This window comes from Lolliginicoccus suaedae (genome assembly GCF_008312885.1).
GTDB classification, from domain to species: Bacteria; Actinomycetota; Actinomycetes; order Mycobacteriales; family Mycobacteriaceae; genus Lolliginicoccus; species Lolliginicoccus suaedae.
On record NZ_VSSO01000002.1, the window covers coordinates 348,306 to 404,428 of the forward strand.

Below are 56,123 nucleotides of genomic sequence, written 5' to 3' on the forward strand. Positions count from 1 at the left end.
ACCGCGACCTCCAGGAGCGCCGCGCAAGCACTCCGCGACGACGAGCACCATGCCGCCACCGCGCGCGCCGAGAGAGCATCCGTGCTGATCGCCGCGCCCCTCGGGCTCTGCTTCCTGCCAGCCTTCCTGTGCCTCGGAATCATTCCCGTCGTCGTCGGGCTCGCTACCCAGCTCGTCCCGGCGGTCCTGCGATGAGCGGCACGAATATCCCCGCGATAGGGCACACGACCACCCAGGCCGCCGACCGGCGCCCGGGCCACCGAAAGGAAAAAACCCATGAAGGCATCACCCATCCTGGCCCGCAGGATCCGCCAGCTCGCCCGGGAGGACGAGGGAATGACCACCGTCGAGTACGCGATCGGAACGGTGGCCGCGGCGGCGTTCGCGGCATTGCTCTACGCGGTGGTGTCGAGCGATACCGTCGTCGGCGCGCTGACCCGGATCATCGAGCAGGCGCTCTCCACACAGATCTAGCAGGCCCGGCAGCTCCCGCCGAAGCGGCCAGTCGGTCCGCCCCGAAGCGTGCCCTCGGCGACGATGCTGGCGTCGCGACGGTCGAGACGGCGCTCGCGATGGCGGTGCTCGTCATGGTCATCGGCATGTGCGTCGGTGTGCTGGGCATCGGGGCCTCGTACGTGCGGTGCATCGATGCCGCGCGCGAAGCAGCGCTCGTCGCCGCGAGGGACGAGCAGGGCAGAGCGGTCGATGCGGGAGCCCGGCTCGCGCCCGGCGACGCGACGATCTCGATCGCCGACGACGGAATGCTCGTGACCGCCAGGGTGACGCTGCGGCCAGCCTTGCTGCCTGGGGTGACCTTGACGGCCGAATCGATCGCGGCCATCGAGCCGGGCAGGCGTCAGCGATGAGGGCGCGCGCACTGCCGCTCGGCAACGACGAGGGCAGCGCCACCGTCATTGCCGCGGCAGGCATGCTGGCCTGCATGCTCATCGTCGGGATGGTGCTGCATCTTGTCGCGGTGGTGGCGGCGCGGCATTCGGCGCAAGCAGGTGCTGACCTCGCTGTGCTCGCGGCCGCCCAACACCACGCCTGGGCGTTGCCGGGCGAGCCGTGCGCGCGTGCCCGCGAGATCGCCCGGCGCAATGGCGTCACCATCGACGATTGCCGCATCGATGGTGGGGATATTCGCGTCGACGTCACGCGGCCGGTGCGCTGGCCCAGCGGGGGAGAGGGGGAGTGGATCACCGCGTGGCAGGTGGGTGCGAGCGCGAGGGCAGGGCCGGTGGAGGCGAACTAGCCGAGAGCGTCGAGGACGGCGGTGAGAACGCGGGCCGCGCCCGCCTTGTCGAGTGGCTCGTTGCCGTTTCCGCACTTGGGTGATTGCACGCAGGACGGGCACCCGCTGCGGCAGCGGCATCCGCGGATGGTGGCGCGCGTCGCCGAGAGCCATTGCCGGATGTGGTCGTGGCCATGCTCGGCGATGCCCGCGCCGCCGGGATGGCCGTCGTAGACGAACACCGAGGGCATGGCTGTATCGGGGTGCAGGGCGGTGGATACCCCGCCGATGTCGTTGCGGTCGCAGCTCGCGAACAGGGGCAGCAGGCCGATGGCTGCATGCTCGGCGGCGTGGAGTGCACCGGGAATGTCCTCGTCGGAGATGCCTGCGGCACCGAGGCTGCCTGGGGCGTGCGTCCAGGCGGCAGCGACAGTGGGCAGGGTCGATTCGGGCATGTCCAGCTCGATGGTGGCGAGCACCTCGCCGCCGGGCCCGCGCCGCAGGTAGTTGGTGATGCGACTGGTCACGTCGACCCGTGCGAGGCCGACCGTGATGGGACCATGCTGCTGGGACCGGAGCACCTCGGCGATGCGGATGTCGCTCACGGATCGGGCGATGGTGGTGTATCCGGGATCGCCCGCGGTGACCCGGGCGATGCCTTCCTCGAGATCGAGATCATCGACGACGAACACCTCGCCCTGGTGCAGGTGAACGGCGCCGGGATGCACGGTAGCGGGCGCCCGCGACGCATCGACCGTGCCGAGCAGTCGTCCCGTGGCTGATTCGACGATCGCGACCTGCTGGAGCATCGTGCCGCGCAGGCCAGTGGAGCCGTGCGCGTCGATGCCCGGGGCGGGGAACCAGCCGCGGGGCCGCCGCCGCAGGAATCCCTGGCCCGCCAGATCAGCGACGGTGCCGGTGATGCCGAGGGCAGTGACCTCGTCGTCGGTGATCGGCAGCTCTGTCGCGGCGCACATCACCTGCGGGGCAGCGATGTAGGGATTGGCAGGGTTGGTTACCGTCGCTTCGACGGGCTTGTCGAGCAGGGCGTCCGGATTGTGGATCAGGTAGTTGTCCAGCGGATCATCGCGGGCGACGAGGACCACGAGCGCGCCCTGCCCGCGCCGCCCGGCCCGGCCCGCCTGCTGGCGGAACGAGGCGACCGTGCCGGGGAAGCCCGTGAGCACCACCGCATCAAGCCCTGCGATGTCGATGCCGAGCTCGAGCGCGTTGGTGGTGGCGACCGCGCGCAGTTCCCCGCTGGCCAGGGCCGCCTCGAGGCGGCGCCGGTCCTCGGGCAGGTACCCCGCCCGGTAGGCGGCGACAGTGCTGGCGAGGGGTGGCCCGAGCCGTTCGCGCACCACCATCGCGGCGTGCTCCGCTCCCGCCCGCGAGCGGACGAACATCAGGGTGCGCGCGCCCTGCTCGACGAGTGCCGCGGTGAACAGCGCCGCCTCGGTGTGGGGGGAGTGGCGCTGCGCCGGGTCGCCGGGGTCCGCTGCGCCCGGTTCCCAGAGGACGGTGGTGCGGTGGCCGTGGGGCGCGGAATCCTCGGTGACGGCCTGGCAGTCGGCGCCGATGAGCCGGGTGGCAGCCTCCGCGGGATTGGCGGTGGTGGCGCTGGCGAGCACGAACACCGGATGCGCTCCGTAGCGGGCAGCGATGCGGCGCAGGCGACGGATCGTCCAGGCCACGTGGGAGCCGAAGACGCCCCGGTAGTGGTGGCACTCGTCGATGATGACGTAGCTCAGTCCGCGCAGGTAGCGGCCCCAGCGGGGATGGTTGGGCAGGATGCCGACGTGCAGCATGTCGGGGTTGGTGAAGACGAGCCTGCTGGTGTCGCGGATCCAGCGGCGGTGGTCGGTCGGGGTGTCGCCGTCGTAGAGGTGCGGCTCGGCAGTGGCGAGGCCGGGAACCGAGCTGGTGAGTGATCGGGCGGCGCGCAGCTGGTCGGCGCCGAGTGCCTTGGTGGGCGAGAGGTAGAGGGCGGTGGCGCGGTGCTCCTCGGCGAGCGTGGTGAGGACAGGCAGCAGGTAGGCCAATGATTTCCCCGACGAGGTTCCCGTTGCGAGGACGACGTGCTGGCCGGACCGGGCGAGGCTGGCCGCTTCCACCTGGTGCGCGTAGGGGGTGGTGATGCCGCGCTCGATGAGCTCCTCGCGGAGGCCGGCGTAGGTCCAGTCCGGCCACGGCTGGTGGGTGCCGGGCTTGCCTGGCGCGCGGTCGATGTGCGTAGCCGCGCCAGTGAGCAGGCTTGGGGACCGGTCCGCGATGGCGGCGAGCAGATCGTCGCCAAGACCGTATGCCGCCATGGCCTGCTCCTTCCTGGTGCGCGCTGGACGTGGGCAGTCTACGTCGGCCGCGCGGGATCACCATCGCGACGGAAATCCGGGCATGTGCTGCGGCAGCGGGAGGCGTCTGGCACGGTGATCGTTGTGCGGATGAACTGGACGAGAAAACTGGGACGTGGAGTGGCCGTGGCGGCGGCGAGCGCGCTGGCCGTTGCTGGATTGTCGATCGGAGGGCCCGGTATCGCGGGCGCTCAGCCAGGCGATCAGGCTGGTGCCCGCTATGTGTCGCTGGGGGATAGCTTCACCTCGGGGCCGAGCTATGACCCGTTCGGGGGCTGCCCGCAGCTGCCTTACACCTGGCCGAAGCAGTTCGCCCAGCAGTGGGGGCTGGGCGGGGACTGGTTCGACGCCTCCTGTTCCGGCGCTGTCGTCGATGGCCGCGGCACCAACACCTTCGGCCAGCAGATCAATGCGGCGGCGGGCGCGATGGGGCAACGCACGGAGCTGGTGACGATCCAGTTCGCTGGCAACGAGACCTACGGTGGCGCGGGTCGCAGTGCCGCGTGGTCGGTGGGCACGTGCGTGCTCGACTTCGTCAACGGCTGCAATGACGCGGCCGATCCCGCAGCGGTGCGGCCTGACGCCATCACTGGCCCTGAGCTGGCGCGCCGACTGACCGCTGGCGACAGTGGCGACATCATCGGCCGGATCCGCTCGGAGGCGCCCAATGCGCGGATCGCGATCGTGGGCTACCCGACGGTCCTGCCGCGCGACACCTCGGTGTGCTTGCCGATCAACGGGCTCGAGGTGCCGGACTTCCAGCCGCGCGCGGCCTATGCGCGCACGGTCCTCGACCGGATCGAGTCCGCGCAGCGGGTCGCAGCGGCATCGCTGGGCGTGGAGTTCTGGTCGTTGAAGGCAGCCACCGCCGGGCACGATGCGTGCAAGCCGCTCGGGCAGCGGTGGATCACCCGGATCGGTGACTTCCATGAGCACGTGCTGCCGTTCCATCCGACCCGTGATGGCTATGGGGCGCAGGCCCGGGCGCTGACGGGTTACCGGGTGGGCTGAGGACGGATCCTGGTTGCCGCCGGTGCTCGTGCCGGGTCTTTCGATGCGGGCCGGGGCGGTGCCGTGCTTCACTGGAATTAGGTCCATCGCGGGCCTGCGGGCGGCCTGGTGCCGCTCGGGAAAGCACGGCGAAAGAGTAAAGGAAGACAGCATGGCACGGGGCACCGTGAAGTGGTTCAACGCGGAGAAGGGCTACGGGTTCATCGCGCCCGAGGATGGTTCCGCGGATGTGTTCGTCCACTATTCAGAGATCCAGGGCAGCGGCTTCCGCACGCTCGAGGAGAACCAGCAGGTGGAGTATGAGGTAGGCCGGAGCGACAAGGGCGTGCAAGCCATGTCCGTGCGACCGCTCTGAGTTCTGATCGACCCTGCCCGCCCGGTCCTCGGCCGGGCGGTGCGGGTCCGGCTTGTGCGACTTCGCACCTGTTCCCCCCGCCCGGGCGCTACGGTGTCCTCAAGAAGGACTGCACGGTAGCGGAGCATTGGTTCCGGCCAGCCATCGGGAAGCGGGGAACACGCCATGAGAACTTCGGCTCGCACCAGCATGATCGCGCTCGCGGTCCTCGTCGCGCAGCCGCTGCTCGCAGCGTGCGGCACGAGTGATGACGCGGGAGACGCATCGGCGGGGGATGGTTCCAGCCCCGCGACCGCCACGGAGGAAACGATCTCCACCGAGGACTGGCTCGCCCGGTACTGCGGACCGTTCGTGGCGCTCACCGACGCGTTCCAGTACTACGACGTCGTTGTCGCGGAGCCTCCGGTCGAGGCCGAGCAGGCCCGCCAGACCTATCTCGATCTCTATATCCATCTGCGCACCGTGCTGGCTGATTCCGCCATCAGCTTCCGCGAGCTCGGGGATCCGCCCGTGGACGATATTCCGCCGGGCCTTGCCGAGCACCTCTCGGGCTCCACGCAGCAGGCGGCGGACGAGGTCGACGAGCTCCGGGCCTCCCTCGACGAGATGGAGCCCGGCGACCCTGTAGCGATGGCCGAGTTCACCGAGCGCCTCGAGGGAACCCCGAATCCCATCGCGGGAGCCTTCGCCGATCTCGAGCAGTACCAGTCCGACGAGCTCGACGCGGTGATCGCTGACGTGCCAGCTTGCCAGCCCCTCGTTGCCCCGCCCGCTCCCCCCGCGGAGACGCCCGAGGAGGCACCCGCCGAGACGCCTGGGGACGAGCCTGCGGAACCCGGCGAGTAGCCCCTGATCGCTCCCCGGCAATGCCAGCCGGACCGTCCGATGGGCGCGATGTCGGACCAGTGCTGCATACTTGCCACCGTCGGGCACAGCGGTGATAGACAGGTTGCGGCATGAACGGCACAGCCTGTGTCAGTGTTGAGTGGCAGTCCCGAGCGGTTGAGTGGCAGTGTCGAGCGACATCGTTGAGTGACATCCTTGCAGGAATTCAGAAAGGTGCGAGCGTCAGGTGGCAGCACGCGGAAGTGGCACGGCGAATGGTTCGGCGCGCCCCGGGAAGTCGGCGGCAATCCGGCGCCTGGTGATTGTGGAGTCTCCCACCAAGGCCAAGAAGATTGCCTCCTACCTGGGCCCGAACTACGTCGTCGAATCCTCGCGCGGGCATATCCGCGACCTGCCCAAGGGCGCGGCGGATGTCCCGGCCCGCTACAAGGGCGAGCCGTGGGCCCGCCTCGGCGTCAACGTCGATGCGGATTTCGAGCCGCTGTATGTCGTCAGCGCGGACAAGAAATCCACCGTCACCGAGCTCAAGAGCCTGCTGAAGGACGTCGACGAGCTCTACCTCGCCACAGATGGTGACCGCGAGGGCGAGGCCATCGCCTGGCACCTCCTCGAGACGCTCAAGCCCAAGATCCCGGTCCGGCGCATGGTGTTCCACGAGATCACCGAGTCCGCGATCCGCGCCGCTGCCGAGAACCCCCGGGACCTCGACACCGACCTCGTTGACGCGCAGGAGACCCGCCGCATCGTCGACCGCCTCTATGGCTACGAGGTGAGTCCGGTGCTGTGGAAGAAGGTCATGCCGAAGCTGTCGGCAGGCCGCGTGCAGTCGGTGGCCACCCGCATCATCGTGCAGCGCGAGCGCGAGCGCATGCGGTTCCGCTCCGCGAGCTTCTGGGATATCGCCGCTACGCTCGACGCCGGGGAGAGCGCCTCGCCGCGCGCCTTCGGTGCCAAGCTCAGCGCCGTGGACGGGGCTCGGGTGGCAACCGGCCGCGACTTCGGCCCCGATGGCCAGCGCAAGAACTCCGACAACGTCGTCGTGCTCGATGAGGCTCACGCTAGTCGTCTCGCCGAGGCACTCGCCGGAGCCAGCCTTGTCGTCACCTCCGCCGAGGAGAAGCCCTACACGCGCAAGCCGTACGCGCCGTTCATGACGTCGACCCTGCAGCAGGAAGCTGGCCGGAAGCTGCGATTCTCCGCCGACCGCACCATGCGCACCGCGCAGCGGCTCTACGAGAACGGCTACATCACCTACATGCGTACCGACTCGACCACGCTGTCCGAGTCCGCGATCACCGCTGCCCGCAACCAGGCCCGCGAGCTCTACGGGCCCGAGTTCGTCTCGCCCTCGCCGCGCCAGTACACCCGCAAGGTCAAGAACGCGCAGGAGGCCCACGAGGCCATCCGCCCGGCAGGGGAGTCATTCCGCACGCCGGGGCAGCTCAGCCGCGTGCTCGAGCAGGACGAGTTCCGGCTGTATGAGCTCATCTGGCAGCGCACCGTCGCATCCCAGATGGCCGATGCCAAGGGCACCACGCTGAGCCTGCGCATCACGGGCACCGCCGCGACCGGCGAGGAATGCACCTTCAGCTCCTCGGGGCGCACCATCACCTTCCCCGGCTTCCTCAGCGCCTACGTCGAGACCGTTGATGACGAGTCGGGCGGCCAGGCCGACGACGAGGAGCGCCGCCTGCCCCGGCTTTCCGAGGGCCACGCCGTCAACGCCGACAAGCTGTCGCCCGAGGGCCATTCCACCAACCCGCCGTCGCGCTTCACCGAGGCATCGCTGGTCAAGAAGCTCGAGGAGGAAGGCATTGGCCGTCCCTCCACCTACGCGTCGATCATCAAGACCATCCAGGACCGTGGCTACGTCTACAAGAAGGGCAGCGCCCTCGTCCCGTCCTGGGTCGCCTTCTCCGTCGTGGGCCTGCTCGAGAAGCACTTCGGCCGACTCGTCGACTACGACTTCACCGCCTCCATGGAGGATGACCTCGACTCCATCGCCGAGGGCCGCGAGCGCCGCTCGCACTGGCTCGGCGCGTTCTACTTCGGTGACGAAGCAAGCGCCGAGGGAACCCTCGCCCGGCTCGGTGGCCTGAAGAAGCTCGTCGGGGTGAACCTCGAAGGCATCGACGCGCGGGAGATCAACTCCATCAAGCTGTTCGAGGACAGCGAGGACCGGCCCATCTTCGTGCGCGTCGGACGGTTCGGCCCGTACCTCGAGCGCGCCGTCACCAGCGACAGTGGTGAGCCAAAGTCGCAGCGCGCCAACCTGCCCGATGATCTTCCGCCCGACGAGCTCACCCTGGAGATCGCCGAGAAGCTCTTCGCGACGCCCCAGGAAGGCCGCAGCCTCGGTACCGATCCCGAGACCGGGCACGAGATCGTCGCCAAGGAAGGCCGGTTCGGTCCCTACGTCACCGAGATCCTCCCCGAGACTGACGAGTCGGCGAAGAAGAAGGCCAAGCCGCGCACGGGGTCGCTCTTCAAGTCGATGGACATCTCCACCGTCACCCTCGAGGACGCTTTGCCGTTGCTCTCCCTGCCCCGGGTGGTCGGCACTGATCCCGAGACTGGCAACGAGATCACCGCGCAGAACGGTCGATACGGCCCCTATCTGAAGAAGGGCACCGACTCCCGCTCCCTGGGCACCGAGGACCAGATCTTCAGCATCACGCTCGACGAGGCGCTCAAGATCTATGCCGAGCCCAAGCGGCGGGGGCGCCAGGCTGCTGCCGCGCCGCTCCGCGAGGTAGGCGATGACCCTGCCAGCGGCAAGCCCATGGTGATCAAGGATGGCCGGTTCGGCCCCTACGTCACCGACGGCGAGACCAACGCCAGCCTCCGCAAGGGCGACGAGGTCGAATCCCTCACCGTTGAGCGGGCCGCGGAGCTGATCGCGGACCGGCGCGCCCGCGGACCGGCGAAGAAGACCACGAAGAAGGCAGCGGCGAAGAAGGCTCCCGCGAAGAAGACGGCAGCCAAGAAGACCACTGCCACCAAGACAGCTACGACAAAGACGGCGGCCAAGAAGACCACCGCTACCAAGACGGCTGCTACCAAGACGGCTGCCAAGAAGACCGCGGCGAAGAAGACACCGGCTAAGAAGGCGCCCGCCAAGAAGGACGCCGACGAGTAGCGGGGAAGAGGCCGGGCACGCCTTAGCGCTGGGCGTCCTCGGCAAGACCACGAGAGCTGGCCCGCCCCGGCGCGGCCAGCTCGCTCACCACCCCACGGCCCCTAAGCTCCACCGACCGCACGATCACCCACTTCCCGGCCTCATCGGGATGCGCCCGCTCCACCGCGACCGATGATGCCAGCACCGCTCCTGGCTCGTCCTTCGCGAGCTCGGTGATCCGCGCTGCCTCGTTCACCGGGTCGCCGATCACCGTGTACTCCAGGCGATGCGCGGCACCGATGTTTCCCGCCACCACGGTTCCCGCGGCCACCCCGATCCCGAAACCCACCGGCCCCTCCTCGGCGCCAGCGTGCAGCACATAGGGCAGGCGCTGCGCCAGCTCCCGTGCTGCGCCCAGCGCCGCCGCAGCCGGATCAGGATGCTCCAGCGGCGCCCCGAACACCGCGAGCACCGCATCGCCAAGAAACTTGTTGACCAGCCCATCGAAGCGGTCGATCACCTCCACCGCGACGCGGAAGAACTCATTGAGCAACGCCACGATCTCCGCCGGGTCCCGGCGCGTCGCCAACGTCGTCGAGCCCACCAGATCGACGAACAGCACGGCCACGAACCGTTCCTCGCCACCAAGCTGCACCCCGTCGTTGAGCGCGCGGCGCGCCACATCCGGGCCCACGTAGCGCCCGAACACTTCCCGGATCTGCTCCCGCTCCGCCAGCGACCGCACCATCTCGTTGAAGCCCGCCTGCAACTGGCCCAGCTCCGTCGCATCGAAGATCCGCACCGGCGTATCGAACCGGCCCGCCTCCACCCGCCGCAGCGCCGACCGCAGCTGCGCGATCGGATCCGCGATAGCGCTCGACGTCAGCTTCGTCACCACGAAGCTCGCCACCACGAGGGCCGCGCACAACGCCAGGATCGACGTCAGCACCGCGCTCGTCTCCGCGACAAGGCTGCCCGTCAATGCCGAGTTCGTCACCACCAGGATCCCCGCCACAGGGACCAGCACGCTCACCACCCAGCCGACCAGCAGCCGGTTGGCCACGCTCGGTGGATGGCGCAGGCTCGCATCGCCTACTGCCATCGCCGCCGCGTGCACCGGTCGCAGCACCCGCTCGGCGAACAAGTACCCCACCGCGCACGCCGTCGCGCCGCCAATGGCCACCGTCACCGACGTGATCACTACCAGTTCCACCGACTGCGCCGTCGACACCACGAAAATGATGCCGCCCACCGACCAGAAAACCGCATATACCCACGCCAGCAGCTGCGGGATCTTCAACGCCCGGTCCCGGGCCACCAGCCCCCGCGCGCCGTCCTCGGGATCCTGCTGCCACACGATCACCGGCAATGCCAGCCACCACGCCACCACCGTGCTCACCACTGCCGTGAACACCAGGTACGCCAGGAACGGACGGATCCGCTGCGCATCGAGGAGCTCGCCCAGCCGCACCGCGTCCCCGCCCGGCAGCAGGAACTGCAGGAAGCCGAACACGAACAACGCGCCCGCAACGTTCGCTACCTGCATGCCCGCGACGTACACCGGCCATGGCCGGGCCACTGATCCCCGCGCGACAACCACAACGGACTCCCGCGCCCCAGCCAACGAACTCCGCGCACCCATGCCCACGATCCTCGCGCATCCCCGCCGCCAGCGGTAACCACTTGGCGGTAACCAACCAGCCAGCAACCATCCAGCCAGCAACGGCCCGGCCAGTAACCACTCGCCCGGCCACAGCGCTACGCTGCCCTTGTGGCACCAGTGTTCGACAAACTCCTCGGCCAGGACAACGCCATCGGCGAGCTCCTCGCCGCATCCACCGATGCCCGCCGCAGCACGCGCGGCAGCGCCAGCATCGAGCACTCCGCCATGACCCACGCATGGCTGTTCACCGGGCCGCCCGGCTCTGGCCGCTCCATCGCCGCCCTCTGCCTCGCTGCCGCCCTGCAATGCACCAGCCCCGACGGGCCCGGCTGCGGGCACTGCACCGCCTGCACCAGCACGCTCAACGGAAATCACTCCGATGTGCGCCGCATCATCCCCGAGGGCCTCAGCATCGCCACCTCGGAGATGCGCGCCATCGTCCGCACCGCCGCGCGCCGCCCCAGCGTCGGAGCGTGGCACATCATCATCATCGAGGACGCCGACCGCCTCACCGAGGGCGCCGCCAACGCCCTGCTCAAGATGGTCGAGGAACCGCCCTCCCATACCGTGTTCATGCTGTGCGCGCCCTCCCCGGACCCGCACGACATCGCCGTCACGCTCCGCTCCCGCTGCCGGCACATCACCCTCACCACACCAAGCACCGCAGCGATCGCCCAGGCCCTCGAGGAACGCGACCACCTCGACGCCGACACCGCCCACTGGGCCGCAGCCATCTCCGCCGGGCACATCGGCCGGGCCCGCCGCCTCGCCACCGACGATCAGGCCCGCCACCGCCGCGCGACCGTGCTCGCCATGCCGCCGACTCTCGACCGTCCCGCCGCCGCCATCAACGCGGCCGACACCCTCCTCGCCACCGCCACCGAGGACGCCAAGACCCTCACCGCCGAGATCGACGCCCGCGAGACCGAGGAACTGCGCACCGCCCTCGGAGCAGGCGGCACCGGAAAAGGCGCGGCCGGGGCGCTCCGCGGTACCGCCGGAGTGCTCAAGGAGCTCGAGCGCAAGCAGAAGTCCCGCGCCACCCGCGCCATCCGCGATGCCCTCGACCGCGCCCTCATCGACCTCGCCGGCTACTACCGCGACGCGCTCCTCGCCAGCCTGGGCGCCAGCATCGGACCGATCCATCCGGACAAGGCCGATGCCATCGCCCGGCTCGCCCGCGCCACCCGTCCCGAGACGCTGCTGCACTGCATCGATGCGATCCTGCACTGCCGCGACGCCCTCGCCACCAACACCAAGCCCGAGCTCGCCATCACCGCGATGCTCACCACCATCAGCGAGCACATGCGCCAGGGATGATGCAGGGTCCCACGCGCGCGACCAGCATGTTTTCCAAACCCCGCGCCCACCCGCTAGACTGCACAACGCCGAGGCGAACGCCCCGGCACGCCGCCTTAGCTCAGTCGGTAGAGCGCTTCACTCGTAATGAAAAGGTCGGGGGTTCGATTCCCCCAGGCGGCTCACGGAAAGCCCCAGGTCATGGATTTCTGGCCTGGGGCTTTCGGCGTTCTTGGGCACTACACGGGGGCTGATTCGGTGGTGCTGTCGAGGTCGGCGTCGCGGATGGGGATGTCCTTGTTCTCCTCGACCTCGCAGAAGGCGATGATGACGAGCACAGCAGCATCGACCGCGACCTCGCTGTCGGCTGGGTCGGTCTCGGTGGTCTGGCCGTCCTGGGTGGAGTCGTCGGATTCCTCGCGGAGGAACTCGGCCGCGGTCTCGCGCTTCTCGCTGGTGCTCTGCTCGTTGAAGGTCGCGCAGGTGACGTCGCCGCCGGTGTTCGTGCTGCAGCCGGTCGCGACGAGGAGCATGAGCGTCGCGAGGGTCGCCGCTCCGCGCGATGCACGGGTAAGGGGTGGCATGTCTTGCTCCTTGTCCTGCGTGCGCGGCGAGCTTCCCCCGCCGTCGCTGTGTACGAGTTATGCCCATCGGGAGGGCTGGCAAACATGCGCGGCGGGCACGCTATCCGCGTCGGCGAGGGAAGAGCTCCTGCGCTTTGGTCTTGAGCCCTTGGACGGTGTAGCCGATCCGGTCCTCGTCACCGTGGATGAACGAGGATGCGAGCGCGGTGAATTGCATCCAGGTGCCGTGGGGCGGGATCGGCGCGATGGACAGCGGGCCCGCGGCACCAAACGCAGGGTCGCGTGGGCATGTACTGCGCTGGCGTTGTTTAGGGCGGCAGCGGGCGGGTACCCGGTCGACGGACAAGGGACGGCCGCGATGGTGGATTCTCGCGGGCCGGGGACGAAGTCCGCAGGAAGGTGAGCAGGATGAGCAGGAACGATGCCGGCGAGGACGAGAAGCAGCGCCGCAGCGGATCAGCCTCCAGCGAGAAGAAGGCCCACGACGAGAAGACCCGGGAGCAGAAGTCCAGGGAGCAGTGGAACGAGGGCAACGAGACCGGCAATGGGCTGTCGCGAACGGTGGATGACCTCGAGGAGGACATCATCGAGGAGCGGGAGCGCGAGGGCGCGACCGGCAACGTCAGCGAGCGCGCCGACGTGCGGCCGATCGGCTCGGAGAGCGACGACGTCCCTGACTAGCGGGAGGATTCGAGAACGTGGCAACAAAGCTACTGAGCGCCCAGGGCGCGGCAAGAGGGATGGGCTGGGCAACGATCGCCTACAGCGCCGCCGTGCTCGCGAAGCCGAGAGTCCTGGCAGCGCCCTCGGGCCTCGTCGATGGGGCCAGCGAGGTGCCCCGTTCGGTGGGGCTGCCCGTGCGTGCCCTGGCGGCGCGCGATGCAGCAGTCGGGGCAGCGATGGTCCTCGCGCCGGCTGGACCCGCTCTGCGGCTGGCCACGGGAGCCCGGGCGGCCTCTGACCTGGCTGACGCCGCGATCTTCGGGGCGGGGCTGGAATCCCGCGGCCGGGCCCTCAAGATCGGTGGCTTCGCTGCCGCATGGGGAATCCTCGGGCTGGCCTGCATGACCCGCATGTGACGCCGGGCTGATCGAACGAAGGGAGCTTCCGCATGACTGTTCACGCCGAGGCCGGAACCGTGGTGGTGTATTCCGACGTGGCGTGCCCGTGGGCGACGCTCGCGCTGCACCGGTTCTACCAGTGGCGGAGCAAGGCGGGCCTCGATGGGGCCCTGCTGGTGGATTTTCGATTGTTCTCCCTCGAGGAGGCCAGCGGGCAGCCCTTGTCCAAGTCGTTGGCCGAAGCCACGATTCCCGTGGCGGGGGCGTGCGCGCCCGAGCTGGCGTGGCACATGTGGCAGGGAGGGGAATCGACGTGGCCGACTACCTCCTTGCTCGCGAACGAAGCGGTCCATGCGGCCGCGCTGCAGTCCGCCGCGGCGGCGGAGGAATTGGACAGGGAGCTGCGCCGGGCGTTGTTCCGGGATAGCCGGAACATCAGCTTGCGCGCGGAGATCCTGCGTGCCGCCGACCGCTGCGAGCATGTGAATGGCGAGCTGCTGGGCAATCACCTTGATTCAGGAACTGCACGCGAGGCGATGATCGACGGTTTCCGGAACCGGCCGGAGGAGGTCGTGGGCAGCCCGCACTTCTTTCTCCCCGACGGCAGCGACGCCTTCAACCCAGGGGTGGAGTTCCACTGGGAGGGCGAGCCTGGCGAAGGGTTCCCAGTAATCGACCGTGATGATCCGCAGCGCCTGGAGGATCTCATCGACGGCGCGGTGGTCGGCTCATCCCAGTCCCAGGGCGGACGCGCCACGCGCTGAGCGGGCCGCTGTCTGATCGGCCGACCGCACGCGACCGGGGCGGGCCACTATGGTGCTGTGGCCCGCCCCGGAAGGCGCCTACTCGCGGAAGGTGCGCTTGCCCTTCTCCGCTGCATCGCTGAGGCGATCCTTGGCCTGCTTGGCCTGGCCCGCGGCCTTGTCCGCGATGCCTTCGCGCTCGGTATCGGGATCATTGCTGGCGCGGCCGGCGACTCGCTTGGTCTCGCCCTTGGCCTCTTGCGCCTTGTGGCGAAGCTTGTCCATGAACTTAGCCATTGTTGCCTCCTTCTTGCTTGGGTTCGCTCCCCCTGGTCAATGGGTTTCCCGCTGGGGCGATGGCTAAACATCGGAGCGGAGGGTCTTTGGGTCCAGTTTGATCGCGACCGGTCCGGGTAGTTCCTTGGCTATGGATATTCATGGCTTGATGCGCAAGGTCGAGGACCTCGAGTGGCTGGATCCGGCCGGTGATGCCTTGGCGAAAATCGGTGAGCGCGTGGCTGGGGAGGGGAGGCCGGGAGAAGTCCTGAGGGGCAAGGAGATCGGGCACCCGCTCCACCCGGTGCTGATCCATCTTCCCATGGGGGCCTGGACGTCGGCGATGATCGTGGATCTGGTGACGACGGCTCATCCGGTCGCGCGGCGCCTGGTGGCCGTTGGGCTGCTGGCCTCGCCGGCGGCGGCGATCAGCGGCCTTGCCGAGGTGCCTGGTCTTGATCGGGAGCAGCGCCGCGTCGCGGTGGTGCATGTGTTGTCCAACGCGATCGCCCAGGGATGCTTCGCTGCCGCGTGGTCGCAAGGCAAGGATCGGCGCTTGCGGGCGCGGGCATGGGGCCTCGCTGGGGTTGCCGCGATGGGGGCGGCGGGCACGTTGGGCGGGCATCTGGCCTACGCGCAGGGCGCTGGAGTGGGGCGCTGGCGAGCGGCGCCGCCGGAGGTGTCGGCGCGGTCGGCTGCCCAGCATGGGGGCGCGATGGTGCGTCCTGGCCATGTCGCCGAGCTTCTCGACAATCCCGATCCCGGTGCGGCGCTGGTGCTCGAGAGGGGCGTGCCAAGGGTTCGCACCGGTGGCTCGGACCCGGGCGAGGACGGTGCGCTGGTGATCGTGACGCGCGCGGCGCTGGATCATCGGTTCCGGGGCGGGCCGCCCTCGTCGAGCGACCTGGAGGAGCAGGCCGCCGCGCTCGATACGCTGGCTCGCTCGCTGGGGGCGTAGTGCTGCCGACCAGCGGATGCGATGAATGGTGAGTATCTAGCCACGTCCGGGGTGGCTGGATACTCATGATCGTCCCCGCGCCAAGCAGGGGGGGCGGTAGTGAGGATGCGCGAGCACAGGCGCAGGGGTATAAATACTTCTTGTGTCTATGTTGCATCCCAGTTCGGCCGATGAGGCCGCCATCAGCCTCGGCAGCGCGCCCCGCTCCGCGTCCGACCGTGCCTACGAGTCGGTCAAGGAGCGCATCATCACCGGCGCCCTGGCAGGCGGCGAGCTGATCAGCGAGGGAGATGTTGCCCGCGAGCTGGGTGTCTCGCGCACACCGGTGCGCGAGGGCTTCCTGCGGCTGGAGGCCGAGGGGTGGATGCGTCTGTACCCGAAGCGGGGCGCGCTGGTGGTCCCGATCGCGCCCGGAGAGGCCGAGTCCGTCGTGGAAGCACGCTTCCTGGTGGAGGTGCAGGCCGTTCGTCGGCTCGCCGGAGAGGCCTCCGCGCGCGCGGAGGCAGTGCAGCGCCTGGAGCATGTAGTGCAGCAAATGCGTGAGGACGCGCGGTCAGGCGATGTGGCCGCCTTCAGCGCGGGCGATGCGCGCTTCCACGAGGTGATCGTGGAGGCACTGGGCAATCCGTTGCTCGAGGGCTTCTACGCGACGCTGCGGGACCGGCAGCGTCGCATGTCATACGACTCGGTCGTCTCGCGCGAGCAGGCAGCGGAGGACATCCTTGCCGACCATGGCGCGCTGGTCGAGGCGATCCGGGAGGGCGATGCGGAGCTGTATGCCGAGCGGGTGTGGTCGCACATGCGGTCAGTGCATCGCTTGCCGCAGCGTCCGCGCCCGGATCATTGCTGGCTGCCGGGCCTGTCGGGCACATCGAGCAGCGAGGAGCGGGGCGCATGAAAGCCGCGAGCACCAGCGAGCGCCGGTTCTGGCTGCCGGTGGCGGTGTCCTTGTTCGCCATCGCGTGGGGCGGCAATGAGTTCACGCCTCTGTTGACGATGTATCGCCTGGACCAGGGCTTCTCCGATGTCGTGGTGGATACGTTGTTGTTCGCGTATGTCCTGGGGATCGTTCCGGCGCTGCTGCTGGGCGGGCCGTTGTCGGACAGGTGGGGCCGCCGGGCGCTGATGGTGCCCGCGCCGTTGGTGGCGATCGCGGGATCCGCGGTGCTGGCGGCAGGCTCGGATCATGCAGCTGTGCTGATCGGGGGTCGCTTGCTCTCGGGGGTGTCGCTGGGCCTGGCGATGGCGGTGGGGGGCAGCTGGTTGACGGAGCTCTCGCGCGCGCCGTTCGAGCCTGGCGCGGCACCGGGTGCTGGCCCGCGACGGGTGGCGATGTCGTTGACCGCGGGATTCGGTGTGGGTGCTGGCGTGGCGGGCGTGCTGGCGGAGTGGGGACCGTGGCCCAGCGGCTTCCCGTACCTCTTTCACATAGCGGTGACCGTGGCCGGGTTCGTGTGGTTGCTCGGAGTCCCGGAGACTCGGGCGGACATCCCGGCGGACAAGCGGGCGGCCCCGTTGCGGGAGGATCTGCGCATCCCGTCGGTGGCACACCGGCGCTTCTGGCTGGTGGTGGTGCCGCTCGCGCCGTGGGTGTTCGGCGCGGCCGCCTCGGCGTATGCGATCCTGCCGGCACTGATGTCGGAGCGGGTGTCGTCGGCACCGATCGCGTTCTCGGCGTTGCTGTGCCTGATCGCGCTGGGGTGCGGGTTCGGCATCCAAGCACTCGGCCGGCGGATCGATCGTCCTGGCTCTGCGCGCTCGTCGATCACGGCTTTCGGGTTGCTGATCGTGGCGCTGCCGCTGGCGGCGTGGGCTGCCTGGTCGCTGTCGATCCCCGTGGTGATCCTCGCGGCGGCGGTGCTGGGCATGGGTTATGGCATGGCGCTGGTCTCGGGCTTGCTGGAGGTGCAGCGCATCGCCACCCCCGATGACCTCGCGGGGCTCAACGCGGTGTTCTACTCGCTCAGCTATCTGGGGTTCGCGGTTCCGGTGACGATGGCGGTGGCGTCGTCGTGGCTGAGCTATCCGGTGATGTTCCTGGCGGGGATGACGCTGGCGGTGATGTGCCTGGCGCTGGTGCTGCTGGGTTCTCGGCGGCCGCGCGCAGTCAAGGCAGGTCCGGCAGGGGTCTCCGGGTGAGCCACTCGTTCCACAGGCCGCCGAGGTCGTGGCGGGTGTAGTTGCTGGCGAGGTCGGTGAAGTTCTGGGTGGTGACGGTACCGAAGCGGTGCCGGGTGGTCCAGTCCTGCAGCAGCGAGAAGAAAGCGTCGTCGCCGATGCGGCAGCGCAGGGAATGCAGGGCGAGGGCACCGCGCTTGTAGACGCGATCATCGAAGAGGTTGCGTGGCCCGGGGTCGGTGAGGACGAGATCCTTGGGGCTGCGGTCGAGCTTGGTCCAGTAGTGCTCGGCCCATTCCTTGGCGCTCGGCCCGTCGCTGCGCTCGGACCAGAGCCACTCGGCGTAGCAGGCGAAGCCCTCGTGCAGCCAGATGTCATTGTACTGGGCGGCGGTGACGCTGTTGCCGAACCACTGGTGGGCGAGCTCGTGGGCGATCAGGCGCTCGGAGTCGCGGCTGCCGTCGCAGTGGTTGGCGCCGAAGATCGAGAGGCATTGCGCCTCGAGGGGGATCTCCAGCTCGTCCTCGGTGACGACGACGGTGTAGCTGGGGAACGGATAGGGCCCGAACATGCTGATGAAAGTAGTCATCATGTCGCGCTGCCGGGCGAAGTCGTGGTCGAAGCGGCGGCGCAGCGCCGGGGGCACCGCAGCCTTGATGAGCACGGGCGTGGCAGCGACGGTGTGGGTGGCGTAGCGGCCGATCTGCACGGTGGCGAGGTACGGCGACATCGGCTCGGGCTGGTCGTACACCCAGGTGGTGGTCCCGGCGCCGGACTTGCGGCTGACCAGCGTGCCATTGGCGAGCGCCTGGTAGGTGGACTCGGTGGTGATAGTGATGCGGTACGACGCCTTGGCGCTGGGGTGGTCATTGCACGGGAACCAGGTGCATGCGCCGTTGGGCTGGTTGGCAGTGAGAGCGCCCTCGGTGAGTTCCTCCCAGCCGATGCTGCCGAACATGTTGTCGAGCGGCCTGGGATGCCCGGCGTAGCGCACGTCGATGCGGATCAGGTCGCCGCGCCGGATGGTGCCCGAGAGCTTGATGCGCAGCTTGTTGTCGCGCTGGCTGAACTTGATGCCACCGGAATCATTGACCTTCACCTTGGTGACCTTGAGCGCTGATCCGAGGTCGAGGGCAAGGGCTGTGAGGTCCTCTGTGGCCGTGGCGGTGACGAGCGCGTGGCCGTCGAGCCGGTTGGTGGTGACCCGGTAGGACAGCGCGAGGTCATAGCGGGACACCTGGTAGCCAGTGTTCCCGCTAGCGGGGAGGTAGGGGTCGAGCACGTTCCTGGACTTGCCGTTCACCGGTGCGTCCTTCCTGAGGGTGGTATCCCCGTGGGTGTCGTCAGGTGGCCGTGGTCCATGGCGCGATGGGGTTGCCGCGCCATCTGCTCGAAGGCGGGACGGCGTCGCCGCGCATCACCAGTGATGCGGGGCCGACTGTCGCGCTGTCGCCCAGCGATGCGGCGGGCAGGACGACACTGTGCGGCCCGAGGGTGGCTCCATTGCCGAGGGTCACGGGACCAACGCTCATCACGCGATCATGGAACAGATGGGTCTGCACCACGCTGCCCCGGTTGACCGTGGCCCCGTCGCCAAGGGTGACGAGGTCTGCCTCGGGCAGCCAGTACGTCTCGCACCATGCGCCGCGGCCGATCGAGGCACCCATGCCGCGCAGCCACGCGTTGCCCACCAGTGTGCCCATGCACAGGCGCAAGCACCAGGGGGCGGCGAGCATCTCGGTGAACGTGTCGGCGAGCTCGTTGCGCCACACGAAGCTGCTCCACAGGGGTGTCTCGTGCTCGCGGATGCGCCCGACCAGTGCTTTCTTCGCCAGGATGGTGGCTATGCCCGCGATGGTCGCGGCCAGGGCGAGCACGGGGCCGGCGAGGAGCAGCGCGGCCATGATGCCGTAGCGATCGAGCACGACGATGAGCGTAGCGAGCACCATCGCGCCGAGCAGGAACGTCGCGATCACGGGCACCATGCGGGCGAGCTCGACGACGGCGCGGAGCAGTCGCAAGCGGACGGGCGGGGCATAGGTGCGGGACTCGGTATCGCCGCCGAGCGAGGGTCGGCGCAGCTTCACCGGGGGGCTGCCCAGCCACGAGGAGCCGCGCTTGGCCTTGCGGGGCGCGGTGGAGAGCACCGCGACGAGGCCGTTCTTCGGCACCTTGCGGCCGGGGCTGGCCATGCCGGAATTGCCGAGGAACGCGCGCTTGCCGACCTTGGTTCGGCCGATGCGCACCCAGCCGCCGCCAAGCTCGTAGCCGGCGACGAGGGTGTCATCGGCGAGGAACGCGCCATCGTTGATGGTGGTGAACTTCGGCAGCAGCAGCACCGTCGAGGCCTCCACGTTCTTGCCAACACGCGCTCCGAGCAGGCGCAGCCATAGGGGCGTGATGACGCTCGCGTAGAGGGGGAACAGGAAGGTGCGCGCGGAGTCAGTGAGGCGCTCGGTGGCCCAGGCCTGCCAGCCCGAGCGACTGCGCACGGGGTAGGTGCCAGGGCGCAGGCCGATCGCTAGCAGCCGCACGGAAACAACGATGAGCAGCGCGAAGGTGATCGTTGACAGGACCGCTGCGACCGGTGCCCACAGGATGATCGGGACGACCACCGCTGCGGGGCTGGAAGCGGCCTCGACGATCGGGACGAGCAGCAGGAGCGCGGGCACGAGCGCGGCGAGCGGGAATGCCGCGAGAACCGCAGCGGTGAGGCCGTACGCGGGCCCCCAGCGGCGTCCTGGCGGGGGAGGGCTAGCGGGCCAGTCGCTGCGCGGCTTGCCGGTCCGGTGGGCGGGCGATCCGCCCCAGCGCTGCTTGGCGGGGACGGTGCCGGAGACCGCGGAACCGGCTTCGATCTCGGTTCCCTTGCCGATGCGGGTGCCCGGAAGCAGCGCGGTCCGAGCACCGATGGTGGCTCGTCCGCCGATCACGATGCGGCCGATGTGCACGGTGTCGCCGTCCACCCAGTAGCCGCTCAGATCCGTCTCGGGCTCGATCGCGGCGCGGGCGCCGACAGCGAGCATCCCGGTGATCGGCGGTGCGGTGTGCAGGCTGACGTGCTTGCCGATGCGGGCTCCGAGCATCCTGGCGTAGAAGGACATCCAGGGGGCGCCGGAGAGATTGGTGGCACCGACGGTCTCCGCGATCCGTTCGGCGAGCCATAGGCGCAGGTGGAGGCTGCCCCCGCGCGGATAGGTGCCCGGCTCGAGGCCGACCAGGAGGAGGCGGGCCGATCCCGCGGCGATCGCGATGCGACCCGGCGGGGTGAGCAGCAGCACCACGAGTGTCGCGAGCACCGGCCAGGGCGTGGTGGGCAGCCAGGTGGCGCTCGTGGCGTGGCCGAGCACGGTGGAGGCGAGCGCGGACCACGTCGTCCAGATCGCTCCGGAGAGCGCGAGGGGCACTGCGAGCAGCGTGGCCTGGGCGAGCTGGCTGCGCCAGGATTGCGGGGCCACTGGCCGATGCTGGGCCGCGATCGCGGGGGCCTGCGCGCCCAGGTGCGCGGCGAGCTCGCCAAGCCGATGATGCTCGTAGAGCTCGGCTACCGTGAGGGCAGGGAACTGCTCGCGCAGCCGCGACACGAGCTGGGCCGCGGTGAGGGAACTGCCACCGAGGGCGAAGAAGTCATCGTCGACGCGCGTCACCTCGGCCCCGAGGACGGATTCCCACGCCTCGGCCATCCAGGCTTCCAGCCCAGTGAGGGTATCGGCGTGCCCGGCGGTGCTCGTCGGCGGCAGCGGCCAGGGCAGCGCCGCGCGGTCCACCTTGCCGGATGTGCGCGCGGGCAGGTCGGGCAGGACGGCGAGGCGTGGCACGAGCGCGGCGGGGAGGCGAGCAGCGAGCCGGGAGCGCGCGTCCGCCATGTCGAGCTCGGCGCCTCCAGTGGTGAGGTACCCGACCAGGACGGGGGTGCCCGCCTGGGAGCGCTGGACCGTGCTGGCGGCAGCGACCACCCCGGGCAGGTCCTGCAGCAGGGCATCGATCTCGCCGAGCTCGACGCGACGGCCACCGATCTTCACCTGGTCGTCCGCACGGCCGTGGAAGAGCAGCCCGGTGCCGTCGAACGAGACCAGGTCACCGCTGCGGTAGGCGCGCTTCCACCCCAGCGGCTCGAGCGGGGCATACTTCTCGCGGTCCTTGTCCTCATCGAGGTAGCGGGCGAGGCCCACGCCGCCGATGACGAGCTCGCCCGGCTCGCCAGGGGCAACCGGCTGGCCGCTGGCGTCGACGATCGCGAGGTCCCAGCCATCGAGCGGCAGCCCGATGCGGACCGGTTCGCCCGGAACCAGCGGTGCAGCGCACGCGACGACTGTTGCCTCGGTGGGGCCGTAGGTGTTCCAGATCTCCCGGCCGGGCGCGGCGAGCCTGCTCACGAGCTCGGGCGGGCAGGCCTCGCCGCCGAAGATGAGCAGCCGTACCGCGGCGAGCGCATCGCTGGACCACAGCGCGGCCAGGGTGGGCACGGTCGATATGGCGGTGATGCGCTGCTCGATCAGCCACGGCCCGAGCTCCTCGCCGCTGCGCACCAGGGAGCGGGGGGCGGGCACCAGGCAGGCGCCGTTGCGCCAGGCCAGCCACATCTCCTCGCATGATGCGTCGAAGGCAACCGACAGCCCGGCGAGCACGCGATCGCCGGGGCCGAGCGGCTCTGGGCGCAGGAATAGCCGGGCCTCGGCGTCGACGAAAGCCGCCGCGCTGCGGTGCGTGACGGCAACACCCTTCGGCAGGCCGGTGGAGCCGGAGGTGAAGATGATCCAGGCGTCATCGGAGGGGCGCGGCGGTTGCAGGCGGGACAGGCGCCGGACCCTGCGAGCGGGGACGCCATCATCGGTGATGACCGTGGCCACCCGGGCCTCGCGGAAGACCGTCTCGGCGCGCTCGTCGGGGTCATCGGCGTCCACGGGCACATAGGCGGCCCCGGCGGCCAGCACGCCGAGGATGGTGAGGTACAGCTCGGCGGTGCCCGAGGAGCGGCGCACGCCCACCCGGTCGCCGCGCTCGATCCCGTGCTTGTGCAGCGCGCGGGCACGGTCGCCCACCTCGGCGATCAGCTCCGCGTAGGTGTAGGTGGCGTCCATCGCCTCGATGGCGGGGGAGTCGGGGTACTCGGTAGCGGTGGCGTGCAGGATGTCGAGCAGCGTGCGGGGGGCGGGCGAGCGGTGCTGCGCGCGCAGCAGGTCGGTCGTGCTGCCGGTGCCGCGTGGATCGGTGTGGTCCAGTGTGCTGGTTGTCACGATTTGGCCTTCGCTGGTGCGGTGCGCTTGGGGCGTCCGGCATCGGGTGCCAGGGCTGGGTCGGTGCGCGATTTCTTGCCCGTGCTCTTCGCCGGCGGCCTCGCCGCTAGCGCCTTGCGGGTGAGTTGCTGGAGCGTTGCTCGTTCCTTGCGACTGAGCGGCGCGAGCACGGTGACGAGCGCGTCATCGACGATGCCGCGGCATAGCGATCGGGCAGCGTCGCCGGTGGCGGTGAGCGCGAGGGTGTGCCGGCGGCGGTCCTTCTTGTCGCGCGTGCGGGTGAGCAGCCCCCGCTCCTCGAGGTCGTCGATGATGCGGACCATGTCGCTGCGATCGATGGAGAGAGCGTTGCTCACGTCTTGCTGCGATGGGCGCGCGGCCTGGGCGATGCACTCGAGGATCCAGTGGGTGCGCAGGGAGAAGCCTGCGTCGCAGAGCTGCCGCTCAGTGTGGTCGCGCAGCTCGCGATGCAGGCGGGCGAGCAGGAACTCGGTGCCGTCGAGCGGCATCGGTGGGAGGGCAGTCGTGTCGGGCACCGGGCTACCGTACCGGTTCGTGGGAGGAATAGATAGTAGGACACACCTACAATTGGGACTTCCTGGTGCCAGATGGGGGGCGCGGGAGCATGTCGCGCCTATCACACGCGGACCAAACGGACGCGTGATCCGCGCCATGTGGCTGTATCCTCATCCACAGCAAGTCCCGTGCCGCTCGCGCAACGGGATATCGCCGCAGTGCCCCGCGGGGGAGCAGTGCCCCATGGGGGAAGGGACGAATGACCAGCCACACCAGCCCGCAGCGACGGCCCCTTGTCGTCCTTGCTTGCTTCGTGGCCTTGCTTGCCCTCCTGGCCGCGCTCACCGGATGCAATCGCAATGGCCAGCCCGAGCGCAATTCCTTGCCCACTGAGCTTTTCGTCGTCAATACCAGCCCCGACCAGCAGCGAATCCGCGCCGAGGCTGTCCGCGATCTCGCTCAAGCAGTTCCCCAGGAGGTCCGCGACGGCGGAACCCTGGTCGTCGGGATGACCGGGAACTATCCGCCGCTGTCCTTCCGCGCCGATGACGCGATGACCATGATCGGCATCGAGCCCGACCTCGCCCAGCTGATCGCCGATGTGCTCGACCTCAAGCTCGAGCTCATCATCACCGACTGGCTCGACGTCTTCGCCGGCGTCACCGACGGCCGCTTCCACGTCGGGCTCGGCAACATCGCGCTCACCCCGGAACGGCTTGAGCGCTTTGACATGGTGGCCTACCAGCAGGAGAACCAGGCATTCGGGGTGGCAGCTGGCTCGCCCATCGAATCGCTCCAGCATCCTGGGGACATCGCCGGGCTCCGCATCGGCGTGGGCGCGCAGACCAAGAGCGAAGCGATCCTCCTCGACTGGAACGACTCGCTCCGCAACGCCGGCCTCGAGCCCGCCGAGCTGGAGAACTACGCCGAGCCCTGGGAGTACCAGGCCGCGCTCGACGCTGGCGAGATCGACGCGACATTCGGCCCCATGTCCATCCTCAACTTCGAGGCCGTCACCAAGGGACGCAGCCGGATCGTGGGCCAGGTCCCGGGCGACGGTGTGCGTCCTGCGCTCGTGTCCGCGATCGTCAAGAAGGGCTCGGAGCTCGGCCCGCTCGTGTGCAAGGCCATCGATACAGTCATCGTCACCGGCAAGTACCAGGCCATATTCGAGCGCTGGGCGCTCGAGCACGCCATGCTGCCCAGCTCCACCATCAACGGCACCGAGCCGAACTAGCGCCCGGAGGCCGCGAGCGCCCCGACCGCAGCCCGCCTAGCACGAAGCAGCCCCGGCCACCGCGATCGCGGTGGCCGGGGCTGCTCGATGCGAAACGGCTCAGTGGCCGTTCTGGGTGAAGCGATCGATCGACCGATTGATCTCCGAGATGGCCTCGTCGCGACCGACCCAGTCAGCCGCATGGACCTCCTTGCCCGGCTCGAGATCCTTGTAGCGCTCGAAGAAGTGCTTGATCTCGGCGAGCTGGAAATCGGGGACATCCGCGAGATCCTGGATGTGATCGAAGCGCGGATCGGTCGGTACGCAGAGCACCTTCTCGTCGTCGCCCGCCTCGTCACGCATCCGGAACATCGCGACCGGCCGTGACTCGACGATCACGCCCGGGTACACGGGCTCGGGGAGCAGCACCAGCGCATCCAGCGGGTCGCCGTCGCCGCCGAGGGTGTCCTCGATGTAGCCATAGTCCGCGGGGTACTGCATGGAGGTGAACAGGTAGCGATCGAGCCGGACGCGCCCGGTCGCATGATCCACCTCATACTTGTTGCGCTGACCCCTCGGGATCTCGATAGTGACGTCGAATTCCACACGTCCTCGCTTCGGTCGTAGCGTTCCAGGAAATTTCGCGCGCACGCCCGCCAACCTTGGCGGGCAGCGGCTCAAGGATAGTCTTGGATCTGCGAGCGCGAGCAACAACCCACCCTGGAGGAGGATTGATGGACGACCCGGATGCCTCCAGCGGGGCCCCGTCCGAGGACGAGGCAGGGCCGGGCGATCCAGCCCCGGCCCGTCGCGGTTCGCCGCAGCGCCGCCTCATGGTGCTCGCGATCGTTGTGGTTCTCGCCGTGCTCGGCGCCACCAGCATCGCGGTGGGTGCCCGCTACGTCCAGGGCTACCAGGCCAGCCGTGGCTTCACCGTCGACCCGGCCCCCGAGCCCGTGGTCCCGCCCATCGAGGCGCCCGCCGTGCCGTGGGATGATTCCCCGCTCGATGGCTCGCGCGCCGCGGCTGCCCTCGACGAGCTCGCGGAGGATCCCGCGCTGGGCTCGCTCGCGGGGCATGTCAGCGACCCTTACACGCGGACGGTCCTGTGGGCCCGCGATCCCGCGACCCCCCGCACCCCCGCCTCGGCGACGAAGATCCTCACCGCGGCCGCGGCGCTGCTCGCGCTGCCCGCCGATCAACGCATCAGCACCCGTGTGCTCGCGGGCAGCAGCCCGGGCGAGATCATCCTCGCCAGCGAGGGCGACGTCACTCTTGCCTCGAGCCCCGTCGGCACGGCTACCTACTACGAGGGCGCGGCCCGGCTCGACGATCTGGTCGCGCAGCTCGAGGCAGCGGGCGCCGAGCCCAGCAGCATCGTGGTGGATACCAGCTCCTTCACGGGTCCCGCCATGGCGCGGGGCTGGGAGGACGCGAGCATCGTCGAGGGCTACATCACGCCGATGGAGCCGGTCATGCTCGACGGCGGGCGCATCATTGCCGCCGAGCCCGAGTCGCCCCGTCACGCCGAGCCGGCCCTGGCGGCCGGGCAGCAGCTCGCCGAGCGGCTGGGCCTGCCCTCGGAAGCGGTCTCGGTGGCCGATGCCGACGATCCGGCAGCTGTCGGCCGCGTCCTCGCGGAGGTGGGGTCCGCTCCGCTGCTGACACGGCTCAGGCAGCTCGTCCACGAGTCCGACAACGTGCTCGCCGAGGCGGTCGGGCGAGAGATCGCCATCGCGGAGGGCGAGCCACCGTCGTTCCGCGGCGTGGCCCGTGCGATCCGCACGGTGCTGGCCCGCAATGGCTTCATCACCGAGGGGCTCGATCTCGAGGATGCCAGTGGCCTCTCCACGAGCAACCGCATCACCGTCGCGCTGCTCGATTCGGTGCTGTCGGCCGCGGTCGGCACGGTGGGCCCGGCCAGCGGCGAGGCCCGAGAGACCGACTCGGCTGCCGCGCTGCGTACCGTTCGGCTCCGGCCCCTGCTCGATCTGCTGCCCGTAGCGTCCGGCAGCGGCACCCTCGCCGAGCGCTTCTCCGGAGCAGCTGGTTCCGACGGGGCGGGGTGGATCCGCGCGAAGACCGGGACGCTCGATGGTGTCAGCGCGCTCGTCGGTTATGCTGCGACCACCAATGGGCGAATCGTCACTTTCGCGTTCATCTCCACGGGAAGCAACGCGTTCGAGGCCAGGCCGGTGCTCGACGCCGCGGCCGCGCGATTGCGCGATATCGTCGGCACCGAGAGCACCGCGACACCGGACGACGGAGGCAACTAGGTGGACCGCCCCAGCGAGCCAGCATCACCGACGGACGATCGCGGCGGCGCATCCGTCGACTGGAAGCTCGCCGTGCGCGTGGCGAGCAAGCTGGCCCGCGCGGAGCCGTTGATGTCGGGCTATACGCGCGAGCAGGCGCGCAGCGAGCTCGTCGAGCTGGCCGCGAGCGCGGAGGAGCCGGTGCGGGAGGTCACGCGCCTAGCGGATGGCCATCCGGTGCCCGCAGCGCACATCGTTGACCGCCCGGGCTGGTCGCGCGCGGCGGCCGCATCGCTCGCGGGCCTGCTGGGCGGCTCTGTCGAGGAGCGCCCGCGCGGCCTGCTCGCCGGTCGCGCGTCGGGGCTGCAGGCAGGCGTTGTGCTGGGCATCCTGTCCAATGCGATCATCGGCCAGTACGACCCCTTCGCGGGGCAGGGCGGGCAATTGCTGCTGGTGGCGCCAAATGTCATCCATACCGAGCGCGCCACGCGTGTCCGCTCCCGCGACTTCCGCACGTGGGTATGCCTGCACGAGGTCACTCACCGGGTGCAGTTCTCGGCCAGCCCCTGGCTAGCGGGGCACATGCGTGCGCTCATCGATACCGCCTCCCCGGCTGACGGCGAGCCGCTCCTCGAGGTCGGGCAGCGCCTCGTTGCTGCCCTCCGTTCGCGCGATGGCTCCGAGGAACGCGATCCGCTGCTCGGCACTGGCATCCTCGGGCTCGTCCTCGAGTCGCAGCCGCCCGCGCAGCGCGAGGCCATGATCGGCCTCATCATGCTTGGCACGGTCCTCGAGGGGCACGCCGAGCACGTCATGGATGCCGCGGGGCCGCGCGTCGTGCCCACCGTGGAGCATATTCGTGCGGTGTTCGACGAGCGACGGCATGAGCGCCGCGGCCTCCTCCAGTGGATCATGCGGACATTGCTCGGGATGGACGCCAAGATGGCGCAGTACGCCCAGGGGAAGAAATTCGTCGATACGATCGTCCAGCAGGTCGGCATGGACAGCTTCAACACCATCTGGACCTCGCCCGAAACGTTGCCGAGGCCCAGCGAGATACGTGAGCCGGAGACATGGATAACCCGCGTCCTCAAGTAGCAGCCCACCAGGAATCACTCCAGCAGGGAGCAACGCCAGCGCTGCATTCGGTGCGCCTCGCGGTCCGCTCCTGGATGGCCCAGCACCACGATGGCGGCCCGATCGCTGTGGCGATCTCCGGGGGAGCGGACTCGACGGCGCTGTGCGCGGCAGTGGTGGCCGAGGCCCCTGGCCCCGTCGCCGCGATCACCGTCGACCATCAGCTCCAGGACGGATCGCGGTGCTTCGCGGAGGCCGCCATGCGAACGGCGACCTGGCTCGGATGCGGCAGCGCCACCATCGCCACGGTCACGGTCGCGGGTCCGGGTGGCATGGAGGCGGCGGCCCGCCGCGCTCGGTACGAGGCGCTCGACGACGCCCGCGCCGGAGCGACCGTGCTGCTCGGTCACACGCTTGATGACCAGGCCGAGACCGTTCTGCTCGGCCTCGCCCGCGGTAGCGGCGCCCGGTCGATATCGGGGATGCGTCCGCTCGCCCCGCCGTGGGGCCGCCCGCTGCTAGGCGTCCGCCGGGCCACCACCGAGGCGGCGTGCGCCGACCTGGGCATCGAGCCGTTCCAGGATCCGCACAATGCCGACGAGCGCTATACACGGGTGCGGCTGCGCCGCGAAGCGCTGCCACTGCTCGAATCGATCCTCGGCGGCGGTGCCGCGGAATCCCTGGCCCGCACCGCGCGGCTGCTGCGGGAGGACAACGACGCGCTCGACGAGATGGCCACCGTGGCCCGCATGGGCGCGCAGCACGGGGCTGTGCTGCTCGTGGAGAACCTGCAGGGACTGCCCGTGGCGGTGCGCTCGCGGGTGGTGCGCGGCTGGCTCCAGGACGAGGGCGCGGGCGCGATCGCTAGCGCGCACCTCGACGCGATCGATGGGCTTGTCACGCGGTGGCGCGGGCAGGGCGCGGTGGCGGTGCCGTGGCCCGCGGGCGAGGCGAGGGAGGGGGCGCGGTTGGTAGTGGAGCGCAGGCATGGCACGCTGGCACTGGGCATCCACGAGAGGGTGCCCGCCCATGCCGCATGCAGTACCGGGCATCGGCGCGAGGAGAGGGGTACCTAGTCGTGTATGACGGCGATATCGCGTCCGTGGTCATCAGCGAGGACCGGATCCGGGCCCGCACCACTGAACTGGCCGCCGAGCTCGCCGAGCGGTACCAGACCGAGCCGGGCAAGGACCCCGAGGAGGACCTGCTCCTCGTGGGCGTGCTCAAGGGCGCGATGATGTTCATGACGGACCTCGCCCGGGCGCTGCCCATCCCGACGCAGATGGAGTTCATGGCGGTCAGCTCGTACGGATCGTCAACGTCCTCGTCGGGAGTGGTGCGCATCCTCAAGGACCTCGACCGCGATATCGCGGACCGGGACGTCCTGATCGTCGAGGACATCATCGATTCCGGGCTGACGCTGTCCTGGCTGGTGCGCAACCTCGAGGCACGCAATCCGCGCTCGCTGGAGATCTGCACCCTGCTGCGCAAGCCCGAGGCGATCAGCAGGCAGGTCGATGTGGCGCACGTCGGCTTCGACATCCCGAACGAGTTCGTGGTCGGCTATGGCCTCGACTATGACGAGCGATACCGTGACCTGCCTTACATCGGGCTGCTCGAGCCGAAGGTCTATTGCTAGTTCGCTGCAGGCTTAGCGTGGTCGCTGCCGGGCCAAATGCCCGCGATGGCAAGGTTTCCAGCCGCGCGCGAAGCCCGGTGCCCGCCCCTGGATCGGCAAGCAGTTACCCCTTGTCGTGAACGGGCGGTAGCCTGGAATCTCACCGCCAGGTGTGTTTGCTGCCCGGCGAGCTTCGGTCCGTGCACTGGAAGGATAGGCCACCCGGCTAAATCTGTATGAACCGTAAGACAGTCTTCAGAAACCTCGCCCTGATCTCCGTGATCCTCCTGGTGATCTACGCGTTCACCTATTTCGGCAGCGACACCCGCGACTACCACGAGGTGGAGACCTCCGTGGCTGTCTCCCAGCTCGAATCGGGCAACGTCGTGGACGCGCAGATCGATGACCGCGAGCAGCAGCTACGGCTGACGCTGCGCGAGGCCATCGATGAGTCCGAGGACAGCACCCAGATCATCGCCAAGTACCCGACGGGCGCGGCCGAGCAGATCTATGACCAGGTCAGCGCGGCGGACCTCGACAGCTTCGACACCAAGGTCACCCAGGAGAGCTGGCTGTCCTCGCTGTTGCTGTTCATGCTGCCCATGCTGATCCTGCTGGGCCTGTTCCTCTTCATCATGATGCGCATGCAGGGCGGCGGGCGCGGCGGCATGATGGGCTTCGGCAAGTCCAAGGCCAAGCAACTATCCAAGGACATGCCCAAGACGACGTTCTCCGACGTCGCGGGCGCCGATGAGGCCGTGGAGGAGCTCGAGGAGCTCAAGGACTTCCTCCAGCACCCCGCGCGCTACCAGGCGCTCGGCGCGAAGATCCCCAAGGGCGTCCTGCTGTTCGGTCCGCCCGGAACCGGCAAGACCCTGCTGGCCCGGGCCGTGGCGGGCGAGGCCGGGGTGCCGTTCTTCACCATCTCCGGCTCCGACTTCGTCGAGATGTTCGTCGGCGTGGGCGCGTCCCGAGTACGGGACATGTTCGAGCAGGCCAAGCAGAACGCCCCCTGCATCATCTTCGTCGACGAGATCGATGCCGTCGGCCGCCAGCGAGGCGCCGGCGTGGGCGGTGGCCACGACGAGCGCGAGCAGACCCTCAACCAGCTGCTCGTCGAGATGGACGGCTTCGGTGCCCGCCAGGGCATCATCATGATCGCGGCGACCAACCGTCCCGATATCCTCGACCCCGCCCTGCTCCGCCCCGGCCGCTTCGACCGCCAGGTGCCGGTGGGCAACGCTGACCTCGCTGGTCGCCGCGCGATCCTGCGGGTCCACTCGCAGGGCAAGCCGCTCGCCCCCGACGTCGATCTCGACTCCCTGGCCAAGCGCACCGTCGGCATGTCCGGCGCTGACCTCGCCAATGTCATCAACGAGGCCGCGCTGCTCACCGCCCGCGAGGCAGGCACCCTCATCACCAACGAGGCGCTCGAGGAAGCTGTCGACCGTGTCATCGGCGGGCCCCGCCGCAAGAGCCGCATCATCAGCGAGCTCGAGAAGAAGATCACCGCCTACCACGAGAGTGGCCACACCCTCGCCGGCTGGGCCATGCCCGACCTCACCCCCGTGTACAAGGTGACGATCCTGGCCCGCGGCCGCACCGGTGGCCACGCCCTCTCGGTCCCCGAGGACGACAAGTCCATGATGACGCGCTCCGAGATGATCGCGCGGCTCGTTTTCGCCATGGGCGGCCGCGCCGCCGAGGAGCTCGTGTTCCAGGAGCCCACCACCGGTGCGTCCTCCGACATCGAGCAGGCCACCAAGATCGCCCGGGCCATGGTCACCGAGTACGGCATGAGCCCCCGGCTCGGCGCGGTGCGCTACGGGCAGGAGCACGGCGATCCGTTCATGGGCCGGACGATGGGCATGGCACCGGACTACTCCCACGAGATCGCCCGCGACATCGACGAGGAAGTACGCCGGCTCATCGAGGCCTCGCACACCGAGGCATGGCAGATCCTCGATGAGTATCGCGACGAGCTCGACCATCTCGCCACGGAGCTGCTCGAGAAGGAGACGCTCACCCGCAAGGATCTCGAGCGCATCCTCTCGGGAGTGACCAAGCGGCCGCGGATCACCGAGTTCAATGACTTCGGCAACCGCATCCCGTCGACGCGACCTCCGATCAAGACCCCCGGCGAGCTCGCGAAGGAACGCGGGGAGCCGTGGCCGCCACCCGAGCCGACCACCAGGGACGCGCGCGCGGCCGATCCGGCCGAGCAGGACGAGCCTGGTCCGCATGCTCCAGCCGACCAGAATGGCGAGCGCGCGACGCCCGCGCCCGTCGGCGCTCCGCCGCGCAGCACTCCCGGACGGAGCAGGAAGGGCACCCCGCGCAGCTACGGCGAGCCATCCGATTGGTCCGCACCGGGCTGGCCCCCGCGCGACCCCTCCCAAGACACCCCACCTGCCAAGGATGACCGTGACTGACATCGCCGACATCGTTCCTGTTCCAAGTCTTTTCGACCAGGCCAGGGCCGAGGCCGCGGTACGTGAGCTCCTGCTAGCGGTCGGGGAGGACCCCGACCGTGATGGGCTGGCGGAGACACCCGCACGCGTCGCGCGGGCCTATGCCGAGCTCTTCGCGGGCCTGCACACCGACCCCGATAGCGTGCTCGACAAGACCTTCGACGAGGGCCATGAGGAGCTTGTTCTCGTCAAGGACATCCCGATGTACTCCACCTGCGAGCATCACCTCGTGCCGTTCCACGGTGTCGCTCACGTCGGCTACATCCCGGGCCCGACCGGCCGCGTCACGGGGCTGTCGAAGCTAGCCCGCGTCGTTGACCTCTACGCCAAGCGCCCGCAGGTGCAGGAGCGGCTCACCAGCCAGATCGCTGATGCGCTCATGCGCAAGCTCGAGCCTCGCGGGGCGATCGTCGTCATCGAGGCGGAGCATCTCTGCATGGCCATGCGGGGCATCCGCAAGCCGGGCGCCACCACCACGACCTCCGCGGTGCGTGGCATCCTCAAGACCAGCCCTGTATCGCGCTCCGAAGCACTCGACCTGATCCTCAGGAAATGACCAGCACAGGACCACGAGCCAGCATGCCTGCCCGCCACCCCCTGCTGCCCGCACCGGGGCGCTGCGTGGTGATGGGCATCGTCAACGTCACCACTGATTCGTTCTCCGATGGCGGTGACTACCTGCGCACCGATCGTGCCGTGGCACGGGGCCGCGAGCTGCATGCTCTCGGCGTGGACGTCGTCGACATCGGCGGTGAATCGACCCGGCCGGGCGCTACCCGCGTGGAGCCGGGCATCGAGTCCCGCCGCGTGGTGCCCGTCATCGAGGCTCTCGCCGCGGAGGGCATCCCGTGCAGCATCGACACGATGCGCGCCGATGTCGCCAGCGCCGCCATCGAAGCGGGCGCGACCATCGTCAACGACGTCTCCGGCGGGCAGGCCGACCCCCGCATGGCTTGCGTCGTCGCGGAGGCCAAGGTGCCGTGGATCCTCATGCACTGGCGCTCCAACGGCGACTACGTGCACCGGGCCGACAGCGGGCGCGAGCAATACCGCGACATCGTCTCCGAGGTCAGCGCGGAATTGCTCAGCCAGGTCGATGCGGCAGTCCGCGCCGGGGTCTCGCCCGATGCCATCCTCGTTGATCCCGGTCTCGGGTTCGCCAAGTCCGCCGCCGATAACTGGGCGCTGCTGCGGGCCCTGCCGCACCTCGCCGGCCTCGGCTTCCCCGTACTGGTGGGTGCATCCCGCAAGCGCTTCCTCGGGTCGCTCCTCGCCGGTCCGGACGGCGATCCCCGACCGGTCGATCAGCGGGATACCGCCACGGCCGCCGTCTCTGCCCTCTCCGCGGCGCGCGGAGCCTGGGGAGTGCGGGTGCACGACGCCCGGTCCACGCTCGACGCGCTCGCGGTCGCGCAGGCCTGGGACGGTGCCGGGGGAGCGGTGCCGCGATGAGCAGCAGCGACCTCATCCACTTGCGGGGCCTGCGGGCGCGCGGCCACCACGGGGTGTTTGAGCACGAGCGGCGCGATGGCCAGGAGTTCATCGTCGACATCCTGCTCGCCGTGGACCACACCACCGCCGGGCGCACCGATGACCTCGCCGACACCCTCGACTATGGCGCGCTCGCCCACACGGCGGCCGGCATCATCAGCGGCGAGCCGTGCGACCTGATCGAGACCGTCGCTACCCGCATCGCCGATGCGATCTTCGATGATGAGCGGATCCACCGGGCCGAGGTCACCGTGCACAAGCCGTCCGCCCCGATCCCGCACGAGTTCGCGGACGTCTCGGTCACCGTCGTGCGCCACCGCGAGCAGGCCGGGCAGGAGCAGGCCGGGCGGGGCGCGCGATGACGTTCGCGGTCCTTTCCATCGGCTCGAACATCGGGGACCGGCGGGCCCACCTCGAGAGCGTCATCGATGCCCTCGGCGCGCGGCTCGTGGCCCGGTCGCGCATATACGAGACGCCTCCCTGGGGCGGTGTGGAGCAGGAACCGTTCCACAACGCGATCCTCCTCGCCGAGGACAGCGACTGGACCCCCGATGATTGGCTGGCGCTGGCCCAGCAGTGCGAGCAGGCCGCCGATCGGGTGCGCGCCATCCGGTGGGGCCCGCGCACCCTCGATGTCGACATCATCGCCTGCCACGATGCGCTCGGCGAGATGCGTAGCAGCGATCCACGCCTGACGCTGCCGCACCCGCGCGCCCATGAGCGGGCCTTCGTGCTCGTGCCGTGGGCGGAGGTGGAACCGGGAGCGGCCCTGAGCGGAGTCCCGGTCGCCGAGCACCTGGATCGCTTGCCAGCCGACGAGGTCGAGGCCGTGCGGCCGCTCGCGCCGCCCAGGGGCTGGTGATCCCATGCGCGCGACCCGGATCGTGGACCTTGCCGCGCTTGCTGTCACGGCGCTCATCGCGGCCTGGCTGCTGGCCAGGGGATTCCCCGCCGCGCTGCCGCCGCTGCGCTGGTACATCGGAGGCTCCCTGTACCCGGTCGCGATGCTCGAGGCAGCGCTGGCCATCGGGGTGGCCCGCAGCATCAAGGAGCACCGGGTGGGGCTCGGGCCGTCGCAGTGGCAACCCATCACCATCGCGCGGATCGTGGCGCTCGCCAAGGCATCGTCGTTGATCGGTACGGCCTTCGCGGGAGCCTGGGCAGGCCTGCTTCTCGTGCTGCTCCCGGATGTCGGCACGATCCGGGCGGCGACCGAGGACTTTCCCGCCACCATCGTCGGCCTGCTCGGCGGGCTGCTGCTCGCCGCGGCAGCGCTGTGGCTCGAGAGATCGTGCCGCGCGCCCGACGATCCCGAGGACGACGATAGCCAGGACCCGCGCTAGCCGGCCCGCGTTCGGGAGGCTCGCCGGGCCGGTTGACGCGGCCCGGGCAGTGGCGGCGGTATTTTCTGGGGCATGCCGGAACATCGAGGACCCCAGCAGGATTCGCCCCGTGCTCGTCGCGCGAGGCACCGTCGGCGCGGAAGCACGCTGCTCGTCCTGGTAGTGGTGCTCGCGGCGGCGGCGAGCGTGTTCCTGATGCTCGGCAACAGCGTGGAAGCATTGCGGATCGGCTTCGTCATAGCTCTGTGGGCGGCCATCGTCGGAGTGGTGGCGGTGGTCAAGCATCGCAAGGAGGCAGAGGCAGAGCGGGCGCGCATCCGCGATATGCGACTGGTGTACGAGATGCAGCTCTCGCGGGAGATCACCAGCCGCCGCCGCCACGAGCTGACCGTCGAGGCGAGGCTGCGCCGGGAGCTCGACGCCCGCTCGCGGACCGAGACCGCTGAGCAGCTCGCGGCGCTGCGCCATGAGCTGGCCTCGATGCGCGGGAACGTGGAGTATGCCCTGGCGACCCGCAGCACGGTGGAGCAGCTCGAGGTCCGCGAGATCGGCCCCGCCGCGGGTGCCGCGCTCACCGGCGCTGGCGAGCCAGAGGAAGTCATCGATGCCGAGCTCGAGGATGATATTCCGGCGGATCGGGCGGGCACGCGGGCCGAGTAGCCTGGTCCTGGGTGACAAACCTCACCCGCTCTAGGCCTTCAGAAGGCGAGGTCGGCGCGCCTATCCTTGTTTCACACGTCTGGTACCTGCAGGGCAGGACTGGAACGAACGAGAGGACAATGGTGACCTCACACGAGCTCACTCGCGACCCCATGCCTGCGCGCTTGGCGGTCGGGGTCATTTCCGCTGGCCGGGTCGGTACCGCGCTCGGCGAGGCCCTCGGGGCCGCCGGCCATCCCGTCGTGGCCTGCTCCGCGGTCTCCGATGCATCGGTCGGCCGCGCGACCACGAGGCTGCCCGAAGCTGCCATCCTGCCGCCGCCCGAGGTGGCAGAGCGATCCGAGCTGCTAGTCCTTGCTGTTCCCGATACCGAGCTGCCCGGCCTGGTCCGCGGCCTCGCTGCGTGTGGCGCGGTACGGCCGGGAACGATCGTCGCCCACACCTCCGGCACCTACGGGATATCCGTGCTCGCGCCGCTCGCCGACTCGGGCGCGCTGGCCCTGGCCCTGCACCCGGCCATGACATTCCTGGGCACGGCCGAGGACACCGTCCGGCTGCGCAGCGCCTGCTTCGGGGTCACCGCTGCCGATGCGACCGGTTCCGCTGTCGCGCAGGCACTGGTCCTGGAGATCGGCGCGGAGCCCGTTGCTGTTCCCGAGAATGCTCGCTCCCTGTACCACGCTGCGCTCGCCCACGGAGCGAACCACCTGGTCACCCTTGTTGTTGACGCGGTGGCTGCCCTCGAGGCTGCTCTCGACGACGTGCCCGGGCCGGAGCGCCGGGCGACGGCGCAGCGCATGGTCGCCCCGTTGCTCTCCGCCGCGCTGGACAACGTGCTGCGCCGCGGGCAGTCCGCGCTGACCGGGCCGGTGGCCCGTGACGACTCGGCCACGGTTGCCCGGCACCTCGATGCCCTGGGCGCGGTGGACCCGGAGATCGCGAACGGTTACCGCGCGCTCGCGCGACGCACCGCACAGCAATCCGGCGCGAGCATGCCGATGTTCGACGTCCTCGACGGAAGGCAGGGCCGATGAGCGGCAACACCGCATTGTTCGCGCCGGGCGAGCTGCGGGTCCATCAGGATCCCGCCACGGTCGCACGGATCTCCTCGGCATTGCGCCGCACGGGCCGGCAGGTCGTGCTCGTGCCAACGATGGGGGCGCTGCACGCGGGCCATATCGAGCTGGTGAAGCTGGCCCGCCGCACGCCCAACAGCGTGGTGATCGTCTCGATCTTCGTCAATCCGCTGCAGTTCGGGGAGGGCGAGGACCTCGACAAGTACCCGCGCACCCTCGACGCTGATGTGGAACTGCTGCGCGAGGCCGGCGTGGAGGTCGTCTTCGCCCCGTCCGCGCGGGAGATGTATCCGCAGGGGCGTCGCACCATGGTCCATCCCGGATCGATCGGGGATGAGCTCGAGGGCGCGAGCCGCCCGGGGCACTTCGCCGGAATGCTGACGGTGGTGGCGAAGCTCCTGCTGATCACCCGCCCGAACGCCGCGTTCTTCGGGGAGAAGGACTACCAGCAGCTCGCACTGATCCGGCAGATGGTCGCCGACCTCGATCTCGCCACACGCATCGTGGGCGTTCCCACGGTCCGGGAAGCCGATGGCCTGGCCATGAGCTCGCGCAATCGCTACCTGACGGAGGAGCAGCGCCGCGACGCCACTGTGCTCTCCGCCGCGCTGGTCGCTGGCGCCCACGCGGGCGACCAGGGGCCGGAGGCGGTGCTCGCTGCCGCGCACGCGGTGCTTGCTCATGCACCGTCCATCACGCTCGACTACCTGGAGCTGCGCGGCCCGGACCTCGGGCCGCTGGAGCCGGAGGGCGGGGAGGCACGATTGCTCATCGCCGCCCAGGTCGGGGAGACCCGATTGATCGACAACGTAGGCCTGGTCGTGGCACCGGGTCAACGGACGGGCTCGCCCCGGCCGCAATCCGCCCACCACTGAACGGAGAACCCCCGTCATGTTCCGCACCATGCTGAAGTCCAAGATCCACCGCGCTACCGTCACCCAGGCCGACCTGCACTACGTGGGCTCGGTCACCGTTGACGCGGACCTGCTCGACGCCGCCGACCTCATCGAGGGCGAGAAGGTCACCATCGTCGACATCAACAACGGCGCCCGCCTCGAGACGTATGTGATCTCGGGCGAGCGGGGATCCGGCGTGATCGGCATCAACGGCGCCGCCGCGCACCTCGTCCATCCCGGTGACCTGGTGATCCTCATCTCCTATGGCGTCATGGAGGATGCCGAGGCGCGGGCCTACGAGCCGCGCATCGTCTTCGTCGACGAGCAGAACGCGCAGATCGAGCTGGGCGCGGACCCGGCCCACGCGCCCGAGGGCTCGGGCCTGAAGTCGCCCCGCTCGCCCGAGCAGCACACCGCGCCGAACGCTGCCTGACCATGCTGCTCGCTGTGGATGTCGGGAACACCAACATCGTTCTCGGCTTGTTCGAGGGCGTTGGCGAGGAAGCGCGCCTGGTCGCTGACTGGCGCGTGCGCACGGACCCACGAACCACTGCCGATGAGCTCGCGCTCATGGTGCGCGGCCTGCTCGGGCCGCTCGCGGCGAGCGTCACCGGGGTCTCGGGCCTCTCCACGGTCCCGTCGCTGCTACGCCAGCTACGCATCATGCTGGACCGGTACTGGCCTAGCGTGCCGCACGTGCTCGTCGAGCCGGGCGTGAAGACCGGTGTACCGCTGCTCGTCGACAATCCGAAGGAAGTGGGCGCGGATCGGGTGGTCAATGCGCTCGCCGCCTACCATTACTGCCGCAATGCGTGCATCGTCGTGGATTTCGGCACGTCCACGAGCGTCGATGTCGTCTCGGCCAGCGGGGAGCTCCTCGGTGGCGCGATCGCTCCCGGGATCGAGATCTCGGTGGATGCCCTCGCCAGCCAGGCCGCGGCGCTGCGCAAGGTCGAGATGGTGCGGCCACGGTCGGTCATCGGCAAGAACACCGTCGAGTGCTTGCAGTCCGGTGTCGTGTATGGCTTCGCGGGGCAGGTGGACGGCCTGGTGCGGCGCGTGCAGCGAGAGGCAGGGCTGCCGGACGCGACCGTGATCGCCACGGGCGGCCTGGCCACCCTCGTCCTCGACGAGTGCGAGACCGTGCTGCGCCACGAGCCCGAGCTGACGCTGACAGGCCTGCGCCTGGTGTTCGAGCGCAACATGGCGGCCCAGCGTCGATCGCATCGTCCCGCGGTCGCCCACAACCCGCGTGCCGCCGCTGTGCATGCCCAGCGGGCCGCGCGCTGAGCGCAGTGTGATCCGTGACCTTATCGGCTACCGATCCCGCAGTGCCTGTGCAACACTGAGAGGCATGTGGAACTCCCAGCATGCCGCGTGCCGCTCCCGGCGCGTCGATGCTTGCTGTCCGCGGAACTGTCGCGCCCTCTGAGCCCGCCGCACCGTTCTGCCGACATTCCCCTGGAGTTCCCCCATGATCGCCACCCCCACTTCCATTCCTGCTGCCCCAGAGGCGCTCGCGACCGCGCCTACCGCGCCGGTCCTGCTCGCTGCTGCCGATGAGCATGCCGCGCGGGTTCTCGATGGCTCTGCCCGGTTCCTCGCGCACGAGGTCGTGCCGGGCCGCCAGCGCTGGCTGCTGGACCGCGATGACCACCTCGAGGCGTGGCTCGTCGAGCAGGAGCCCAGTACCCGATGGGACCGGCCCACGGCACTGAGCGCCGCGGCGATCACCGTCCTCGACGGAGAGCTCGATATCGAGCGGTGGAACGGCGAGGGCCGGATCACGCGCCGGGTGGGCAGCGGCGAGCAAGCGTCCTTCACCAGCGGGACCATGCGCGGCACCAGGCCCGCCTCCGATGGCCCCGTCGTTACTGTCCATGCGGTGGCGCGCCGACGGGCCCCTCTCGATGATCTCGCGGCGACGGCCGTTTTCCCCGGTGATCTGCAGGCCGCGGTCGCGCGGGGAGCGCGCGTCGTCGATATCCGTACCCAGCAGGAACGCATCGAGCAGGGGCCGCTGCTCGGGGCGATCGCCATCGATGCGGACAAGGTGGCCCATCGCGTGGATCCCCGCAGCGCGGTCCGGTTCCGCGAGGCAACGAGCACCGACATCGAATGGATCATCGCCAGCTCGGACGGCACGGCGGCCCAGCCGATCGCTTCGGAGCTCCGGCGCCGCGGCATCACGCGGGCCCGCGTGCTCGTCGACGGGTTCGCTGGTCTCGCCGAGCACGGTCCCGGGGAGCCGCTGCGCGCTATCCTCGGCGGCGTGGCGCACCATCGCGATGCCGCGGTGATGGCCGCGCACTGATCCGCGATGCGGGACGTTGGGCGCCGAGCCACTATTCTGGTCAGTCGTGAGTGCTGCCCGAGATTCCGACAACCAGGCGACGGTGAGTCCAGTGACCGATCCTTCCCAGTCCACGACGAGCGCAGCGGCCAGTGCGGCGAGCGACGAGTTCGAGCAGCTCCGCGTTCGCCGCGAGAAGCGCGACCGGCTCATCGAGTCCGGTGGAGAGGCCTATCCGGTCGTGGTGGAGCGCACGCATGCCCTGCGCGAGGTGCGCGAGAAGCATGGTGATCTCGCTGCGGGCGAGTCCACCGGCGAGATCGTCAGCGTCGTGGGCCGGGTGATGTTCATCCGCAACACCGGCAAGCTGTGCTTCGGCGTCCTCCAGGAAGGCGATGGCACCCAGTTGCAGGCGATGCTCAGCCTCGCCGAGATCGGTGCGGACGCGCTGGGGCAGTGGAAGTCGGACGTGGACCTCGGCGATATCGTCCAGGTGACCGGTGAGGTCATCAGTTCCCGCCGCGGCGAGCTGAGCGTGATGGCCAGCGGGTGGCGCATGGCGTCGAAGGCGTTGCGCCCGCTGCCCGTGACGTTCAAGGAATTGAACGAGGAATCACGGATGCGGCAGCGCTACGTGGATCTCATCGTGCGCCCGGAGGCGCGGGAGATGGCGCGCAAGCGGGTGGCCGTCGTGCGCGAGCTGCGCAACGCGCTCGAGCGCCGGGGCTTCCTCGAGGTCGAGACGCCGATGCTGCAGACATTGCACGGCGGTGCCGCGGCGCGGCCATTTGTGACGCATTCGAACGCTCTCGATATGGACTTGTACCTCCGGATTGCTCCCGAGCTGTTTCTGAAGCGCTGCGTGGTCGGCGGCATCGACAACGTTTTCGAGATCAACAGGAACTTCCGCAACGAGGGCGCGGACTCGTCGCATTCGCCCGAGTTCGCGATGCTCGAGACCTATGAGGCGTACGGAACCTACGATGATTCAGCGCGGATGATACGTGAGGTCATCCAGGAAGTCGCGGACGCGGCATTTGGTACGCGTCAGATCATCCTCGCCGACGGATCGACCTACGATATCGATGGCGAGTGGGCAGTGATGGAAATGTATCCTTCGCTATCCGAAATCCTCGGCGAGGACGTGACGCCCGACACCAGTGTCGATGAGTTGCTCGCCATCGCGCAGCGTATCGGGTTCGAGGTCCCGCCGGACAAGGGATATGGGCACGGCAAGCTAGTGGAGGAAATGTGGGAGCATCTCATCGGTGATCATCTCCACGCCCCGACCTTCGTGCGCGACTTCCCGGTGGAGACCTCACCCTTGACGCGCCAGCACCGGACGAAGCCGGGGGTGACCGAGAAGTGGGACCTCTACGTGCGGGGATTCGAGCTTGCTACTGGCTACTCGGAGCTCGTCGACCCGGTTATCCAGCGCGAGCGATTTGTTGACCAGGCACGACTTGCTGCTGCCGGGGACGACGAGGCCATGGTGCTCGACGAGGATTTCCTTGCCGCGATGGAGCACGGCATGCCACCAACGACAGGCACCGGGATGGGAATCGATCGCCTGCTTATGGCGCTCACCGGACTGGGAATCCGTGAAACCATCCTCTTCCCGATTGTGCGTCCGCTTGGAAAAAACAGCTAATTAGTTCTATCATCGGCCATGAGCATGCTTATTGTTTTGCTCAGGAGCCCCGGGCCTCATGGTTCGCAGGGCATGGAGCGTGCAGCTGATGAGAGAGGCTAATAGCAATGGCGCAGAAAGTGACCGTCACCCTGATCGACGATCTCGATCAGGAAGCACCGGCCGACGAGACCGTTGAGTTCGGGCTCGATGGCGTGACCTACGAGATCGATCTCTCGTCGGATAACGCCGCCAAACTGCGCGAGCAGATGGAAAAGTGGGTCGCGCATTCCCGCCGCGTCGCAGGCCGCAAGACCCGCCGTGCCGCTGGTGCCGGAGCGTCGAAGGGGCGCGCCTCGCTGGACCGCGAGCAGAGCGCCGCGATCCGCGAATGGGCGCGCAAGAACGGATACAAGGTCTCCGCCCGCGGTCGCATTTCCGCAGAAGTGACAGAGGCATACAACAAGGCGAACTGAGGGGCGTGGGCCGGTCCCACGATTCCTGGTGAATATTCTTGACCTCGGCGCGAGCCACTGCGGATCACCGCGGTGGCTCGCGCCGCCTCATGCCGCGGCATGGGTCGCGGCAGCGCGGGATCGCAGCGGCACGCACGTGTTCTCTGTAGGCGTAGCGACGCGGGAAACGATCTGGGTCGCCGCAGCGTTGATCTGGTACGTATGGTGGAAAGACCTAGGTCGAGACGTCATACCGGGGATCTGGCCAGCATGGCCGGACCCACGACCGAGCGCCACGGCAGTGGCGCCGACCGGCAAGGATAAGCACGGTGCGACGTCGCGGTTCGCTCTCAGCAACTAGAGTGGTGATGCGCGGCAAGGACCGGGATGCCGGGATCAGCGACGGCATGCGGAGGCGCCCGCCATCGCGCGCCAGCGTCCGGGCCTAACGAGGAGTGTGAGGGAGAGCGATGTTCGAGAGGTTCACCGATCGCGCACGGCGCGTTGTCGTCCTGGCGCAAGAAGAAGCCAGGATGCTCAACCACAATTACATTGGCACCGAGCACATCCTGCTCGGCCTCATCCATGAGGGCGAGGGGGTCGCCGCCAAGTCCCTGGAATCGCTCGGCATCTCGCTCGAGGCCGTGCGCAACCAGGTCGAGGAGATCATTGGCCAGGGCCAGCAGGCCCCGTCCGGCCACATCCCCTTCACGCCTCGCGCCAAGAAGGTGCTCGAGCTCAGCCTCCGCGAGGCGTTGCAGCTCGGGCACAACTACATCGGCACCGAGCACATCCTGCTGGGGCTGATCCGCGAGGGCGAGGGAGTCGCCGCGCAGGTGCTCGTCAAGCTCGGCGCCGACCTCAACCGGGTTCGCCAGCAGGTCATCCAGCTGCTCTCGGGCTACCAGGGCAAGGAGCCCGCGGAAGCCGGCGTGGGCCGTGGAGAAGCCGGCACCCCCTCGACGTCCCTGGTGCTCGACCAGTTCGGCCGCAACCTGACGCAGGCCGCTATGGAGGGCAAGCTCGATCCCGTGATCGGTCGCCAGAAGGAGATCGAGCGGGTCATGCAGGTGCTCTCCCGCCGCACCAAGAACAACCCTGTTCTCATCGGCGAGCCGGGCGTGGGCAAGACCGCCGTCGTCGAGGGGCTCGCGCAGTCCATCGTCAACGGCGAGGTCCCGGAGACCCTCAAGGACAAGCAGCTCTACACCCTTGATCTCGGCTCCCTGGTCGCGGGCAGCCGCTACCGCGGTGACTTCGAGGAGCGCCTGAAGAAGGTGCTCAAGGAGATCAACACCCGCGGCGACATCATCCTGTTCATCGACGAGCTGCACACCCTCGTCGGCGCGGGAGCTGCCGAGGGCGCGATCGATGCGGCCTCGATCCTCAAGCCGAAGCTCGCCCGCGGCGAACTGCAGACCATCGGTGCCACCACGCTCGACGAGTACCGCAAGTACATCGAGAAGGACGCCGCGCTCGAGCGCCGGTTCCAGCCCGTGCAGGTCGGCGAGCCGTCGGTCGAGCACACCATCGAGATCCTCAAGGGCCTGCGCGATCGCTACGAGGCGCACCACCGGGTCTCGATCTCGGACAGCGCACTCGTCGCTGCGGCGACCCTCGCGGATCGCTACATCAACGATCGGTTCCTCCCCGACAAGGCCATCGACCTGATCGATGAGGCCGGTGCCCGGATGCGAATCCGTCGCATGACCGCGCCGCCAGACCTGCGCGAGTTCGACGAGCGCATCGCCGAGGCGCGGCGCGAGAAGGAATCCGCCATCGACGCCCAGGACTTCGAGAAGGCCGCGAGCCTGCGTGACAAGGAGAAGCAGCTCGTCGCGCAGCGCGCCGAGCGCGAGAAGCAGTGGCGCTCCGGCGACCTCGACGTGGTCGCCACCGTCGATGAGGAGCAGATCGCCGAGGTGCTGTCCAACTGGACCGGCATCCCCGTCTTCAAGCTCACCGAGGAGGAGACCTCCCGGCTGCTGCGCATGGAGGACGAGCTCCACAAGCGCATCATCGGCCAGGAGGATGCGGTCAACGCCGTCTCCAAGGCGATCCGCCGCACCCGCGCGGGCCTGAAGGATCCCCGTCGCCCGTCGGGCTCGTTCATCTTCGCCGGGCCATCCGGCGTCGGCAAGACCGAGCTGTCCAAGGCGCTCGCGAACTTCCTGTTCGGCGACGATGATGCCCTCATCCAGATCGACATGGGCGAGTTCCACGACCGCTTCACCGCCTCGCGGCTCTTCGGTGCCCCTCCCGGCTACGTTGGCTACGAGGAAGGCGGCCAGCTCACCGAGAAGGTGCGCCGCAAGCCGTTCAGTGTTGTTCTCTTCGATGAGATCGAGAAGGCGCACCAGGAGATCTACAACACCCTCCTGCAGGTGCTCGAGGACGGACGCCTCACCGACGGCCAGGGACGCACGGTCGACTTCAAGAACACCGTGCTGATCTTCACCTCCAACCTCGGTACCGCGGACATTTCCAAGGCCGTCGGCCTCGGCTTCACGTCCGGCTCGGGCGAGGCGTCCAACTACGAGCGGATGAAGCTCAAGGTCAACGACGAGCTGAAGAAGCACTTCCGGCCTGAGTTCCTCAACCGCATCGACGACGTGATCGTGTTCCACCAGCTCACGCAGGACCAGATCATCATGATGGTGGACCTGATGACCAACCGCGTGGCCACCCAGCTCCGTCACAAGGGCATGGCCATCGAGATGAGCGACCAGGCCAAGGCGCTGCTCGCCAAGCGTGGGTTCGACCCCGTGCTCGGTGCACGGCCGCTGCGCCGCACCATCCAGCGCGAGATCGAGGACCAGCTCTCCGAGAAGATCCTCTTCGGGGAGATCGAGTCCGGCCAGACGATCGTCGTGGATGTCGACGGCTGGGATGGCACGGGAGTCGGCGAGAACGCCACCTTCACCTTCACCGGCAAGCAGACCGTCACCGCGGAGGATAGCGAGGAGCCCGCGGAGGCGCTGGCCAGCACTAGCGAGACCTCCAGCGACGACTCGGAGTAGCAAGCACGAACAAGGGCGGGGCACCTTCCGGGTGCCCCGCCCTAGTCATGTCCGTAGGCCTGCGCGAGGGGTGCAGGCAAGCGAGGCGGCCTACAGCCCGCCCACCACGCTCAGGCCCGCCAGCACATCGTCGGCGACCTGCCACAGGCCCGTGATCCGCAGCTCCGCATCCGCGGCCAGCATCGGCTCCTGCAGCGCGAGACCATGTGCCAGCGTCAGCGAGTTGTAGCCCACGTCAGCGAACCTCAGCAGCGCCGTCGTGCCCACGCCCTCGCCCACGATCGAATCGAGTGCCGGGCCCACCACGTAGCCGCGCCACAACGGCCCCAGATCGGCACCGTACGCCGAGCGAGTGCGATCGATGATGAGGTCACCGCGCAGCGCGATCGCATCCACGATGCGGAAGAAATCCGGCACATGTGCATCGCGGGTGCCCGCCGCCGCTACGGACCGCGCGAGATCCACCGTCAAGTGCGCGTTGTAGCCCGCCATCGCGGCCCGCGCCGGGGACACGGAGCAATCCTCCGCCAGATCGAAGAAGCGCGCCCACTGCGGCTCCACCACGCCACCGGTGACCCGCGCATGAAGGTTCCCGAGATACCGCACCAACAGGTCCAGGCTCAGTTCGTTCGCCCACTCCGGATCGACGAACTGCCCGTCACGCTGCATCGGAAGCACCGCGCCCTGCTCGACGGCGTCGAGGCCCACCGAGAACAGTCCCCGGCGATCGCCCTGCGACTCGAGCACCGCCGCGATGCGGGAGTGCCGTGCCGCCGCGTCCTCCAGTCGCTCCAGCGGGGAATCGCCCGCGATGGCCGCAGGATCAGCGAGCTCCGCGAGCACCGTGTCATTCGTTGGGGAGACGCACGGCCCGGCTCCTTGGGGCGTGACTGTGCCTACTGAGGCGGAGGGGAGGGTGCCGATGGCTGGGGCCTGCGCCAGGGCAGGGGCAGCGCCCGCGAGGAGCGAACCGGCGATGGCGAGGGCAGCGAGCGAGCGGGGCGCAGGATTCACGTCACGAAGTCTAGAAGACACCCCTGGAAATGCTTGCAGCCAGGACGCATTGGGGAAGACTGGGGCAAGGCCCGGAAGACTGGGGCCCATCATCAACCGAAAGGACGACAATGCCAACTCGTTCGGCACGCACCGCATGGAACGGCACCCTCCAGGAGGGTGGCGGCACCGTGGAGCTCACCAGCTCGGGCATCGGCCGGTACGACGTCTCGTTCCCCAAGCGGGCAGCGGACGAGGCCGATGGGACCACCAGCCCTGAGGAGCTGATCGCGGCCGCGCACTCATCCTGCTACGCGATGGCCTTGTCGGGGCAGATCGCCGAGGCCGGTGGAACGCCCCAGAACCTCGAGGTGCGCGCGGATGTCACGCTCGGGCCTGACCCTGCCGGTGGATTCCGCATCACCACCAGCAAGATCACCGTCCGTGGAGAGGTCGAGGGCATCGACGCGGCGGCGTTCCAGGAAGCTGCCAACGCGGCAAAGGAAGGCTGCCCCGTGAGCAAGGCCCTCGCCGGCGTCGAGATCAGCCTCGAGGCAAAGCTGCACTGACGCGCCCTTCACTGGCGCGCCTGGTAGTGAGCCGTCGCTGCAAACGCGATAGAAGCCGCGGAAATTCCAGGATGGCTTCTATCGCGTTTGGCAGTAGCCAGTGCTTCTTCCGTCGTCGCGTTGCTGCTCCCGCGCGGTGCGGTTGCTGTGGCCCCGACGATTCCTGGTGCGTGGCTAGGCCTCGTTCGACTTGGCTGGCACGTCGAGAACGACTTCGAACTCGAGCAGCGATGCCCCCGATGCCACGGGGCGCTTGCCCTCGCCGCCAGCGTGCGCGGCGCGGGCGGGCCCGGCAGCCCAGGCGTCGAACGCCTCATCCGACTCCCACTGCGTGACCACGAAGTAGCGCGATTCGCCCTTCACGGGCCGCAGCAGCTGGAACCCGAGGAATCCGGGGGAGTCCTCCACGGTCCCCGCGCGCGCCGCGAAGCGCTTCTCGAGCTCGGCTCCAGCGCCCTCGGGTACATCAATGGCATTGATCTTGACTACAGGCATGCCGTGATCGTACTCGCGTAGAGTCATTCCGCGTGTTGGTCGATCACGGTGGCGACGGTGGCCCGATTCTCCTCCTCCATGGATTGATGGGGAGAGGCCGAACCTGGCAGCCATGCGTGCCGTGGCTGCGTCGCTACGGCCGCGTGCACACCTACGACGCTCCGCACCACCGCGGCATGGCAGCCGCGAATGACCACCGCGGGGCCAGCGGTGGGGGCACCGCAGCGCAGGGTGACGCGATCACGACCGAGGCCTTCGTCGACGACATCGCCACCACCCTCGCCGGATGGCAGGAGCCCGCGATCCTCATCGGCCATTCCATGGGCGGGCTGCACGCCTGGTGCACCGCCGCCGCCCACCCAGAGAAGGTCCGAGCCATCGTGGTCGAGGACATGTGCCCGGACTACCGCGGCCGCACCACCCAGCCGTGGGACGCATGGTTCGCCTCCTGGCCCGCCGAGTTCACCGACGAGAACGAGGTGCTCGGCATGTTCGGGCCCGTGGCGGGTCGCTATTTCCTAGACTCGTTCGACCGCACCGCCGCCGGCTGGCGCCTGCACGGCCGCATCGATACGTGGCGCGCGATCGCCAACCATTGGGGAACCCGCGACTATTGGCAGCAGTGGCAGGACGTGCGCTGCCCGGCGCTGCTTGTCGAGGGCGAGCACACCCTCACCATCCCGGGGCAGATGAACGACATGGCGAGCGTCCAGCGAGCGTCCTGGACCGACTATCTGAAGGTGCCCGGCGCGGGCCACCTCATCCATGACGAGGCGCCGGAGGAGTATCGCGGAGCGGTGGAGGCATTCCTCTCGGCCCTGCCCGCTGGCAGCCGCGGCGCATCCCGGCCTGGCTAGGGCTTCCCGCTGGGGGCCGCCTGGGCTGGTGGGCAGTAAACGCGATAGAAGTGGCGGAGAATCCCGCCGAGCTTCTATCGCGTTTGGCGGTTTCCGGTGCTTTCGGCCCCGCAGCCGTTCAGCCCCGCGACCTTCCAAGCCGCCACCACCCAGCAACGCCAGCGCTAGCCCTCGCCACCCTCCCCGGCCAGGGCGAAACGCCCGTCGACGGTCTGCTCCACTAGCCCGTCGGAGAGCAACGAGCCGAGCGCGCGGTCCCGCTGGACCCCATCGAGCAGCCATGCGCTGTCGATCCTCGAGCGTTCCACTGGGCCGGTCTCGCCGCGCAGCACATCGAGGATGCGGCCCCGGACCTGTCTATCGGTTCCGGCATAGCCCTGGCCAGCTCGCTTGGGGCCGGTCGGGGCGGGACGGCCTGCCTCCACCCAGGCGCAGCGGGGGAGCGGGCAGCGCGGGCAATCGGGCTTGCGGGCGGTGCAGATCACCGCGCCGAGCTCCATCAGGGCGGCCGCGAACACGGCGCCATCCCGGCTCGGGGTGATCGCGGTGGCCTCTCGCAGGTCGCGGGTCGCTGACGGGTTCCCCGGCTCGGCGTTCCCGTGCACGGCGCGGGCGATCACGCGCCGCACGTTGGTATCCACCACCGGCACGGTCTGGCCGTAGGCGAAGCAGGCGATGGCGCGGGCGGTATAGGTGCCGATCCCGGGCAGCGCGAGCAGTTGCTCGACATCGTCGGGCACGACGTCCCCGTGGTCCCGGGCGAGGATGCCAGCACACTCGTGCAGACGGAGCGCGCGGCGGGGGTAGCCGAGCTTGCCCCAGGCGCGCACGATCTCGGCGGGGGATTCCGCAGCGAGGTCGGAGGGCCGTGGCCAGCGTCGTACCCACTCGTGCCAGATCGGCTCGACACGGGCCACGGGCGTCTGCTGCAGCATGATCTCGCTGATGAGGATGTGCCAGGCCGAGACTCCGGGGCGGCGCCACGGCAGATCGCGGGCCTCTTCTCGGAACCATGTTACGAGTTCCTCAGCGCCGCGCCATTGCTCGGCCCTGCTCGATTTCACCAATACTTCACACCCTTACGGAAGCGGACATCTCCGCATGTCAATAAGCATTTCCGGGACTGCGCGTCGCGGTGGTACCGGTGCGGCGCGCCAAGCCGGTCGGCAAACAGTGCAGAATGGACCCATGCCATCCTCCAATCCGATTTCCGCCTGGAAGTCCCTCAAGGAGGGGAACCAGCGCTTCGTCAGCGGGTCGCCCCTGCACCCAAGCCAGGGTATCGATGATCGTGCCAAGCTTGTAGCCGCGCAGCACCCCACTGCGGTCCTGTTCGGCTGCTCGGACTCCCGCGTGGCCGCCGAGATCATCTTTGACCAGGGACTCGGCCAGATGTTCGTCGTCCGCACCGCCGGCCATGTGATGGACTCCGCCGTGCTCGGATCCATCGAGTACGGCGTCGGGGTCCTCAACGTTCCCCTCGTCGTCGTGCTTGGCCACGATAGCTGCGGAGCCGTCGCGGCCGCCGTCAACGCCCTCGAGGGCGGGGACGTGCCCGCGGGGTTCGTGCGCGATGTGGTCGAGCGCGTCACCCCCTCGCTGCTCCGTGCGAGGCAGCGCGGGCTGACCGCGATCGACGAGTTCGAGGCGCAGCACGTGCAGGAGACCTCGACGCTGCTGCTCGCCCGGTCCCGCGTGGTCGCCGAGGCGGTCGATGCTGGCCGGTGCGCCATCGTTGGTGTCACCTACAAGCTCGCGGAGGGCGAGGCCCGGCTGCGCAGCGTCATCGGCGATGTCGGCGACCAGGACATCGACGACATGTCGGATCGCTAGCGAGGCGCAGGGAGCTGCCCGAGGGGAGCCCTGGGGCGAAACTCACAGCCGACACGCCCGCCGTGATCAGGCTGCCCGGTAACGATCGGGAATACCGTAAGTCCCGTGCACGACCCTCGCTACCCACGCCCGCGACGTCCGCGTCGGCTCCCGCACCCGCCCGAGGTGTATCGCCGGCGCCGCATCGTGGCGGCTGCTGTCGTGCTGCTCCTCGTCCTTGCGTTGATCGTGGGGATCATCCTCGGTGTCCTCGCGTTGTTCCGCGGCGGGGACGAGCCATCCCCCTCGGCTGCGGCGAGCACCAGCACGTCCGAGCAGGATGACACGGACGAGCAGGCGGCGGAGCCAGGCGATTCGCAGGATGGCAAAGAGCCCGAGGAACTCGTCGAGGAGACCCCCTCGGAGGATCCTGACGGAAGCTCCGAGGGATCCGATGACCTCGAGGATGAGCCCAAGGTCGCGGAGGGCCCGTGCAAGGATGAATCGATCACGGTTCGCGCCACGATCGATCGCGCCGAGTACCTCGTGGGCGATCAGCCCCGGTTCGGCATCGTCGTCACCAACATCGGCGATACGACCTGCGCGCGCGATCTCGGTCCCGCGGTGCAGCAGGTGACGGTCCGCACGGTCGAGGGCGATCGCCGCACCTGGGTGAACACGGACTGCGCGCCCAGCACGGGCCGCGATGTGTGGACCCTCGCCCCCGGGGACCAGGTCGCGTTCGCGATCACCTGGTCCGGCACGTCCTCGGCACCCGGCTGCTCGGGATCGCGCAACCCTGTGGCGCCGGGCGAGTACCGCGTGATGGCGCAGGTCGGTGCGGTGGAATCCGAGCCGGTCCAGTTCTCTGTCATCGACCCATCGGTTCCCGAGCCCGAGCCGGAGGCAGCGTTGCCGAGCCCGCTGCCGCCATCGCCGCCCGCGGGCTAGAAGCGATCCTCGAGAGTGGAGCTAGCGAGCCTCGATAGCTCATCGGCGATCATCCGGGCACGGTAGGAACTGATCCCCTCCACCGTGTGGAGCTTCTCGGGCCGCGCGGCGAGCAATGCCTGCAGAGAACCGAAGGCCTCGACGAGCTGCTCGATCTGGGAGATCGGCACTTTCGGGAGCTGCGCGAGGAAGCGATAGCCACGCGGAGACACCGTCATCTCGTGGGAATCAGCGGGAGTGTCATGCCCGAGCAGGCGGGCGAGCGCACTGAGATCGAGCAGCATCGCATCGGATAGCCCGGCGAGCTGCGCCGCGACCTCGTTGGCATCAGCGAGGGCCGGTGCGCCCTGGTGAGGAAGGTAGTCGCGCAGCACGACGCGCAGCAGCTGGTCGTTGTCGCCGAGCAGCTCGACGAGCTGGAGCGCTACCTGGCGCCCGTCCGTGCCCAGCTCGATGACGGCCCGGTCGATCTCGATGGCGATGCGCCGGACCATCTCGCAGCGCTGGATGACGAGCAGCACGTCACGGAGGCTGACGACGTCATCGAGCTCCTCCACGGTGAGCGCGCGGGTGGCGGAATCGAGCCGGTTCTTGTAGCGCTCGAGGGTGGCGATGGCCTGGTTCGCGCGGGACAGGATCGTCGCGGAATCCTCGAGGACGTGCCGCTGGCCCTGGGTATAGACGGTCGCGATGCCCATCGATTGGCTCACCGAGATGACGGGATGGCCGGTGTGGTGCGCGGTGCGCTCCGCGGTGCGGTGCCGTGTTCCCGTCTCGGTGCTCGCGATCGTCGGGTCCGGAACGAGGTGCACGTTGGCCCGGACGATGCGCGTGCCGTCCGCGGAGAGCACGACTGCTCCGTCCATCTTGGCGAGCTCGCGAAGACGGGTTGCCGCGAACTCCACATCGAGGCTGAATCCGCCGTCGCAGATCTGCTCGACGATCTCGTCGTGGCCGAGCACGATGAGCGCGCCGGTGCGTCCGCGAAGGATCCGCTCAAGAGCGTCCCGCAGGCCTGTCCCCGGCGCGAGGCGGGCGATGGTGGAGAGATCGGGGGAAAGGGCTCGTTGCGCCACGGAACGACTCCCTGCCTGTTCATGAAACTGCTTGCCCAGAATGAAACTTGAATGAAGGCTACTTCAGGCCTGGAAGCGCCGCTCTGCCGCCCCGCGCGGATCGCTAGTCGCGCGGCAGCAGCGCGAGCGCCTCGGCCATGTCCCGGACCCGCAGGGCCTGTACTGATTCGGGCAGTGCCTCGGAATCCGCGGGAACGATGGCACGGGTGAAGCCGAGGCGCGCCGCCTCCTGGACCCGTCGCGCCACTCCCGGCACCCGCCGCACTTCCCCGGCGAGCCCGACCTCGCCGAGCACCACGGTCTTCTCCGGCAGGGCGCGGTCCCGCGCGCCCGACGCCACGGCCAGCGCGATGGCGAGGTCCGCGGAGGGCTCGGTGACGCGCATCCCGCCGACCGTCGCCGTGTATACCTCGGAGCCGGTGAGAGCCACGCCGCAGCGCCGTTCGAGCACCGCGAGGATCATCGCTACGCGGGCCCCGTCGAGGCCGCTCACCGCGCGCCTGGGGGACGGGATCCCGCTGCCAGCGACCAGGGCCTGCACCTCGCCGAGCAAGGGTCGCTTGCCGTCCATCGCCACGGTGATGGCCGTTCCGGGAACGCTGTGCGCATGATGGTGCAGGAAGAGCCCGGACGGGTCCGAGACCTCGGCGATGCCGCTGTCCTTCATCTCGAAGCACCCCACCTCATCGGTGGGACCGAACCGGTTCTTGATGCCGCGCACCATGCGCAGCGTCGAGTTCTTGTCGCCCTCGAATTGCAGGACCACATCGACGATGTGCTCGAGCGATCGCGGCCCGGCGACCGAGCCGTCCTTGGTGACATGGCCGACCAGCAGGACCGCGATGCCTGTTGACTTCGCCAGCGCCGTCAGCGCATTGGTCACCGCGCGCACCTGCGTCACCCCGCCCGTGGTGCCCTCGGAGTCCGCCGCTCGCATCGTCTGCACCGAATCGACGATCAGCAGGCTCGGCCCCACCTGCTCGACGTGCCCGAGGATCGTGGCGAGCTCGGACTCCGCAGCGATCATGACGCGATCATGCAGGGCGCCCATGCGTTCCGCGCGCAGCCGCACCTGCCCCGCGGATTCCTCGCCCGTGACGTAGAGCGCGACATCGTTATCGGCCCAGCGCCGCACGACCTCGAGGAGGAGCGTGGACTTGCCGACGCCGGGCTCCCCGGCCAGCAGGATCACCGCTCCGGAGACCACGCCGCCGCCGAGGACCCGGTCAAGCTCGCCGATGCCCGTGGAGCGGGTGACGGCCTGGGTGCCCTCCACCTGGCTCAGGGGCTGCGCGGGGCTGGACGGGAGGAGGCCCCCGGTGGTCGAGGCCACGCGGGTCTCGGGCAGGGCTGAGCGTTGCAGCGCTGATTTCTGCAGCGCCGAGAGCGCGGGTGCTTCCTCGATGGAGCCCCACGCGCCGCACTCGGGGCAGCGGCCAGCCCACTTGTAGGTGACGTGCTGGCAGGAGGTGCAGCGGAAGCTCGTTCTGGTTCGGACCACAATGCAGCAGGCTAGTCCATGCCCCTGACATTTCTGGTCCGGACGAGGACCGGCCTGGCACCGAATGGTGCCAGGCCGGAATGCATCTCATGCGATGCGCGTGGTTCAGTGCCCTAGCGGCTCGGCAGGCACGTAGGTGCGGTGCGAGGCAGCGCCGGCGTCGATGGGTACGTTCACGGTGACCTCGCCCGCCTCGGCGAAAGTGAAGGTGAACGGCACGGTCAGCCCGGGGCTCACGTCCGCGCTCATGTTCGACATTTCGATGACCGGGCGGTCCGAGTCCTCCTCGGCGAGCTCCTGCGCCGAGCGGCCCACCTCGAGCACGCCGCCCGCGGGGATCTCGAGCTCGGCATCCTCGGGCAGGGCTACCTGCGCCTCGAAGGACTCGATGCTCACGAGGGTGTCGCTCTGCGTCGCGCTGTTGTTGGCCACGGTGAAGATGAGCTCCGCGGTATCCGCCGATTCGAGCGGATACACGGTCTCGTCGCCATCGAAGGCGACGTGGGCGTTGCGCAGCGAGAGATCACCGATCTCGATCGCGCTGCCGGTGACCGCAGCGACCTTGGTGCCGGTCTGCGTGACCTGTCCGGCGCCGCAGCCGGTCAGGGCGAGCGCTGCGCTCGCGCCGAGCGCGAGCGTGATCGCAGCAAGACGGTGCGAGCGCGTGCGCGAGGTGAGCACATCGGCTTGTGCGCGTTGCTGCGCTGTTGACGAAGTCACGGTCGGTCCTCCCGGGCTCTTGATGATCGTGGAGCGATGCAGGGCGCATCGTGCGCCGCGCGAACGCTTCCACTATGCAGAGTAGTTGGCCCGGGACTGGTCGCGCGCGGTGGGTGGGGTTTCTGGTCGATTTGGTCCGTGGGCATGAGCCGGTCGCGCAGCAGGCCATGGACCGGGCCCCTGGGCGCGCCACCGAGGCCTGGGGTGTTTGCAACTGCAAGCCCGAAGAACCGCAGGTGAGCGGTGGTGCCCCGGTGTGGAATGCGCTGACCTGCAAGGACGGCATCCATTTAGGGCAGGCTCGTGTTAGCATAGTCATATCGAAAGGGGTACGGGACATATGAATTTCAGGGTCGGAGACACCGTCGTTTATCCCCATCACGGTGCAGCCACGATCGATGCTATTGAAACCCGAACCATTCGGGGTGAGCAGAAGGAGTACCTCGTACTGAAGGTTGCCCAGGGCGACCTGACGGTTCGGGTTCCTGCCGCTAACGCCGAGTATGTTGGCGTTCGTGACGTTGTTGGCGAGGAAGGCCTCGATCGGGTCTTCCAGGTGCTGCGGGAAGCGCACACCGAGGAGCCGACCAACTGGTCCCGCCGCTACAAGGCCAACCTGGAGAAGCTTGCTTCCGGGGATGTGAACAAGGTCGCCGAGGTCGTTCGTGACCTGTGGCGCCGCGACCAGGACCGTGGCCTGTCGGCCGGCGAGAAGAGGATGCTCGCCAAGGCGCGCCAGATCCTCGTCGGCGAGCTCGCTCTCGCGGAAGGCACCGACGACGTCAAGGCTGCGTCGATGCTTGATGAGGTCCTTGTCGCCTCGTGATGCCGAGGCATCCTGATCCACAATATCCGGGCGCGTAGCATCGCCTGGTGTGAATAGCACGTCATCCCGGACCGTGGCCCTGGTGCCCGCAGCGGGCAAGGGTACTCGTCTCGGTGGGGCGCTCCCGAAGGCTTTCGTGGCCCTCGGTGGGCGCCCCTTATTGTCGTGGGCGGTGGAGGGGCTGCGTGCCTCTGGCGTGATCGACCACATCATCGTCGTCGCCCCAGCGGATCGCCTAGCCGAGGCCCAGCGGATCGCGGGCCCCCGGGCCAGCGTCGTTGCGGGTGGAGCGGAGCGCGCGGATTCCGTCCGCGCGGGCCTCGAGGCGCTCGAGGGCGCCCGGCATGTGCTCGTCCACGATGCCGCTCGGGCGCTCACTCCGGCATCCGTGATCGTCCGGGTCGCCGAGGCCCTCTGGTCGGGGGAGGACGCGGTGATCCCCGTTCTCCCGGTGACCGACACCATCAAGATGATCGACGAGCACGGCTACGTGGCGAGCACGCCAGCCCGCAGCGCGCTGCGGGCTGTGCAGACACCTCAAGGATTCAGCGTTGCGGTGCTGCGGGCCGCGCACGATGCCGCCCTCGCCGCGGCCGACCTCACCGATGACGCGATGGCCTGCGAGCGGCACGGCGTGCCCGTGCGGACCGTTCCCGGCGATCCGCTCGCCTTCAAGATCACCACGCCGCTCGATCTCCGGCTCGCCGAGGCGCTCGTCGCCGCGCGGCCCGCTCCGGGCATGTGACCACGCCAGCGGATAGAGTCTGGGGCGTGATGCGCGTGGGAATCGGAACCGATGTCCATCCGGTCGAGCCTGGCCGGCCCTGCTGGATGGCGGGCTTGCTGTTCGAGGGGGAATCCGGCTGCACCGGGCACTCCGATGGCGATGTCGCCGCGCACGCGCTGTGCGACGCGCTGCTCTCCGCGGCAGGGCTCGGTGACCTCGGCGCAGTGTTCGGCACCGGGCGCCCCGAGCTCGACGGCGTCAGCGGCGCTTCGCTGCTCGCGCAGGTCCGCGACATGCTTGCCGAGTCCGGGTATGCCATCAGCAATGCCGCCGTGCAGGTCATCGGGAACCGGCCACGGATCGGGCCGCGCCGCCGCGAGGCCGAGAAGGTCCTGGCCGGGATACTCGGCGCCCCCGTCTCGGTCTCGGCCACCACCACCGACGGGCTGGGCCTGACCGGTCGTGGCGAGGGGATAGCCGCCGTCGCGACGGCCCTGATTGCGACAGCTGACTGATCTGCCGGTCATGCTCGGGGGATTCGAGAATGCGCGGCCCCACCAAGTACGATGATGCGTTGTGACCCTGCGCCTTTTTGACACCGCGACACGCACCCAGCGGGACTTTGCCCCGCTCGTCGACGGCCAGGTCTCCATCTACCTCTGTGGCGCGACGGTGCAGGGCGAGCCGCACATCGGTCATGTTCGCAGCGGGGTCGCCTTCGATGT

At 69.1% G+C, this 56,123-nt stretch carries 57 protein-coding genes and 1 tRNA gene (2 of these 58 cut by a window edge); 44 read left to right on the plus strand and 14 right to left on the minus strand.

Annotated elements, in window-relative coordinates; genetic code table 11:
• The 4 genes from FXO18_RS15900 to FXO18_RS07285 form a co-directional block, all read left to right on the plus strand.
• Positions 1 to 195, plus strand: partial view of a type II secretion system F family protein gene (locus FXO18_RS15900; RefSeq protein WP_187774239.1) — the 3' portion only. 384 nt of this gene lie to the left of the window's left edge; 195 of the gene's 579 nt are visible here — the last part of the coding sequence; the start codon falls outside the window, past its left edge; its stop codon occupies positions 193 to 195.
• Positions 196 to 276: 81 nt separating this feature from the next.
• A complete protein-coding gene (locus tag FXO18_RS07275) occupies positions 277 to 474 on the plus strand; it encodes a DUF4244 domain-containing protein (RefSeq protein WP_149360415.1) in 198 nt (65 codons plus the stop codon).
• Positions 390 to 866, plus strand: a complete 477-nt coding sequence (locus tag FXO18_RS16205; protein ID WP_328593407.1) for a TadE family type IV pilus minor pilin — start codon at positions 390 to 392, stop codon at positions 864 to 866. Before FXO18_RS07275 ends, FXO18_RS16205 begins: the two co-directional genes overlap by 85 nt.
• Complete coding sequence (locus tag FXO18_RS07285) at positions 863 to 1,255, plus strand: Rv3654c family TadE-like protein (RefSeq protein ID WP_149360417.1); 393 nt, start codon at positions 863 to 865, stop codon at positions 1,253 to 1,255. The genes FXO18_RS16205 and FXO18_RS07285 overlap by 4 nt, the downstream gene beginning before the upstream one ends.
• On the opposite strand, the gene FXO18_RS07290 is transcribed toward FXO18_RS07285, so the two are convergent.
• Positions 1,252 to 3,546, minus strand: a complete 2,295-nt coding sequence (locus FXO18_RS07290; RefSeq protein ID WP_149360418.1) for a DEAD/DEAH box helicase — start codon at positions 3,544 to 3,546, stop codon at positions 1,252 to 1,254. The two genes, FXO18_RS07285 and FXO18_RS07290, sit on opposite strands and share 4 nt — an antisense overlap.
• Positions 3,547 to 3,711: 165 nt before the next feature.
• Here FXO18_RS07290 and FXO18_RS07295 point away from each other — a divergent pair, with 165 nt between their 5' ends.
• The 4 genes from FXO18_RS07295 (at position 3,712) to topA (ending at position 8,936) form a co-directional block, all read left to right on the plus strand.
• The gene (locus tag FXO18_RS07295) at positions 3,712 to 4,596 is read left to right on the plus strand and encodes an SGNH/GDSL hydrolase family protein (RefSeq protein WP_187774240.1); all 885 of its coding nucleotides are present in this window, start codon (positions 3,712 to 3,714) and stop codon (positions 4,594 to 4,596) included.
• A 151-nt stretch (positions 4,597 to 4,747) separates the two neighbouring features.
• Complete coding sequence (locus tag FXO18_RS07300) at positions 4,748 to 4,951, plus strand: cold-shock protein (RefSeq protein ID WP_149360420.1); 204 nt, start codon at positions 4,748 to 4,750, stop codon at positions 4,949 to 4,951.
• Positions 4,952 to 5,116: 165 nt separating this feature from the next.
• Positions 5,117 to 5,797, plus strand: coding sequence for a hypothetical protein (locus FXO18_RS07305; RefSeq protein WP_149360421.1), 681 nt, complete (start codon positions 5,117 to 5,119; stop codon positions 5,795 to 5,797).
• Between the two features lie 226 nt (positions 5,798 to 6,023).
• On the plus strand, positions 6,024 to 8,936 hold the full coding sequence (gene topA, locus FXO18_RS07310) for a type I DNA topoisomerase (RefSeq protein WP_149360422.1): 2,913 nt from the start codon (positions 6,024 to 6,026) through the stop codon (positions 8,934 to 8,936).
• A 22-nt stretch (positions 8,937 to 8,958) separates the two neighbouring features.
• On the opposite strand, the gene FXO18_RS07315 is transcribed toward topA, so the two are convergent.
• Entirely contained in the window at positions 8,959 to 10,515 is a 1,557-nt protein-coding gene (locus tag FXO18_RS07315) for an adenylate/guanylate cyclase domain-containing protein (protein WP_187774241.1), read from the minus strand.
• 171 nt (positions 10,516 to 10,686) lie between these two features.
• Here FXO18_RS07315 and FXO18_RS07320 point away from each other — a divergent pair, with 171 nt between their 5' ends.
• The gene (locus tag FXO18_RS07320; RefSeq protein WP_149360424.1) at positions 10,687 to 11,898 is read left to right on the plus strand and encodes a DNA polymerase III subunit delta'; all 1,212 of its coding nucleotides are present in this window, start codon (positions 10,687 to 10,689) and stop codon (positions 11,896 to 11,898) included.
• 89 nt (positions 11,899 to 11,987) lie between these two features.
• A tRNA-Thr gene (locus tag FXO18_RS07325) sits at positions 11,988 to 12,060 on the plus strand.
• Positions 12,061 to 12,116: 56 nt separating this feature from the next.
• Here FXO18_RS07325 and FXO18_RS07330 read toward each other — a convergent pair.
• Positions 12,117 to 12,461: a hypothetical protein gene (locus FXO18_RS07330; RefSeq protein WP_149360425.1), complete on the minus strand. Its 345-nt coding sequence runs from the start codon at positions 12,459 to 12,461 to the stop codon at positions 12,117 to 12,119.
• A 408-nt stretch (positions 12,462 to 12,869) separates the two neighbouring features.
• On the opposite strand from FXO18_RS07330, the gene FXO18_RS07335 reads away from it, so the two are divergent.
• The 3 genes from FXO18_RS07335 to FXO18_RS07345 are packed head-to-tail and all read left to right on the plus strand — an operon-like array spanning position 12,870 to position 14,286.
• The gene (locus FXO18_RS07335; protein WP_149360426.1) at positions 12,870 to 13,142 is read left to right on the plus strand and encodes a hypothetical protein; all 273 of its coding nucleotides are present in this window, start codon (positions 12,870 to 12,872) and stop codon (positions 13,140 to 13,142) included.
• Between the two features lie 17 nt (positions 13,143 to 13,159).
• Entirely contained in the window at positions 13,160 to 13,540 is a 381-nt protein-coding gene (locus FXO18_RS07340) for a hypothetical protein (protein ID WP_223114599.1), read from the plus strand.
• A 32-nt stretch (positions 13,541 to 13,572) separates the two neighbouring features.
• Positions 13,573 to 14,286 (plus strand): DsbA family protein, encoded by a 714-nt coding sequence (locus FXO18_RS07345; protein WP_149360427.1) that lies wholly within the window; start codon positions 13,573 to 13,575, stop codon positions 14,284 to 14,286.
• Between the two features lie 78 nt (positions 14,287 to 14,364).
• On the opposite strand, the gene FXO18_RS07350 is transcribed toward FXO18_RS07345, so the two are convergent.
• Positions 14,365 to 14,562, minus strand: a complete 198-nt coding sequence (locus FXO18_RS07350) for a CsbD family protein (RefSeq protein WP_149360428.1) — start codon at positions 14,560 to 14,562, stop codon at positions 14,365 to 14,367.
• 148 nt (positions 14,563 to 14,710) lie between these two features.
• Here FXO18_RS07350 and FXO18_RS07355 point away from each other — a divergent pair, with 148 nt between their 5' ends.
• The 3 genes from FXO18_RS07355 (at position 14,711) to FXO18_RS07365 (ending at position 17,638) form a co-directional block, all read left to right on the plus strand.
• On the plus strand, positions 14,711 to 15,499 hold the full coding sequence (locus FXO18_RS07355) for a DUF2231 domain-containing protein (RefSeq protein WP_149360429.1): 789 nt from the start codon (positions 14,711 to 14,713) through the stop codon (positions 15,497 to 15,499).
• A gap of 148 nt (positions 15,500 to 15,647) precedes the next feature.
• The gene (locus FXO18_RS07360) at positions 15,648 to 16,397 is read left to right on the plus strand and encodes a GntR family transcriptional regulator (RefSeq protein WP_149360430.1); all 750 of its coding nucleotides are present in this window, start codon (positions 15,648 to 15,650) and stop codon (positions 16,395 to 16,397) included.
• A complete protein-coding gene (locus FXO18_RS07365) occupies positions 16,394 to 17,638 on the plus strand; it encodes an MFS transporter (protein ID WP_149360431.1) in 1,245 nt (414 codons plus the stop codon). Before FXO18_RS07360 ends, FXO18_RS07365 begins: the two co-directional genes overlap by 4 nt.
• Here FXO18_RS07365 and FXO18_RS07370 read toward each other — a convergent pair.
• The 3 genes from FXO18_RS07370 to FXO18_RS07380 are packed head-to-tail and all read right to left on the minus strand — an operon-like array spanning position 17,607 to position 23,390.
• Positions 17,607 to 18,920: a M1 family metallopeptidase gene (locus FXO18_RS07370; protein ID WP_149360432.1), complete on the minus strand. Its 1,314-nt coding sequence runs from the start codon at positions 18,918 to 18,920 to the stop codon at positions 17,607 to 17,609. The two genes, FXO18_RS07365 and FXO18_RS07370, sit on opposite strands and share 32 nt — an antisense overlap.
• Before the next feature lie 40 nt (positions 18,921 to 18,960).
• A complete protein-coding gene (locus FXO18_RS07375; protein WP_149360792.1) occupies positions 18,961 to 22,797 on the minus strand; it encodes a Pls/PosA family non-ribosomal peptide synthetase in 3,837 nt (1,278 codons plus the stop codon).
• Positions 22,798 to 22,850: 53 nt separating this feature from the next.
• Positions 22,851 to 23,390, minus strand: coding sequence for a MarR family winged helix-turn-helix transcriptional regulator (locus tag FXO18_RS07380; RefSeq protein ID WP_187774242.1), 540 nt, complete (start codon positions 23,388 to 23,390; stop codon positions 22,851 to 22,853).
• 239 nt (positions 23,391 to 23,629) lie between these two features.
• On the opposite strand from FXO18_RS07380, the gene FXO18_RS07385 reads away from it, so the two are divergent.
• Positions 23,630 to 24,607, plus strand: coding sequence for a transporter substrate-binding domain-containing protein (locus FXO18_RS07385; RefSeq protein ID WP_149360434.1), 978 nt, complete (start codon positions 23,630 to 23,632; stop codon positions 24,605 to 24,607).
• A 99-nt stretch (positions 24,608 to 24,706) separates the two neighbouring features.
• Here the strand turns inward: FXO18_RS07385 and FXO18_RS07390 are convergent, their stop codons facing one another.
• Positions 24,707 to 25,192 carry an inorganic diphosphatase gene (locus FXO18_RS07390; protein WP_149360435.1) on the minus strand — a complete coding sequence of 162 codons (486 nt, stop codon included), beginning with the start codon at positions 25,190 to 25,192 and terminating at the stop codon, positions 24,707 to 24,709.
• A 128-nt stretch (positions 25,193 to 25,320) separates the two neighbouring features.
• Between FXO18_RS07390 and dacB the strand changes: the two genes are divergently transcribed.
• The 19 genes from dacB (at position 25,321) to FXO18_RS07485 (ending at position 44,871) form a co-directional block, all read left to right on the plus strand.
• A complete protein-coding gene (gene dacB, locus FXO18_RS07395; protein WP_149360436.1) occupies positions 25,321 to 26,862 on the plus strand; it encodes a D-alanyl-D-alanine carboxypeptidase/D-alanyl-D-alanine endopeptidase in 1,542 nt (513 codons plus the stop codon).
• Positions 26,863 to 27,939, plus strand: a complete 1,077-nt coding sequence (locus tag FXO18_RS07400) for a zinc-dependent metalloprotease (RefSeq protein ID WP_149360437.1) — start codon at positions 26,863 to 26,865, stop codon at positions 27,937 to 27,939. It begins immediately after the preceding gene.
• Positions 27,915 to 28,994: a tRNA lysidine(34) synthetase TilS gene (gene tilS / locus FXO18_RS07405; protein WP_149360438.1), complete on the plus strand. Its 1,080-nt coding sequence runs from the start codon at positions 27,915 to 27,917 to the stop codon at positions 28,992 to 28,994. Before FXO18_RS07400 ends, tilS begins: the two co-directional genes overlap by 25 nt.
• A 2-nt stretch (positions 28,995 to 28,996) precedes the next feature.
• Entirely contained in the window at positions 28,997 to 29,557 is a 561-nt protein-coding gene (gene hpt, locus FXO18_RS07410) for a hypoxanthine phosphoribosyltransferase (RefSeq protein WP_235900521.1), read from the plus strand.
• Between the two features lie 215 nt (positions 29,558 to 29,772).
• Positions 29,773 to 31,968, plus strand: coding sequence for an ATP-dependent zinc metalloprotease FtsH (gene ftsH / locus FXO18_RS07415; protein ID WP_149360440.1), 2,196 nt, complete (start codon positions 29,773 to 29,775; stop codon positions 31,966 to 31,968).
• Entirely contained in the window at positions 31,955 to 32,563 is a 609-nt protein-coding gene (gene folE, locus FXO18_RS07420; protein WP_149360441.1) for a GTP cyclohydrolase I FolE, read from the plus strand. The genes ftsH and folE overlap by 14 nt, the downstream gene beginning before the upstream one ends.
• On the plus strand, positions 32,560 to 33,459 hold the full coding sequence (gene folP / locus FXO18_RS07425) for a dihydropteroate synthase (RefSeq protein WP_235900523.1): 900 nt from the start codon (positions 32,560 to 32,562) through the stop codon (positions 33,457 to 33,459). The genes folE and folP overlap by 4 nt, the downstream gene beginning before the upstream one ends.
• On the plus strand, positions 33,456 to 33,860 hold the full coding sequence (gene folB / locus FXO18_RS07430) for a dihydroneopterin aldolase (RefSeq protein ID WP_149360442.1): 405 nt from the start codon (positions 33,456 to 33,458) through the stop codon (positions 33,858 to 33,860). The genes folP and folB overlap by 4 nt, the downstream gene beginning before the upstream one ends.
• The gene (gene folK / locus FXO18_RS07435; RefSeq protein WP_149360443.1) at positions 33,857 to 34,360 is read left to right on the plus strand and encodes a 2-amino-4-hydroxy-6-hydroxymethyldihydropteridine diphosphokinase; all 504 of its coding nucleotides are present in this window, start codon (positions 33,857 to 33,859) and stop codon (positions 34,358 to 34,360) included. The genes folB and folK overlap by 4 nt, the downstream gene beginning before the upstream one ends.
• A 4-nt stretch (positions 34,361 to 34,364) precedes the next feature.
• Positions 34,365 to 34,841, plus strand: coding sequence for a DUF3180 domain-containing protein (locus FXO18_RS07440; protein ID WP_149360444.1), 477 nt, complete (start codon positions 34,365 to 34,367; stop codon positions 34,839 to 34,841).
• Positions 34,842 to 34,913: 72 nt separating this feature from the next.
• Entirely contained in the window at positions 34,914 to 35,501 is a 588-nt protein-coding gene (locus tag FXO18_RS07445; RefSeq protein WP_149360445.1) for a DUF6779 domain-containing protein, read from the plus strand.
• Positions 35,502 to 35,623: 122 nt separating this feature from the next.
• Entirely contained in the window at positions 35,624 to 36,535 is a 912-nt protein-coding gene (locus FXO18_RS07450; protein ID WP_149360794.1) for a Rossmann-like and DUF2520 domain-containing protein, read from the plus strand.
• On the plus strand, positions 36,532 to 37,452 hold the full coding sequence (gene panC / locus FXO18_RS07455) for a pantoate--beta-alanine ligase (RefSeq protein WP_149360446.1): 921 nt from the start codon (positions 36,532 to 36,534) through the stop codon (positions 37,450 to 37,452). The genes FXO18_RS07450 and panC overlap by 4 nt, the downstream gene beginning before the upstream one ends.
• A 16-nt stretch (positions 37,453 to 37,468) precedes the next feature.
• On the plus strand, positions 37,469 to 37,906 hold the full coding sequence (panD, locus tag FXO18_RS07460; RefSeq protein WP_149360447.1) for an aspartate 1-decarboxylase: 438 nt from the start codon (positions 37,469 to 37,471) through the stop codon (positions 37,904 to 37,906).
• 2 nt (positions 37,907 to 37,908) lie between these two features.
• Positions 37,909 to 38,763 (plus strand): type III pantothenate kinase, encoded by an 855-nt coding sequence (locus FXO18_RS07465; protein WP_149360448.1) that lies wholly within the window; start codon positions 37,909 to 37,911, stop codon positions 38,761 to 38,763.
• A 184-nt stretch (positions 38,764 to 38,947) separates the two neighbouring features.
• Positions 38,948 to 39,787: a hypothetical protein gene (locus FXO18_RS07470; protein ID WP_149360449.1), complete on the plus strand. Its 840-nt coding sequence runs from the start codon at positions 38,948 to 38,950 to the stop codon at positions 39,785 to 39,787.
• Between the two features lie 91 nt (positions 39,788 to 39,878).
• Entirely contained in the window at positions 39,879 to 41,417 is a 1,539-nt protein-coding gene (gene lysS, locus FXO18_RS07475) for a lysine--tRNA ligase (protein ID WP_149360450.1), read from the plus strand.
• A 107-nt stretch (positions 41,418 to 41,524) separates the two neighbouring features.
• Complete coding sequence (locus FXO18_RS07480) at positions 41,525 to 41,872, plus strand: histone-like nucleoid-structuring protein Lsr2 (protein ID WP_149360451.1); 348 nt, start codon at positions 41,525 to 41,527, stop codon at positions 41,870 to 41,872.
• A gap of 449 nt (positions 41,873 to 42,321) precedes the next feature.
• Positions 42,322 to 44,871: an ATP-dependent Clp protease ATP-binding subunit gene (locus tag FXO18_RS07485; RefSeq protein ID WP_149360452.1), complete on the plus strand. Its 2,550-nt coding sequence runs from the start codon at positions 42,322 to 42,324 to the stop codon at positions 44,869 to 44,871.
• A gap of 90 nt (positions 44,872 to 44,961) precedes the next feature.
• Here FXO18_RS07485 and FXO18_RS07490 read toward each other — a convergent pair whose 3' ends face one another.
• The gene (locus FXO18_RS07490) at positions 44,962 to 45,885 is read right to left on the minus strand and encodes a DUF5995 family protein (protein WP_235900524.1); all 924 of its coding nucleotides are present in this window, start codon (positions 45,883 to 45,885) and stop codon (positions 44,962 to 44,964) included.
• 110 nt (positions 45,886 to 45,995) lie between these two features.
• Between FXO18_RS07490 and FXO18_RS07495 the strand changes: the two genes are divergently transcribed.
• A complete protein-coding gene (locus FXO18_RS07495; RefSeq protein ID WP_149360453.1) occupies positions 45,996 to 46,433 on the plus strand; it encodes an OsmC family peroxiredoxin in 438 nt (145 codons plus the stop codon).
• Positions 46,434 to 46,607: 174 nt separating this feature from the next.
• On the opposite strand, the gene mhuD is transcribed toward FXO18_RS07495, so the two are convergent.
• Positions 46,608 to 46,928, minus strand: coding sequence for a mycobilin-forming heme oxygenase MhuD (mhuD, locus tag FXO18_RS07500; protein ID WP_149360454.1), 321 nt, complete (start codon positions 46,926 to 46,928; stop codon positions 46,608 to 46,610).
• 32 nt (positions 46,929 to 46,960) lie between these two features.
• On the opposite strand from mhuD, the gene FXO18_RS07505 reads away from it, so the two are divergent.
• Positions 46,961 to 47,785, plus strand: a complete 825-nt coding sequence (locus FXO18_RS07505) for an alpha/beta fold hydrolase (protein WP_149360455.1) — start codon at positions 46,961 to 46,963, stop codon at positions 47,783 to 47,785.
• Between the two features lie 164 nt (positions 47,786 to 47,949).
• On the opposite strand, the gene FXO18_RS07510 is transcribed toward FXO18_RS07505, so the two are convergent.
• On the minus strand, positions 47,950 to 48,849 hold the full coding sequence (locus FXO18_RS07510) for an HhH-GPD family protein (RefSeq protein ID WP_235900526.1): 900 nt from the start codon (positions 48,847 to 48,849) through the stop codon (positions 47,950 to 47,952).
• Between the two features lie 124 nt (positions 48,850 to 48,973).
• Between FXO18_RS07510 and FXO18_RS07515 the strand changes: the two genes are divergently transcribed.
• Together FXO18_RS07515 and FXO18_RS07520 are read left to right on the plus strand one after the other, a co-directional pair.
• A complete protein-coding gene (locus FXO18_RS07515) occupies positions 48,974 to 49,618 on the plus strand; it encodes a carbonic anhydrase (RefSeq protein ID WP_149360456.1) in 645 nt (214 codons plus the stop codon).
• Positions 49,619 to 49,723: 105 nt separating this feature from the next.
• Positions 49,724 to 50,548 carry a DUF4232 domain-containing protein gene (locus tag FXO18_RS07520; protein WP_187774243.1) on the plus strand — a complete coding sequence of 275 codons (825 nt, stop codon included), beginning with the start codon at positions 49,724 to 49,726 and terminating at the stop codon, positions 50,546 to 50,548.
• On the opposite strand, the gene disA is transcribed toward FXO18_RS07520, so the two are convergent.
• The 3 genes from disA to FXO18_RS07535 form a co-directional block, all read right to left on the minus strand.
• Entirely contained in the window at positions 50,545 to 51,624 is a 1,080-nt protein-coding gene (gene disA / locus FXO18_RS07525; RefSeq protein WP_149360458.1) for a DNA integrity scanning diadenylate cyclase DisA, read from the minus strand. The two genes, FXO18_RS07520 and disA, sit on opposite strands and share 4 nt — an antisense overlap.
• Positions 51,625 to 51,727: 103 nt before the next feature.
• The gene (gene radA / locus FXO18_RS07530; protein ID WP_149360459.1) at positions 51,728 to 53,125 is read right to left on the minus strand and encodes a DNA repair protein RadA; all 1,398 of its coding nucleotides are present in this window, start codon (positions 53,123 to 53,125) and stop codon (positions 51,728 to 51,730) included.
• A 105-nt stretch (positions 53,126 to 53,230) separates the two neighbouring features.
• Positions 53,231 to 53,845: a hypothetical protein gene (locus FXO18_RS07535; RefSeq protein WP_149360460.1), complete on the minus strand. Its 615-nt coding sequence runs from the start codon at positions 53,843 to 53,845 to the stop codon at positions 53,231 to 53,233.
• Between the two features lie 340 nt (positions 53,846 to 54,185).
• On the opposite strand from FXO18_RS07535, the gene FXO18_RS07540 reads away from it, so the two are divergent.
• The 4 genes from FXO18_RS07540 to cysS all read left to right on the plus strand — a co-directional run.
• A complete protein-coding gene (locus FXO18_RS07540; protein ID WP_149360461.1) occupies positions 54,186 to 54,671 on the plus strand; it encodes a CarD family transcriptional regulator in 486 nt (161 codons plus the stop codon).
• 49 nt (positions 54,672 to 54,720) lie between these two features.
• Positions 54,721 to 55,416, plus strand: a complete 696-nt coding sequence (gene ispD, locus FXO18_RS07545; RefSeq protein WP_149360462.1) for a 2-C-methyl-D-erythritol 4-phosphate cytidylyltransferase — start codon at positions 54,721 to 54,723, stop codon at positions 55,414 to 55,416.
• A 29-nt stretch (positions 55,417 to 55,445) separates the two neighbouring features.
• Positions 55,446 to 55,913, plus strand: coding sequence for a 2-C-methyl-D-erythritol 2,4-cyclodiphosphate synthase (ispF, locus tag FXO18_RS07550; protein ID WP_149360797.1), 468 nt, complete (start codon positions 55,446 to 55,448; stop codon positions 55,911 to 55,913).
• A gap of 61 nt (positions 55,914 to 55,974) precedes the next feature.
• Positions 55,975 to 56,123, plus strand: the 5' portion of a protein-coding gene (gene cysS, locus FXO18_RS07555) for a cysteine--tRNA ligase (protein WP_149360463.1). 1,255 nt of this gene lie beyond the right edge of the window; 149 of the gene's 1,404 nt are visible here — the first part of the coding sequence; the start codon lies at positions 55,975 to 55,977; its stop codon lies beyond the right edge, outside the window.

Bases quoted from the DNA above. Each gene is read 5' to 3' on its own strand.
- FXO18_RS07275 (WP_149360415.1), top strand. From the start codon at position 277: ATGAAGGCATCACCCATCCTGGCCCGCAGGATCCGCCAGCTCGCCCGG.
- FXO18_RS07285 (WP_149360417.1), top strand. From the start codon at position 863: ATGAGGGCGCGCGCACTGCCGCTCGGCAACGACGAGGGCAGCGCCACC.
- FXO18_RS07290 (WP_149360418.1), bottom strand. From the start codon at position 3,546: ATGGCGGCATACGGTCTTGGCGACGATCTGCTCGCCGCCATCGCGGAC.
- FXO18_RS07300 (WP_149360420.1), top strand. From the start codon at position 4,748: ATGGCACGGGGCACCGTGAAGTGGTTCAACGCGGAGAAGGGCTACGGG.
- FXO18_RS07305 (WP_149360421.1), top strand. From the start codon at position 5,117: ATGAGAACTTCGGCTCGCACCAGCATGATCGCGCTCGCGGTCCTCGTC.
- FXO18_RS07330 (WP_149360425.1), bottom strand. From the start codon at position 12,461: ATGCCACCCCTTACCCGTGCATCGCGCGGAGCGGCGACCCTCGCGACG.
- FXO18_RS07335 (WP_149360426.1), top strand. From the start codon at position 12,870: ATGAGCAGGAACGATGCCGGCGAGGACGAGAAGCAGCGCCGCAGCGGA.
- FXO18_RS07345 (WP_149360427.1), top strand. From the start codon at position 13,573: ATGACTGTTCACGCCGAGGCCGGAACCGTGGTGGTGTATTCCGACGTG.
- FXO18_RS07350 (WP_149360428.1), bottom strand. From the start codon at position 14,562: ATGGCTAAGTTCATGGACAAGCTTCGCCACAAGGCGCAAGAGGCCAAG.
- FXO18_RS07355 (WP_149360429.1), top strand. From the start codon at position 14,711: ATGCGCAAGGTCGAGGACCTCGAGTGGCTGGATCCGGCCGGTGATGCC.
- FXO18_RS07360 (WP_149360430.1), top strand. From the start codon at position 15,648: ATGTTGCATCCCAGTTCGGCCGATGAGGCCGCCATCAGCCTCGGCAGC.
- FXO18_RS07365 (WP_149360431.1), top strand. From the start codon at position 16,394: ATGAAAGCCGCGAGCACCAGCGAGCGCCGGTTCTGGCTGCCGGTGGCG.
- FXO18_RS07385 (WP_149360434.1), top strand. From the start codon at position 23,630: ATGACCAGCCACACCAGCCCGCAGCGACGGCCCCTTGTCGTCCTTGCT.
- dacB (WP_149360436.1), top strand. From the start codon at position 25,321: ATGGACGACCCGGATGCCTCCAGCGGGGCCCCGTCCGAGGACGAGGCA.
- tilS (WP_149360438.1), top strand. From the start codon at position 27,915: ATGGATAACCCGCGTCCTCAAGTAGCAGCCCACCAGGAATCACTCCAG.
- ftsH (WP_149360440.1), top strand. From the start codon at position 29,773: ATGAACCGTAAGACAGTCTTCAGAAACCTCGCCCTGATCTCCGTGATC.
- folE (WP_149360441.1), top strand. From the start codon at position 31,955: ATGACCGTGACTGACATCGCCGACATCGTTCCTGTTCCAAGTCTTTTC.
- folP (WP_235900523.1), top strand. From the start codon at position 32,560: ATGACCAGCACAGGACCACGAGCCAGCATGCCTGCCCGCCACCCCCTG.
- folB (WP_149360442.1), top strand. From the start codon at position 33,456: ATGAGCAGCAGCGACCTCATCCACTTGCGGGGCCTGCGGGCGCGCGGC.
- folK (WP_149360443.1), top strand. From the start codon at position 33,857: ATGACGTTCGCGGTCCTTTCCATCGGCTCGAACATCGGGGACCGGCGG.
- FXO18_RS07440 (WP_149360444.1), top strand. From the start codon at position 34,365: ATGCGCGCGACCCGGATCGTGGACCTTGCCGCGCTTGCTGTCACGGCG.
- FXO18_RS07445 (WP_149360445.1), top strand. From the start codon at position 34,914: ATGCCGGAACATCGAGGACCCCAGCAGGATTCGCCCCGTGCTCGTCGC.
- panC (WP_149360446.1), top strand. From the start codon at position 36,532: ATGAGCGGCAACACCGCATTGTTCGCGCCGGGCGAGCTGCGGGTCCAT.
- panD (WP_149360447.1), top strand. From the start codon at position 37,469: ATGTTCCGCACCATGCTGAAGTCCAAGATCCACCGCGCTACCGTCACC.
- FXO18_RS07465 (WP_149360448.1), top strand. From the start codon at position 37,909: ATGCTGCTCGCTGTGGATGTCGGGAACACCAACATCGTTCTCGGCTTG.
- FXO18_RS07470 (WP_149360449.1), top strand. From the start codon at position 38,948: ATGATCGCCACCCCCACTTCCATTCCTGCTGCCCCAGAGGCGCTCGCG.
- FXO18_RS07480 (WP_149360451.1), top strand. From the start codon at position 41,525: ATGGCGCAGAAAGTGACCGTCACCCTGATCGACGATCTCGATCAGGAA.
- FXO18_RS07485 (WP_149360452.1), top strand. From the start codon at position 42,322: ATGTTCGAGAGGTTCACCGATCGCGCACGGCGCGTTGTCGTCCTGGCG.
- FXO18_RS07495 (WP_149360453.1), top strand. From the start codon at position 45,996: ATGCCAACTCGTTCGGCACGCACCGCATGGAACGGCACCCTCCAGGAG.
- mhuD (WP_149360454.1), bottom strand. From the start codon at position 46,928: ATGCCTGTAGTCAAGATCAATGCCATTGATGTACCCGAGGGCGCTGGA.
- FXO18_RS07515 (WP_149360456.1), top strand. From the start codon at position 48,974: ATGCCATCCTCCAATCCGATTTCCGCCTGGAAGTCCCTCAAGGAGGGG.
- FXO18_RS07540 (WP_149360461.1), top strand. From the start codon at position 54,186: ATGAATTTCAGGGTCGGAGACACCGTCGTTTATCCCCATCACGGTGCA.
- ispF (WP_149360797.1), top strand. From the start codon at position 55,446: ATGCGCGTGGGAATCGGAACCGATGTCCATCCGGTCGAGCCTGGCCGG.